This window comes from Nocardia spumae (assembly GCF_020733635.1).
GTDB lineage: Bacteria > Actinomycetota > Actinomycetes > Mycobacteriales > Mycobacteriaceae > Nocardia > Nocardia spumae.
In genome coordinates this window covers 5,976,205-6,031,884 of sequence record NZ_JAJFZL010000001.1, presented here as the reverse complement: position 1 = coordinate 6,031,884, position 55,680 = coordinate 5,976,205, and the positions used below count along the sequence as shown (strand labels likewise).

Below are 55,680 nucleotides of genomic sequence, written 5' to 3'. Positions count from 1 at the left end.
GGGCGCGGTCCATGAGGCGTTCGGTGGTTGTCGCCATCCGACCAGGCTAGACGCTGCGGACCGTGGGGACCGCGTCGGGGAAATCCGCCCGGCGCGCGAGCTCGGCGAAACGTTCGGCGTAGGCGATACCGCGTTCGTGCGCGGCCCGGATGGTCGCGACGGCCTCCGCGCCCAGCGGCAGCCGCAGCGGCAGCTCGGCGCCGTCGGCGAGGCCGTCGGTGACCACATCGGTGATGATCTGCGCCGCGCGCGCCGGATCGCCCTCCTGGTGACCGTCGGACGTGGTCATATCCCGGCGCACCGCGGCCAGGGACCCGTGATATTCCGGTGCCGGATCGGCAAGGCGCAGTGAATCGGCGTTGAAGGCGGTGCGAAAACGGCTGGGCTGCACCAGCATCACGCGGATACCGAAGGGCGCCACCTCGCCGGCCAGAGCCTCGGACCAGCCCTCGAGGGCGAATTTCGTTGCGCAGTAGGCGCCGACGCCCGGAAATGCTCGCACGCCGCCCTGGCTGCTCATGTTGACGACCGCGCCGCGTCCGGCCGCGCGCATGGTGGGCAGAACGGCTTTGGTCAGTGCCACCGCGCCGAAGAAGTTGAGGTCGAACAGATCTCGCAGTTCCGCCTCGGGCAGTTCCTCGGTGGCGCCCACCACTCCGACGCCCGCATTGTTGACCAGCACATCGATCGATCCGGCGCGGTCGAGGGCCGCGGCGACGACGCGATCCGCGGCCTCGGTGTGGCGGGCGTCGTGCGGGAGCACGATGAGTCGGCGTCCGGCGCCGGGAATCAGATCGTCGAGCGAATCGGGCCGGCGCACCAGCGCCACGACCGTTTCGCCGGCGCCGAGGAGGTGTTCGGTCAGTGCCCGCCCGAGTCCGCGGGACGCTCCGGTGATCATCCATGTCATAGCCATGGCGCCGACGTTAGAAGTTGAAGCGCGCTTGAACGCAAGCCCCGGGCCGGGCACATCCGCGCGGTGACGGAACAGTCGCACTGGGGCTGATGTGGCGGGTGGGCCGGAGCGGCTTGACGGAGACCGGTCGGAAGGTTCTACTTTGGGTCGTATCGAACGTATATTCGATTAAGATCGATAGCTGGAACGGTGCTGAAGGTTCGCGGACGGAGATGGGTGGTCGGCGAGATGGGTTCGGCGGCAGATACGCGGGCCGTGCAGCTGGCGGAGCTGCGGCGGCGGATTGCCGCGATTCCGGCTCGCGGGGTCGAGGTCGTGGAACGTCCGCCCGTGGTCGCCGAACCGCGAGCGGAGCTGCTTCCCGTACCGCCCGCTCTGGCCGGCATCCTGCCCGATGGCGGGGTGCCGAAGGGGTCTGTGGTGGCGTACTCGGGCGCGGGTTCGCTCCTGACCGGACTGCTGGCCGCGGTGACCGGCGGTGGTGGTTACGCCGCGGCGATCGGACTGCCTCGGCTCGGATTGCTGGCCGCCGCGGAGATGGGCGCCGATCTGGGGCGGCTGGCCGTGGTGACCGATCCGGGACCGGATCCGGTGGAGGTCGCCGCGGTGTTGCTGGATGGTTTGGATCTGGTGGTGGTCGGCCTGGCAGGTATTTCCGTGCCGCCCAGCCGGACTCGGATCCTCGCCGCCCGCGCCCGCAGTAAAGGGTCCACCCTGGTGGTGACCGACGGGAAGTGGAGCGGTCCGACATTGCGGATCGACAGCAAGGTCACGGGTTATTCGGGGCTGGGCCGGGGGCGCGGCCGCCTGTGTTCGGTACATCTGGATGTGCGCGTCCACGCGCGCTCGGCACAGGTGCGCACCGGCCGCCTGGATCTGTGCCCGCACAACGGGCGCGTCGAATGGGTCGCACCGGAAACGGATTCGCGGCAGGTGGCGGTCGCGCCGGCGGTGGGGATCGGCCGCGATGTCGCGTCCTGAGCACGGTGCCGGTGTCCGGATGGTGCCGCGATGAAGCGGCCCGGATTCCGGGTGCTGGCGGTGTGGTGCCCGGATTGGCCGGCCGTCGCCGCGGCGGCCGTGGCCGATCTCTCACCGCTGCGCCCGGTGGTGGTGCTGCACGCGAATCGGGTGGTGGCCTGTTCGGCGGTGGCTCGCGAAGCCGGGGTCCGGCGTGGGCTGACCAGGCGCGAAGCGCAGGCGCGATGCCCGGATCTGCATGTGGCGCAGTCGGATCCGGACCGGGATGCGCGCTTGTTCGAGCCGGTGGCGACGGCGGTGGACGCGACGGTGCCGGGGGTGGAGGTATTACGCCCGGGGCTGCTGGTACTCGGCGCGCGCGGCGCCGCCCGATATTTCGGTTCCGAGGAACAGGCCGCGGAACATCTGGTCGACGCGGTCGCCGCGACCGGTGTGGAGTGCCGGATCGGCATCGCCGACGAACTGTCGGCCGCGGTGATCGCGGCCCGCCACGCGCAGATCGTCGAACCCGGTACGGCCGCGAAGTTCCTGGCGCCGCTTCCGGTGGGCGAATTGGCGGTCGAGCCGAGCTTGGCGCCGCCGGAACGCGCCGAGTTGGTGGATCTCCTGCATCGCTTGGGTTTACGCAGGATCGGTGACTTCGCCGCTCTCACCCCCGCCGAGGTCGCCTCCAGATTCGGCGCCGATGCGATCCGCGCGCACCGCTGCGCCCGTGCCGAACCGGAACGCCCGCCGTCGGCGGCCCCGCCCGCCGCGGATCTGGTGGTGGAGTACCGCTGTGATCCGCCGATCGAGCGGGTCGATGCCGCCGCCTTCGCCGGGCGTATGCTCGCCACCCGGCTGCACGAACGTCTGGCGGCGGCATCGGTGGCCTGTACCCGGCTCGCGGTGCACGCCGAAACCGCGGCCGGGGAACAACTGTCGAGAATCTGGCGCTGTGCGCAACCGCTGACCCCGGAGACCACCGCGGATCGAGTGCGCTGGCAGCTCGACGGATGGTTGACCCATCGTGCCGTGCGAAGCGGAAAGCGCGGGCGGACAGGCGCTTCCGAGGCGCCGCCGTCGGCGCCGATCACGCTGCTGCGCTTGGAACCGGTCGAGGTGGTGACGGCCGGTGCGCTGCAATTGGGCCTCTGGGGCGGAGTCGGTGAGGAGGAACAGCGGGCCCGGCGCGCCCTGGTCCGGGTGCAGGGTCTGCTGGGTGGTGAGGCGGTGCGGATCGGTGTTCTCAGTGGTGGCCGTGGCCCCGCCGAACGCGTCACCCTCGTCACCTTCGGCGAGGAGGCGGTGCCCGCCGCCGATCCCGCCCGGCCCTGGCCCGGCCACCTGCCGCAACCGGCCCCCGCGGTACTGCTGCTCAACCGGCCCGAGGTCCGGCTGGAATCAGCCGACGGCCTTCCGATCTGGCTCACCGAACGGGGTATGTTCACCGCCGATCCGGACGTCCTGCACTGGGGCAGCAGATCGTGGCGGATCGCCGGCTGGGCGGGTCCGTGGCTGCTGGACGAACGATGGTGGGCCACCGGCGATTCCGGTGGTGCGGTCCGCGCGCAGATCCTTCTCGACGCCGAGGAGCGCGCGCTACTGCTGATCGGTTACGAGCGCGCCTGGCATGTGGAGGGTCTCTACGAATGACGGCCCGGCTCAGCGCCGGTGCAGCAGCCGGTAGAGATTCAGGTCGTAGCCCCAGCCGAACGATTTCGGGGTGAAGATCCGCGGATCGTCCGGATTCCACAGCCGGGCGCGGATGCGAGCGAAGGTGGGCCGGCGCCAGTCGTAGGGCATACCCAGGGCCTTGCCCTGAGGTGCGGGTACGCGATCGTCGGGCTCGGTCATGGCGGAGGGTCCCTTCGGTCCAGGCGGTATCCGGTTGTGCTCCTCCGACGATACGGACTCCGCCCGGGTGGGGCTCCCGCACTATGGAACGCCCCACAACCTGCGGCGACGCCACCGGCGGCGACGTATCCTGGCTGATCGTGGAGTCGAATGTCATCCGGGTGCCCCTGGCGGGTGTGCAGATCGCCTACCGCGATTCGGGTATCGCGCCGGTATCGCATCCGTTCTCGGAGGTGCCGGTGCTGCTGGTGCACGGGATGGGTGGCGACGGACACACCTGGGATCGGTTCGCCACCGCGCTGATCCGGTCGGGCCGGCGGGTGATCATCCCCGACCTGCGCGGCCACGGCCGCAGCGGGCGCACCGCCACCTATCCGTTCGACGATTTCGGCGCGGATCTGCTGCGCCTGTGTGAGCGGCTGGAACTGAGCACCGTGGATCTGGTCGGTCATTCGCTGGGCGGCTACGCCTGCTCGTGGGCGGCGATCGAGCGGCCGGAGCTGGTGCGCAAGCTGGTGCTCGAGGAGCAGCCGCTGCCCCTGCGTTCCGGCGACGAGCAATTCAACCCGACCCGGCGGCTGCCGTCCGTTCCGGAACTGTGGCATGCCACCACCAGTGTGATCCGGCACCCCCGCGCGGTCCTGGCCTTCGACCGGTCCATGACCGCACCGGCGCTGGAGCAGTTTCGCAAACCCCATCCGGAGTGGTGGGAGGGATTGACGGGAATCACCGCACCCACCCTGATGTTGCGCGGTGGTCCGGGCGGCATGGTCGATCCGGAGAAGCTGGAGATGTTCCGCGCCCGGGTGCCGGACTGCCGGGTCCAGAGCTTCAGCTGCGGGCACAGCATCCACCGCGACCGGTACCGGGAGTTCGCGGCCGTGGTGCTGCCGTTCCTGGGGCAGTGAGCGACTTCACCGGCCTGCCGTGCTCGACGGCCGCGGCCGATATTCCGTTGCCGGGCAGTGCGACCAGGGTGAGCGGCTGGTTGTGCGTCGAACAGCCCGGGGCCTGGGGGCGCGATGTGATCGGCGATGCGGTGCTCGGCGAGGAGCTCACCGCCGAACTGTCCGCGCGCACCGCGGCCGCCCGGGTGCGGCCCACCTTGATCCGGCGACCCGGACGCGGCGAATTCACCGGTGTGCGAACGGTTCTGCTCGTCTCCACCCGGCCGGACGGCTCCTGGTGTGAACGGTTGTCGATCACGGATCCGAAGCAGCTGCTCGATATCGATCTGCACCTGCTGAACGGTCCGGCGCCGGGAATCGGTGCGGCCGTGCGGGGTCCGCTGACCCTGGTGTGCGCGCACGGAAAACGCGACCAGTGCTGTGCCCGGCTCGGCCGCCCGATCGCCGCCCGGCTGGCGGCGGAGTATCCGGAGCTGGTCTGGGAGTGTTCACATACCGGTGGTCATCGCTTCGCGCCCGCGATGGTGATCCTGCCGTCGGGTCTGACCTACGGCCGGGTCGACGGCGAATCGGCGATGCGGGCCGTGGATTCCGCGCTCCGGAATGCGGTGTCGCTGGACGGGTTCCGTGGCCGCAGCTGTAGTTCGCCGGTCGAGCAGGTGGCCGAGATCGCGGTGCGGCAACGGATTCCGGCCGATCTCGATCAGCTCACCGCCACCGAGGTCACCGATGTGATTCCGGGGCGGGATCCGGCCACCGCCGCCGGTGCCGCGCGGGTGACCCACAGCGACGGGCGTCGCTGGCTGGTCACCGCGCGGTCGATCGGCTACCCGCCGCGTCAGGCGAGCTGCGGGGCGGATCCGAAACCGGCGAAGGCGATCGTCGCGGACGAGGTTCGCGCGATCGAGTGACGCCGGGAGTCACCAGTAGGTGCCGGGAACCAGCCGGGCGGCGCGGCGCAGTGTCGACCGTGTGACGCGACCGGCGGTCGAGGGGGTGTGCTGCGGCTTCGGCCGCGGCGCCGGTACTTCCGGAGCGGACTCGTTGTCGGCCGGAGCTCGCTCACCCTTGGCGGCGGGGGAGTCCGGCAGCGCCCGGTAGTACCGGTGCATCACGCGATCCTTGATTCCGGGCGCGAACAGCGTTCCGTATTCGGCCAGGGTGCCCACCGGGACATCGATCCGCCGGGGCCGGTCGGTCAGTGCGCGCACGATGGTGGCCGCCGCCCACTCCGGGGATTCCGAGGGGCCCTGCTTACCGCTGGGCGTGATCATCGGCGTCCGCACCAGCGGCATGTGGATAGTGGTGAAAGTGATGTTGTCGGACAGCATTTCGGCCGCCGTGACCTCGGCGAACTTATCCAGTGCGGCCTTGCTGGCGAGATAGGCGGCGAATCGGGGGGTGGCGACCTGCACGCCCGCACTCGAAATGTTCACGATGTGACCGGATTTGCGCTCCCGCATCTGCGGCAGCAGGGCCAGGGTCATCCGCACCGCGCCGAAGTAGTTGACCGCCATGGTGCGTTCGAAATCGTGCAGCCGGTCGGTGGAACGGTGCACCGCGCGGCGGATGGACCGTCCGGCATTGTTGACCAGCATGTCGACATGGCCGTGGGTGTCGAGAATGGCCTTCACGGTGTGGTCGACCGAGTCGGAATCGGTGACATCGCACTGGTAGGCGTAGGCCTGTCCGCCCGCGGCGGTGATCTCCTCGACCACGGCGTTCAGTTCCTCACCGCGCCGGGCGAGCAGCAGCACCACCGCGCCCTTGGCGGCCACCGCGCCGGCCGCGGCCCGTCCGATTCCCGAGGAGGCGCCGGTGATGACGACATGTTTGCCGGCCAGATCCCGGCGGGCCCGCCGACGGGCCAGATAGCCGTGTTCGGCCGCGTGGTTATCCGACATCGCTGCTCCCTTGCAGGTTTATTTCCCCCGAACTTACTCCAAAGTAAGATAGCCTGCCAAGGGGCCGGACCACATTCGTACGACAGTCTGCCTACCTCTCGAGATGTAGGTAGCGCGCCCTGTTCATCCCACGGGCCGATAGCGGCCGCGGTGTTCGGCGGCCATGCTGAGCAGTGCCCGGATATTCACGAGCCGAAGGAGATGACGGTGGGTCTGTGGAAAACGCTGCGTCAGCGGTCGGCGGCCAAGGACGAGAAGGCGAGCGCCGAGGCGCGCGCGAAGGCGATCGCGGCCGGCGCCTCCGAACAAGAGGCCGCGGCCGCGGGGGAGGAAGCCGCGCGGCGGAGCCGTCGCCGTCGCCGCATCCTGCTGTCGGGCGCCGGACACGGCTGATCGGGCTCAGGCGGTGAGCCGGTCGTCCTCGCTGACGAACAGGGTCGCGATCACGCTGATCACCGCCGTCGCCACCAGATAGCCGCAGGCCAGCCATGGGGTTTACCGCCTGCCGCGATCAGTGCCGTGACGATCATCGGGGTGATGCCCGAGGCGTAGACGCCCGAGACCTGGTACACGAACGACAATCCGGTGTACCGGACCTCGGGCGGATACAGCCCGGCGTACAAGGTGCCCTGCGCGCCGTAGAACAGCGCATGAATCGGAGGTCAGCGGGCGAGCCAGCCGAGTTTCGTCGGCAATCAGACGATCCGGTCGGGGCGTATTCTGCGGAGTCTGGAGTTGCCTACGGATTTCATTGCCACATCGGACGATTGGGGCGTGGCGAAGCCATCTCCGGAGTTCTCGTGATGGTCTCGAGTTCCGTTTCCGCCGACCGGAGCCAGAGGGATTGTCGCGGAACGTCTTACGGATGATTCATCGGGCTCGACACGCTGCCGGGCCAGGGGTGCGCTGGCACGATGATCGGATGGACGACGATCCGATCCTGTACATGAGACTGACCGTGGACGAAGTTCCGCTGCTGATGAAATGGTTGCGCGCGGATCCCGAGTTGAGTGACCGACTGGTGCTGAAAGCGAAGGTCCGCCAATCCGGCGGGGTGGCCGATGCCACGGTGCAGCTGTTGTCCGTCGCCTTGGGCTCCGGCGGAATCGGCGTGGTTCTCGCTCGTTCGCTCTCGGCCTGGCTCGCCCAGCGGAGCTCCGACGTCAAGCTGACGATTTCGGATCCGAACGGCCGGCGGGTCGAACTGGACGCGCACCGCGTCCGCGATGCGCCGCAGCTACTCGACCAGGTCGCCCGGATGCTGGACCAACCCGAACGGGGTGTCTGACCGCGTTCTTCGCATTCTCGGCGGTCTGCGGGCCCGCCGGGGACGCAGGCCACCGTGACCGGTCCCACCGCCGGGTGTTCGACGGGAATGTCGGACACGGGCGCTACGATCGATGTCGAAAGTATGTTCGATTCGACGAAAGCGTGCGCATGGGCTGGGGCAACGGTCCGCCGACGTGGGCGGAGATGGAGCGGGTGCTCTCCGGTCTGCCCGGTCGCGGGTCCGGGCCGCCGGGCGACGGTGGTGACAGTCCGGCGTGGTCGCATACCCGGGGTGAATACCGGGCGGGGGCACGGCCGCCGCAGCCGGGCCCGGCGGTGCCGTACGCGGAACTGCACGCGCATTCGGCCTACAGCTTTCTCGACGGTGCCTGTCAGCCGGAGGAACTGGTGGAGGAGGCGGTGCGGCTGGGGCTGGAGGCGCTGGCGCTCACCGATCACAACGGCTTCTACGGGGTGGTGCGTTTCGCCGAGGCCGCCGCCGAATGGGGGATGCCGACGGTGTTCGGCGCGGAATTGTCGCTGGGCGAGCACCGCGACACAGCGGTCCCGGCACCGCTGTTCGGGTCGATGGCCGATTCGCAACCGCGCACCGGGGAAGCGGATCCGTCCGGACCGCATCTGCTGGTGCTGGCCCGGGGGCAGGAGGGCTATCGGCGGCTGTCGCGGGAGATGTCGGCCGCGCACATGGTGGCCGGTGAGAAGGGGATTCTGCGCTACGACCTGGATCGGTTGTCGGCCGCCGCGGAGGGGCATTGGCATATCCTCACCGGCTGTCGCAAAGGTCATGTGCGCCGCGCGCTCGAACAGGGCGATGCCGAGGCGGAGGCGGCGCTGCGCGATCTGATGGACCGATTCGGCCGCGATCGGGTGAGTGTCGAACTCACCCGGCACGGGGTGCCCACCGACGATGAACGCAATGCCCGGCTGATCGCCCTGGCCGAGCGCCTGCGGGTGCCGGTGATCGCCACGACCGCAGCGCATTTCGCCGCTCCCGCGCAGGGCCGCCGGGCGATGGCGCTGGCGGCGATCCGGGCGCGGCGCAGCCTGGACGAGATCGACGGCTGGCTGCCGCCCACCGGTGGTGCGCATCTGCGATCGGGCGCGGAGATGCTGCGGTTGTTCGACGACTGCCCGCAGGCGGTGACCGGTGCCGCGGAACTGGCCCGCGAATGTGCCTTCGATCTGCGGCTGATCGCCCCGGAGCTGCCGCCGTTCGAGGTGCCGGCCGGGCACGACGAGAATTCCTGGTTGCGCCGGCTCACCCTCGACGGCGCGCTCGAGCGCTACGGTCCACCGGAACGAAATCCCAAGGCGTACCGGCAACTCGAACACGAACTGCGGATCATCACCGATCTGAAGTTTCCCGGTTACTTCCTGGTCGTGCACGATATCGTCGCCTTCTGCAAGAGCCACGACATCCTGTGCCAAGGCCGGGGTTCGGCGGCCAACTCCGCGGTCTGCTACGCGATCGGCATCACCAATGTGGATCCGGTCGCCAACGATCTGCTGTTCGAACGGTTCCTGGCGCCCGAGCGCGACGGTCCGCCCGATATCGATATCGATATCGAATCCGATCGTCGCGAGGAGGCGATCCAGCACGTCTACACCAAATACGGGCGGGAGTACGCCGCCCAGGTGGCCAATGTGATCACCTATCGCGGTAAGTCCGCGGTGCGCGATGCCGCTCGGGCACTGGGCTTCTCACCCGGTCAGCAGGATGCCTTCGGTAAACAGGTGAGCCGGTGGACCGGGGTATCGAGTGAAACGCATACCGATATCCCGGAGCGCGTCCTGGAACTGGCCGGTGAGATCGAAGGTCTGCCGCGGCATCTGGGTATCCATTCCGGCGGCATGGTGATCTGCGATCGCCCGATCGCCGACGTCTGCCCGGTGGAGTGGGCGCGAATGCCGGGTCGCAGCGTACTGCAGTGGGACAAGGACGATTGCGCCGCAGCGGGTTTGGTGAAGTTCGATCTGCTCGGCCTGGGCATGCTGTCGGCCCTGCACTACATGATCGATCTGGTGCGCGAGCACGAAGGCGCCGATATCGAACTGCACGCCATCGATCTCACCGAATCCGCCGTCTACGAGATGCTGTCGCGGGCGGATTCGGTGGGCGTCTTCCAGGTGGAGTCACGGGCCCAGATGGCGACGCTGCCGCGCCTGCGCCCGCGCGCCTTCTACGATTTGGTCGTCGAGGTCGCGCTGATCCGCCCCGGGCCCATCCAAGGTGGTTCGGTCCATCCGTATATCCGTCGCCGCAACGGCCGGGAAGAGGTGACGATCGATCATCCGGCGCTGGAGAGTTCCCTGGCCCGGACGCTCGGAATTCCGCTGTTCCAAGAGCAACTCATGCAGATGGCGGTCGATATCGCCGGATTCACCGCCGCCGAGGCGGATCAGCTGCGCCGGGCGATGGGTTCGAAACGTTCGACGCAGCGTATGGAACGCTTACGGGAACGGTTCTATCAGGGCATGCGCGATCTGCACGGCATCACCGGTGAGCTGGCCGATCGCATCTACGAGAAGATCTACGCCTTCGCCAATTTCGGTTTCCCGGAAAGTCATTCGCAGAGTTTCGCCGCCCTGGTGTTCTATTCGGCCTGGTTCAAACTGCATCATCCCGCCGCCTTCTGCGCGGGGCTGCTGAACGCGCAGCCGATGGGGTTCTATTCACCGCAGTCGCTGGTGGCCGATGCGCGACGGCACGGGGTGGTGGTGCTCGGGCCCGATATCAATCACAGCCTCGCCGGGGCGACGCTGGAGCGGCACGGCACCCGGGTGCGGCTGGGCCTGTCCGCGGTCCGGCATATCGGTGACGAGGTGGCCGAGCGGATCGTCGCGGCACGGTCGTCCGGCCCCTACACCTCGTTTCTGGATCTGACCGGACGGGTCGAGATGTCGGTGTCGCAGGCCGAAGCGCTGGCCACCGCGGGTGCGCTCGGCAGTATCGGCGCCGAATCCGGCCGTGGACTCGGCCGGCGGCAGGCGCTGTGGGCCGCGGGGGCGGCCGCGGGCGAGCGATCCGACCGGTTACCGGGAACCGGTGCGAGCACCGACGCGCCGATGCTCCCCGGTATGAGCGAATTGGAAACGGCCGCAGCCGATGTGTGGGCGACCGGGGTATCACCCGGCAGCTATCCGACCGAATTCCTGCGCGCCCGCTGGGACGAACTCGGTGTGGTTCCGGCGAATCAGCTGCTCGCCGTGCCCGACGGCTCGAAGGTGCTGGTGGGCGGTGCGGTGACGCATCGGCAGCGACCGGCCACCGCCTCCGGGGTCACCTTCGTCAATCTGGAAGACGAGACCGGCATGGTGAACGTGGTGTGCTCGGTGGGGCTGTGGCGTCGCTATCGCCGCATCGCGCAGGGGGCGCCCGCTCTGCTGATCCGCGGCCGGGTACAGAACGCGGAGGGAGTGGTGAGCATTGTGGCCGAACATCTGCAGCGGATGGATCTGCGCATGCCGTCGAAGTCTCGGGATTTCCGTTGAGCGGGGTGCGTTCTCCGATACGGGGTGCGGCTGTGCGCTCGTGCGTGACAGCCGCCCGAGCGCTGGTTATGTTCGAAAAGAGTTCGGAAACAGGGATTTCCGGTCGTTCACATCGAGCGATCGCATTCGGACGAGGGGGGCGGATATGAACAGGGCATCCACTGCCGGCGCGGCGGCGGTGAGTATCGCGGCGGCTGCGGAAGATATGGGGCAGAAGCGGTTTCGTTCGCACGGCCCGGACGGCGCCGAACCGGTGATCCCGCCCCGCTCGGTGCTCGGCACCTGGCGCGCGGTCGATCATCCGGACGCGCCGATCGATCGGCGCATCGCCGACCTGGCGGCGGCCTCGGAGTGGGTGCGCGGCGTCTGCGGCCGGCTCGGTGGGCCCGGACCGCGAGGTATCGGCCACGAGCCGGGACCGGCCGTATCGACCGGCGACGAGCTGCGCGTCTGCCTGCGTGCCGCGGCGCTGTGCGATATCGCGGAGCGCACTCTGCGCGATCTGTACGGCACGGTTTCGGCATTGTCGGACCTGGTCGCCGATGCGGAGGCCGCGGGCTGCTCGGTCGCCGAGAATTGGACGGTCACCGGGGGTCGGGAAGGTGTCGCCGGGGAGTGGGCCGAACTCGTCGCCGAGGCCGTGGCCACCGTGCGGCATACCGATCAGCGGGGCCACGAGGCGATCCGGGCCGCGGCCGCCGCACTGCTGGAGGTGGCGAACGTATTCGAGCGTGCCGGATCCGGGGCGGATCGGCCGCCGGGTCCGGGGCCGGGGCATGGTCAGGGTCGCCGCTCGCGGAGGGCCTAGGCTGCCAAGGAGTCGATCGCCCACATCGAGGAGCAGCCCGTGCCGACTGTGGTCCGCGCGACCATCAAACCCGGTAGCCGCAAAGGCCCGCTCGTCGAAACCGGTGACGACGGCACCCTGCTCCTGTACGTGCGCGCACCCGCGGTGGAGGGCAAAGCCAACAAGGCCGCGATCGAACTGCTGGCACACCACTACGGTGTCCCCACATCGGCGGTGCGGCTCACGGCCGGAGCCACCTCCCGCTTCAAACGCTTCGAGATCGACAACTGAGCCGCGAACCACCCACGGGAGCGGGCGATTACACCGCTCCCGGGAACCCGAGCTGGCGCCATGCCTCGTATACGGCGACCGCCGCGGCGTTGGACAGGTTCATCGACCGGCGGCCGGGCAGCATGGGTATGCGCAATTGCTCGGTGATGTGCGTATCGGCCAGCACCTCATCCGGCAGTCCGGTCGGTTCCGGCCCGAACAGCAGCACGTCTCCGGGGCGGTAGGCGATATCGGTGTTGTGGGTGGTGGCGTGCGTGGTGAAGGCGAACACCCGCTCGGGTCGCAGCGATTCCCATGCGGCCGTGAGGTTTTCGTGCACGGTGACGACCGCCAGATCGTGATAGTCCAGTCCGGCGCGGCGCAGTTTCGGTTCCGACAGATCGAATCCGAGGGGCTCGATCAGATGTAGCTCGCATCCCGTACCGGCCGCCAGACGGATCGCATTACCCGTATTGGGTGGGATACGCGGTTCGAAGAACACCAGCTTGAGCACACCGAGACGGTACCCGTCCACCCGACGGGGCACGCGTCGGAGCCCGGCCTCTGCTACCGTGACCGGCGGCCGTTCGTGACGGCCGATCCGTTCCATCGATGCCGCGATCGCCCGCGGGGTCGACCAGTTCGCGGGAGGTGGGTTGATGACTGTGTGTGAGGCCGCCGTGCGCGCTGGTACCGAATACCGCCTCCGGGGCATCGGCTCCTTCCGCGCGTCGGCCTGATCTCGTCCACGGTTCCGCCGAGCGCTCGCTCGCGCAACCGCGTCGACTCATCACCCGATCTCTATGAAACGGATTCGTAGCATTGACTATTCGAACCTGGACCACGCGTGCCGAAACCGCCGCGGACATTCCCGTCGTCCACGCAATCAATACCGCCGCGTTCGACCGGCCCGACGAGGCCGATCTCGTCGAGGCACTACGCGGCGATCCGGCCTGGATCGACGGCCTGTCGATCGTGGCGGCCGGACCCGACGACACCGTCGTCGGCTACGCGCTGCTGACTCGCTGCCATATCGGCGACGTCCCGGCCCTGTGCCTGGGACCGTGCGCCGTACTGCCGCAGTACCAGCGCACCGGTGCCGGGGCGGCGTCCGTTCGCGCCGCATTGCGGGCTGCGGCCGACCACGGGGAGCATTTCGTCACTGTGCTCGGCCACCCCGAGTACTACCCGCGGTTCGGCTTCCGGCGGGCAAGCCGGTACGGCATCGATCTGAGCATCGATGTTCCCGATGACGCGCTGATGGCTCTCACGCTCGACGCGGGCCATCCGCTTCCGGCGGGCCGTATCCACTACGCCGCTCCGTTCGGCGTCTGATCCTCGCCCGGTCGCGGCGGCCGCATCCAGTGGCCGTCGCGACCGCGCCGCCCCCGCTCCCGGCGGCGGGACGACCGGACATGCGAGAATCGCAGCCGTGACCGATGCGCCCGCCACGCACCCGCAGCAGCACTCCAGCCCGGTGAACCGCTTCTTCCAGGTTCACCTGCCGATGCTGCTGGTCGTCGTGGTGTTGCTGGTCGCGGTGGTCTTCGTAGCGCAGGACCGCTGGCGCCGCGGCGCGTTCTTCATCGGCGGAGCGACACTACTGGCCGCGGCGTTCCGGTTGTGCCTGCCGCCGGCCCGGGTCGGGCTGCTGGCGGTGCGGAGCAGGCCGTTCGATATCGGCGCCTACACGGTGCTGGGTGGCGCGATCATCGTGCTGGCCGCCACCATCAGCAGCCTCGGCGTCGGCTGAGGGCATCGAGCCCGGCCCGGGCTGCGGGGATCGAGCCCGGCCCGGGCTGCGGGGATCGCGGTGACTGCCGGCGAGGATCAGGCGCGGGCGTTCCGGGCGGCGCGAGCCAATTCCATCGTCTGCTCCAGCAGTTTGCCGATCGCCTCGGTCTCGGTGAGGAAACCGTCGTGGCCGTCGCGTGAGTGCACGACTTCCAGCCCCTTGCAGCCGGGCAGCAGATCGGCCAGTTCCTGCTGGGTTCGCAACGGGTACAACCGATCCGAATCCACACCGCCGACCAGGCACGGGACCGGGGTGGCGGCCAGTGCGGCCTCGATACCGCCGCGACCGCGGCCGACGTCGTGGCGGTTCATCGCCTCCGACAGCAGTACGTAGGTGGCCGCGTCGAAACGGGCGACCAGCTTGTCGGCCTGATGGTCGAGATAGCTCTGCACCGCATACCGTCCGCCGTCCCGAGGGTCTTCGTCACCCTGCGCGGAGTTCGCGAACCGGTGATCGAGCTCGAATTCGGTGCGATAGGTCAGATGCGCGATCCGGCGTGCGATACCCAGGCCGGCGCGCGGGCTGCGGCCGGTGCCGTGGTAATCGCCGCCCTGCCAGTCCGGATCGGCCTTGATCGCGGCGATCTGCGTGGTCTGGGTGCCGATCTGATCGGCGGTCGCCCGGGCGCCGACGGCCAAGACCAGCGCGGCGTCGACGCGATCGGGAGAGCCGACCATCCACTCGAGCACCCGCATACCACCCATGGATCCGCCGACGACCGCGGCGATGCGGGGGATGCCCAGCAGCTCGAGCAGTGTCACCTCGACGGTGACCTGATCGCGGATCGAGATCTCCGGAAACCGAGCGCCCCAAGGCTTTCCGTCCGCGGCGAGGGAGCCGGGCCCGGTACTGCCCTGACAACCGCCCAGCACATTCGTGGCGATGACACACCAGTGGTCGGTGTCCAGTGCGGCGCCGGGGCCGACCAGTCCGTCCCACCATCCGGGCAGCGCGTGCCGATCGTCGGGGTTGCCGCAGACGTGGGAATCGCCGGTGAGTGCGTGTTCGACCAGCACCACGTTGTCCAGTCCGGGGGACAGCTCACCCCAGCGCTGCACCGCGAGCTCGACGCCGGGTATCACCGCGCCGTTCTCCAGCCGGACGTCGCCGATGCCGATGGTTCCCAGGCTGCCGTCCGGCGGCGGTAGCAGTGTCGTTGCGCCGGGCCGCGACGTGTTCGATTCGATACTCACGGTCACCGCGCCGTCACCGCGCAGAGCCGCGCCGCACGTTCGACACGAATACCTCGAGAACACACATCCCCGATGTTAGCGACACCCCCCGGGCGCGCCGCCGCCTCCACACCCTTGCCGTCGGGCACGGTGAATTCACTCACTTGTTGCTCCTGATCGTCGCGCTTGCCCTCGGCTTTCGAGAGCCCGGTCAATCACCCGGAGCACCCCACCGCAACTGGAGGGTTGCCGGCCAGCGAGCCGGGGCTTGGCGCTGGCACTCATGACCTGCTGTGGATGGTAACAATCGGTCCGGACGGGTGCGAGGGTTGGGCTCAGCCGATCGGGGTGGCGGCCGCCGCGGGAAATGTGGCCGATGTGACGTGCGTATCACTCAATGGGGCGGCCCCTGTTTCTGAGACACAGCGCACCAGTACGCTTGTCTTGTTTAGCACCAGGCGTCTCGTGGACAACGCGGGGCGTATACGTTGTCTGTTGAACAGCTGGGGTCCGCTCACAAGCGTGCTCGCCTGGCCGTGCAATGGGAGCACACCTTCCTTAGGAGGACACGAAGATCCATGTCCAAGATCAAGGTTGAAGGGACCGTCGTCGAACTCGACGGCGACGAGATGACCCGGATCATCTGGCAGTTCATCAAGGACAAGCTGATCCATCCGTACCTCGATGTGAACCTCGAGTACTACGACCTGGGCATCGAATACCGCGACAAGACCGATGACCAGGTCACCATCGACGCGGCCAACGCCATCAAGAAGCACGGCGTCGGCGTCAAATGCGCCACCATCACCCCTGACGAAGCGCGGGTCGAGGAATTCGATCTCAAGAAGATGTGGCGTTCGCCGAACGGCACGATTCGTAACATCCTCGGCGGCACCATCTTCCGCGCGCCGATCATCATCTCCAACGTTCCGCGTCTGGTTCCGGGCTGGACCAAGCCGATCATCATCGGCCGTCACGCCTTCGGCGACCAGTACCGCGCCACGGACTTCAAGGTGCATCAGGCGGGCACCGTCACGATCCAGTTCACCCCGGAGGACGGCTCCGAGCCGATCGTCCACGAAGTGGTGAAGATGCCCACCGACGGCGGTGTCGTCATGGGTATGTACAACTTCAAGAAGTCCATCGAGGACTTCGCGCGGGCCTCGCTGAACTACGGCCTGCAGCAGAACTACCCGGTCTACATGTCGACCAAGAACACCATCCTGAAGGCCTACGACGGCATGTTCAAGGATACGTTCCAGGAGATCTTCGACACCGAGTTCAAGCAGGAGTTCGACGCCGCCGGCCTGACCTACGAGCACCGGCTGATCGACGATATGGTCGCCTCCGCCCTGAAGTGGGAGGGCGGCTACGTCTGGGCCTGCAAGAACTACGACGGCGATGTGCAGTCCGACACCGTGGCGCAGGGCTTCGGCTCGCTGGGCCTGATGACCTCGGTGCTGCTCACCCCGGACGGCCGCACCTGTGAGGCGGAGGCCGCGCACGGCACCGTGACCCGGCACTTCCGCCAGCACCAGCAGGGCAAGCCCACCTCCACCAACCCGATCGCCTCGATCTTCGCGTGGACCCGTGGCATCGCCCACCGCGGGAAGCTGGACAACACCCCCGAGGTCATCGGCTTCGCGCAGACTCTCGAGGATGTCGTCATCAAGACCGTGGAGAGCGGTCAGATGACCAAGGATCTGGCGCTGCTGGTCGGTGGCAACCAGGGCTACCTGACCACCGAGGAGTTCCTCGGCGTGCTCGACGCCAACTTGGCGCGCGAACTGAGCTGAGCGCCGTCGTCCGCCCGGAGCTTCCGGTGCGGGCGGTAGAGATATCCGGGCACCCGCCCCCACCGATTCGGTGGCCGCGGGTGCCCGAATTGCGTTCCGGACCGGTGCGCGTCCGGTCCGTGAGTCGAATCACCTCGATACCGGGTATCGGTCGGCGCCGGGCGCGCGTTGGCCAACCCTATGGTCGACTCAGCTCTCCTGCGCAGCGCAAGCCCTGCCGACGATCTCGCGCCCGCCGGGACGACAGGACGACAGGACTCGTCTCGGCCGGATCCGGTTCGCACCGGATGGCACATCCCGGCGATGCTCGCGTTGGCGCTCGGCGGCTTCGGCATCGGCACCACCGAATTCGTCACCATGGGCCTGCTGCCCGATATCGCCGCGGACCTGCGGGTATCGGAGCCCACCGCCGGACATGCCGTCTCGGCGTATGCGCTGGGTGTGGTGGTCGGCGCTCCGGTGATCGCGGCGTTGTGCGCCCGGATGCCGCGCAAGCGACTGCTGATCGCGTTGATGGTCGCCTTCACCGTCGGCAATATCGCCTCGGTGCTGGCGCCGGCGTTTCCGGCTCTGGTCGCGGCCCGGTTCGTCGCCGGCCTCCCGCACGGCGCCTATTTCGGCGTGGCCTCATTGGCGGCCGCCTCGCTGGCGCCGGTGGGACAGCGAGCCAAGGCGGTCGCCGCGGTGATGCTGGGTCTGAGCGCGGCCAATGTGGTGGGCGTCCCCGCGGCCACCTGGCTGGGGCAGGCGCTCGGCTGGCGTGACGCCTACGTGGTCGTCGCGGTCCTCGGAGTCGCGACGGTCTTCGCGATCAGCCGGTTCGTTCCCGATTTGCACGGGGTGCGGGTGACGGATCCGCGCACCGAACTGACCGCACTGCGCCGCCCGCAGGTGCTGCTGACCCTGCTGGTCGGCGCGGTCGGCTTCGGCGGCATGTTCGCGGTCTACACCTACATCACCTCCACGCTCACCGATGTGGCCGGAATGTCGCAGGGGTTCGTGCCGATCGTGCTGGCGTTGTTCGGGTTGGGCATGGTCGCCGGCAATATCGGCGGCGGCGTCCTAGCCGATCGCGGCGTGGACCGTTCGATCTTCGTGGCCCTCGTCGCGATGGTGGTGATCCTCGCCGGATTCGTCGCCGGCGCCCACAATCCGTTCACCGCCGCGATCGGCGCCTTCCTGGTCGGCGCGTCCGGGGCCGCGCTGGCACCGGGCCTGCAGACCCGCCTGATGGATGTCGCCCACGATGCCCAAACCCTGGCCGCCGCGCTCAACCACGGCGCGCTGAATATCGCCAATGCGGCGGGCGCCTGGCTGGGTGGTCTCGTCATCGCCGCCGGCCTCGGATACACGGCCCCGGCCGTCGTCGGCGCGGGTCTCGCCGTCGCGGGTGTCGTGCTGTTCACCGTCACCGTGTGGTCGGCGCGGCGTGCGTTCCCGCACCGCGGGGCCGCTACTTCCTCGCGGTGAGAAGGCGCCTCGGCGGGTCACTACGATGACGTCGTGCCGTATACCGCTGTCCGGACGGTGACACCACCGCTGCCGAGATCATGAGTGCCGGTGAGGTTTCCGTCACCGAATTCGATACCGACTTCGGCGGCCTGTATCGCGCTACTCCTCGGGCCGTCCATCGACAGCCGTCCGCATTCCCGTCCGCTCTGCTCGGTTCCGGCCGGCCGTTGACGCTGCGCGGTTCCGGGCACTCCTGTGCCGGTCAGACGGTCACCGATGACGAACTGCTGGTCACCTACGCGCCCGACACCGCGACCCGGGAAATCCGGGATCTGGGTGACGGACTGGTCGAGGTGCCGGCGGGTGCCAGCTGGCTCGGACTCGAGCGCTATCTGAATCGGCGCGGGCGGGCGTTTCCGGTGCTGCCGGATCATCTGCATATGTCGGTGGGTGGCACATTGTCCGTCGGTGGCGCCGGATCCCAGTCGATCCGATCCGGCTGGCAGATCGATCATGTGGAGCGCATTGCGCTGATCGACGGAACCGGAAGCAGCCGTTGGTGTTCCCGGACCGAACATCGCGAACTGTTCCGGTTCGCGCTCGGGGGGCTGGGTACGGTCGGATTGATCGACCGGGTGGTGCTGCGGACAGTCGGACACGACCTCCGCCTGCACGAGCATCGGGTCGATCATCCGAGTCTCGGCGCGCTCGCCGAGCACACCGCACGAGTCGCGAACCGCGACGACGTCGACACCTACTCGGGAATGGCCGCCCACGGCCGAATCCGATCGGTCAGCGGTCGGCGAGGTCCCGGCCCGGCCCGGCCGTGTGAGGGTGAGGACTGCACCGTTGTCACGCAGTCGCCGGTGTGGGAGGCCGATCCGCGTGCCGCGTGGCGGCCGCTCGTCGACAGAGCGCGGATGTGGGCAGACTACGTGGTACCGGCCGAACACTGCGTGGCGATGGTCGAAACCGTTGCGGCACAGCTTGATCGAGTACCCTTCGACCATCCCTCGACCAGGGTGTACGTCCTGGTCATACGGCGGCCCGTCGATGCCGTTCCCTTCGCATTCGCACCCGTCCTGCCGGCACCGGTCTCGGTCGGGGTCGGGTTGTACGCCACCGTCGATCGTCATCCGGACGCGATAGCCGATGCGCGGGAGACATTTCGCGACCTGCAGCGCCGCTGTTGTGGGTTGGGTGGCCGCCCGTATCTGTACGGAGTGAGCGACCTCGACGATGCGAAAGCGGCCGGTCTCTACGGTGACGATCTGAACCGGCTGGCCGAACTGCGTTCCGCCTTGCGGCTCGAACACGTCAACGCGCATCTTCCGATGGTGAGAGCGGCCGGGCAGATCTGAGTTCGGCCGAGCCCGAGGTGTTCTCCCACGTCGGCGTGCCGTAGACGTTCAGTTTGTCGATGCCGCGCTCGGCTGAGAAGCCCAGTCCCAGTCCCGAATAGCGCCAAGTCGCGCCGCAGGAACGCGCGGCATGTGCCATGGCGTCCACCGCCCGGGTGGTGCCGTGGTGCCGTCCCGCCAGTTGGCGGGCCAACTCGGCGAGGTAGTCAGACCTTTTCGTCATCAACGTGACAGTGCACGAAGCGTTTTCGTTGTCACGCCGGGTACGGCAGACGAAGTAATCGAAATTGTGCAGGTCTGCCGCATCCACGCCACACCGGGTGAACTCCGACAGCGTCTCCCACCCGGGTTCGCCGAAATGGCGGACCAATTTCATTGGTACCGCCACATTTCGGTGGCGCGCCCGGAGATAGATCTTGTGCGCCACGCGTGCGTGTGCGTCGACCTCTATTGCGACTCCGGCGGTACGGAAAAGATCGTCGTTCTCCGGTATCGGACTCAATCCCTCGAAGCCAGGCCATCGTCGGCTCACGGTCTCGATGACATCGGACCGCACGGTGGGGCTGCAGTACACCTTGAGCCCGGCAATGTGATTTGGGTCGGTGGGGTGGTGCACGATTCCGAGCCACATGGCCAGACGCCGCCCCGGCTCGATGGCGGCTGGATCGGGGTACACCGTGGTGACGAAGGAGTGCAGAAGGTCGGTCACCGGATCGTTCCTGCCAGGCAGCCAGGCGACGAGTTCCGCGATCGCGGCCAGATATGCCTCCCGCCGAACGGCGAACTCCGGCTCCCAGGTGGTGGTTTCGGTGACGTACCGGAGCGCGGGCGAATATTGCCCCCGCCCACCTGTCACACTGGCTTCGAACGGAATTCCGGAAGGTGTGATTCCGCTCGACCGAATCCCGTCCGGGGTCCGCGCTTCCAATCGGCCGCCGCAGGCCCGAAGTAGTACCGAGCGAAGGGAATCCGGCGTGCAACCGGTCCCGATCCGCTCGGCGACATCGACCAGGAAGTCTCCGGCCGATCGGGCCGTCACGTCTGTTGTGTGTCGGTGCTCGGCGGGCGAGTGGAGGTCGTCGACGATGCGGCGACCGTCTGGGTCGGCTGCACCATGGCGTGCGGCTCCGCCTGCCCCGGCTGGTTCGCATCGCCCCCACCGGACGGCCGGAAGAAGCCGCCGAACTGGCCGAACGCCCCGTTGTTGTAGTTCGGGAGATCTTTCAGCTCGACGTGCCGCATCTGGCCGTCGGTGATGATGTAGTAGTTGTCGCTACCCTCGCGAACGATGACCGCACTGCGATCGGCCCACTGCACGATATCGCCGGTGTGCAGATTCGAACCGTCGACCGGTGTCGGCTGCCCGTAGGCGCTGCCGTAGGCGGCGACCGCATCGCTGCCGTTCGGATTGTTCAGCGCACTGTTCACCGCGGCGGCCACGCTCGCGGGAACCTTCTGCGGCGCACTGCCGTCCGGCAGCTTCATATCGACCATGGAATGATTCGTCGTCCCGGGCGGGGGCGTGCCGGCGGCTTGGCTGGCCGATACCGCCGATGCCGGGTTCGTATAGCCCGCCTGTTGTGCGGTGGCGCCGGTGTTGAATGCCGACGCCGCGTTGGGCATACCGGGAATCGATGGGTTGCCGTAACCGGCGCCGCTGCCTGTCCCCGTGCCGTTCTGGCCGAACTGTGAGGACGCGTTCTGATACCCGGCGGGGTTCATGAATCCCGCCATACCGGGGTTCGTCATCGGATTCATATATGTCGCGGGGTTCGCCATCGCGGCTGCCGGATTCGTTGCCGCACCGGTGGAACCGGTGGAGCCGGTCGTGCCCGTGTTCTGGCCGTTTCCGCCGGTGATGCCGTTCTCGATCTGCTGCCACGGGTTATCCGAATCGGACGAGCCCGTCCCGTCGGAGGTGCCGGTCTTATCGGTGCCGTCCGACGTGCCGTTCAGGTCGTCGGTGCCCCAGAGATCCGAAATGTCGGTGGCCTTGGCCCCGTCCTGCCCATCGGACAGGTCGCCGAAGATGTCGCTGTAGTCCTGCTGGTCGTCCAGGGGTGTCGCGGTTGTATCGACAGCGGGCGTGACCGGCGACGCCGGTGCTGCGGGGGCTGCGGGGGCTGCGGGTGCTGCCGGCGCTGCCGGTTTGGGGGGAGCTCCCGGGCCTGGGTCGTCGACTCCGTCGGCCTGCTTCTGAAACTTCATCGCCGTGTCGTCGTAAATTTTGTTCCACTTGTCGACGGCGGTTTGGATCTGGGCGACGTAGTACTTCTGCTCGGCTTCCGGCGTCAGCGTGAAGTCATCGGTAGACTTCGCGCGAGTGAATACCAGCTCTCCCGGGTCCGTGGAATTTGGTCCACCCGGGTGGGTGTATAACTTGTTGCCGTCCTGTCTGGCGCTGGTGCTCAAATCCACCTGAAGAGAAGTGTTCAGATCGTCTTTGACACTTTTGAGTTTAGAGGCGCATTCCAGAAGGTCCTTCTGGGTCGTCTTGGTAGTGAAATTGACATCCTTGTTTTTGTCTTTGAATGCGTCTTCGCGTGAGTCGAAGGTCTTCTTGAACGTGTCATACCTGTCGATGATATTCGACCAGCCGTCAGGCTTGTCGAGCTGGTGTTGCTCCAGCATGGCATTGAAATCAGGTGCGTCCTTCGGGTTGCGAGAGCCGAGTGAGTCCATTCCGCTCTGCATCGTGTCCTGGGTATCCTGGATCAGCTCGAGCAGCGACGCGCTCCGCCCCCTGGGAACATACAGGAGCACTTCCTCGAAATGCTTCTTGCCATCGCTGGGTAGGAATCCCTGATCCTTATTGAACTTCGGCGGATCACTATTTTTCTGAGCGTCTTGGTTGGCTTTCTGTCCTTTTATGTACGTCATTGCGTCGTCGAACTTGTCGTCCGCCAACGCTTTGGCGAGCACCTGATAGTCGCCTTCTTTGCGTGGATCGTAGGCGTCGTTTTCTATATCAAGTGCGAGATCTTCTCGATCGTTCTTGCTGAGGCCGTGCCAGACTGTGTCGAATTGTTCCGGTGTCAGGCCGGCAAGATCTTTCAGGAACTCTTTGGATTGGTCCGCGGTGTAGCGGTCGTTGCCCCAATGATCGTGGGTACTCCGGATCTTCTCGATCAGCGCACCGGTATCCGCCGCGTCGGTCATCGGATACTCCTCTCTTCAGCGTGGAGCCCCGGGCTCACAGGGTAACTCGATATTCGTCGGCCGGTTTCGCCATCTCGCCCTCCCCGGCCGAACCTACGTCGACAGAACCGATTTCCGCCCTCCGCAACATGACCTGGAGTTGCGGATGTGCCGCGATCTGATCGTGGGCGTAGAGCGCATCGCGAAGCATTTGGCGATCACCTCTCCCCGCGAGCAGTAGCGATATCAGTTCATCGGCTCGTCGCTCGAATGTCCGGCCGCGTTCGATATCTGTGTCCGACGTGGGGTGTGGGGAAGCGGTGGAGATCGCGGGAGCTACCACTGCTGGACGCGATACTGACGATGGCGCGAAGATGGCCGACGATGCCCCTGCGTCGTGGTGCTCGGCGGTGGGGGAGTTGTCCCAAGCGTCGGTCGGCACCTCGCGCCCGGCGCGAAGTGCCTCCAAGACCCGGTGCCGCCGGGCTCGGTGGGCGGAGGTCTCCGGAGCGGCGGTCGCTGCCGCCTGCCGTACCAGCTCATGGGCGGCGTGAGCCAATTGCACGCAGACAGTACGGATGTCGGAATCCGCGATTTCGGTTGCGCGTTGCCGCGCCGCTGAGGAGCCACCCATATCCAGCCGGTCCGACAGACCGGCGCCGGGGCCGGACAGGTCGACGGCGGTTTCGCTCGCTACCACCTGATCCGCGATGACGACCTCGTTACCGAGAGCGGCGCGCACGGAATCGTTCACACGCGCCGACGATGCGAGAGCGCGCAATCGGCCACGCTTGCTGCGGGATGCGTGATGACCGAATTCGGCGAGGAAACGGGCTGGGTCGGAACTGTTTTCGAACGTCGTAATGGCCGTCCGCCCCTCGGCATCCAGGATCGAATCCCAGTGCCAGGGGATCAGAACCTCCGAGGGCAGGAACAATCCGGCCGGTAGCCACCCGCGTCCCTCGGTGGAGGTCAGCGTGACGATGGCGCGTCGCCCGGATCGGACGACCCCGGTTGCCCACTCGACACCGGGCGCTGTATCCCCGACTGCGAAGAGCACGGCTGCCAGTAGTGTCCGGGCCAGCGTCAGATCGTCCTCGCCTTCGTCGCCGACTACCAGCGGCGGCAGGCCCTGCCGGTGTCCCCGGGCGGGCTGGGCCGAGACTGCGAGTGGTCCCCGGGGCAGCGGCCTCGGTGGCTCGGGAGGTGGACCCGCGGGGGCGGGACCTACCGGTCCCATCGGTGGTACGGCACCGGCGGTCGGCGTTTCGGGCTGGTCACCGATTCCGTATGCGGTGGCGAGCGGGGAAACCTCCACGGACGTGACGTGAACCGGCGCGGGTGCCGAACTGTCGTGGTGGTGTTCGAGGCTCGGCGGCGTATGCGAAATATCTTGTGATGTAGCGATATTCGGAGTTGCGAACGGCAGCCTGTTGTCGTGACCGGGCGGGGGTGTTGCGGCCAGGGGCGGGCCGGTCTCTCCGTCGGAGCGGGCGGTGCCGGCCGGGGGCACGGCAGTGTCCGGCGTGGCATCCGGCATCGGCTGCGACTCGGGAGAATTATCCGTTCTGTCTGGGATGCGCGGCGCGGTATCACCTGGTGCTCCGGGAGTGTGGGGGGCTACCGGACTCGGACCGCCGTGCGGGCCGGTGTTGGAAATCTGTTGGCCCCCGGAGAGTTCGGAGTGCTCCATGCGCTCGGCCGCGGCCCGCAGATCGTCGCGGGTTCGAATGGCCGAGGCCGCCTGTGCTTCGGCCTTGTCGTGGCGATCGCGGTAGTAGTCCCACAGCGCGCCGTGCATCGGATCTGCGATGGTGCCGTAGCCGTCCGGGAACTCTTTGAGCCAGCCCTCCGGAATCTCGCCCCATTTCCGCATGGCAGCGGCATATCTATCGAGTTGCTCGGCGTATACGCGCAGCTGATCCGGGTCGAAATCCAGATAATCTGCCATAACCGGCCAATCCTCCCGCCAACCATCCGGATCTCATTCTTCTGGGTTCCCAGTGGTGGGGGGCTTCGGTGCGTGCATCTCCGCCCGCCACTGCCGCGCCTTCTCGGCAAGTGGCACGTGCTGATGGTCCTCGTTCATGGTGATGTCGTACTGTCGGCGCGCGTTGGCGGTGCTCTCCCGGATGGCTGACATGATCTCGGCGACCAGCTCGTGATTGTCGAATCGATCGCAGGTGCCGGGTGCGAGGTACAGATCGGTCAGCTGGCCGTAGGCATTGACCTCGGGAATCACCGTGCCGCTCGGTGAGGGGCGGCGCGCGACCACGCCGTCGGCTCGCTCGCGCATTTCGGCGATGCGGTGTTTCAGTTCCCGCCCCATCGCCATCGCCACGCGCACATCGGGATGAAGTTCTCTCATCAATCCTCACGCTGCTTCCGGCACCTCGGCTGCCGGACCCCGAACCTCCCGGCTCGCCGAGTCGGGCCATGCACGGCTCGTCACCGACTGGTCGATAGTCAGTGTCTCAACTCGAGCCGCCGAGATGCCGCGATGTGATTTCCCATTGAGGGGAAGTGGTCGCTTGCCGCTGTGGCAACCCGCCGCCGCGGCGTCCGGCGTGGTTGAGTGATTCGGAGCACGCGGTAGCACTCGACCCGGAGGTCAGGGATGGATCCGCAGCAACAGTGGCCGGCCGACGGTGATCGGCGGCGGGCGGTGCTGGCCGCCGCGGCCCGAACCTCGGGGACCACGATCGTGCTCGTCGCCCTGTATTTTCTGCTGCCCTTTCATCATTTGGACGAACTGGGTCCGCTGCTCGGTCTGTGCGGCGGTCTGGTGCTGGTCGTCGTGCTCATCGTCTGGGAGGCCAAACGTATCCTCGCCGCGCGCTATCCGGGGCTGCGCGGGGCGGAGGCGATGACCGTGATCGCGGTGGCGTTCATCCTCATGTTCGCCACCATCTATGTGCTGATGTCGTCCGTCGCGCCGGACGGCTTCACGGCGCCGCTGACCCGGGTCGACGCTCTCTACTTCACCGTGACCGTTCTGGGCACGGTCGGTTTCGGTGATATCGCGGCGACCTCGCAGGCGGCGCGCGTCGTGGTGACCGTGCAGATCCTGGCCGACCTCGCGCTGATCGGCGCGGGGGTACGGGTTCTGATAGCCGCGGTGCAGCGCGGGCGGGCGGCGCAAGCGTCCAAGTGAGTTTCATGCATCTGTGTATGTAAGTGTAGGATTTCCGGAATGGCCAGATCTGTCGTCGGCAAGGCGCCGCGCCGCACGCAGGAACAGCGCAGCAGCGAGATGCGGGCTCGGCTGCTCGACGCGACGATCGAATGCCTGGTGGAATTCGGCTACGCCGGTACCACCACTCCTCGGGTGGCCGAGCGCGCCGGGGTCACCAGGGGTGCGCAGGTACATCATTTCGGCTCCAAGACCGACCTGGTGGTGGCCGCGATCTCGCATCTCGCGCAGCGGCGGACCGAGGCCGCGATGAAGGAGCTCGGCCGGTTGCGAGCGGGTGACGATCCGATCGGCGCGACGCTGGACGCGATGTGGGAACTGCATCAGGGGCCGCTGTTCATCGCCGCGATGGAGCTGTGGGTGGCCGGCCGCACCGACCCCGTACTGGCCGCCGAGGCCGAGAAGGTCGAACCGTTCGTCAACAACGCGGTCCTGATGGCGGTTTCGCAGATGGTGCCGGATGAGATGCGGCGCAAGGAAGTTCGCGATTTCGCCTACACCGCGATGGATACGCTGCGCGGAATTCTGGTGTCGAACTTCGTCTCTCCGGACCCGGATCGGGCCTATCGGCGCTGGCAGCGAGCATCGGCCCAGCTGCGGCTGGCGGCCCAGGCGGCGTTGCCGGGGTTGGGTATCGCCGAGCGGCACTGAGCCTGCATCGCAGAGCGCGGGGCGGCCGTTCGCGCGGCTGTCTCCGGTTGGTCTCGCTGCGCGTTCGGAATGCGCGGTCGCTGCCTCGTGATCGTCGATTCGTACCACTCGGCACCCCATCCTGTACGTATCAATACAAGCTGTTGAACTGCGCTTTCGTAAACAATCACGCCCATTTTCGTTGTCGCTCTTGCGTATTTACATACAGCTTCGTATGTTTGTTTCAGCCTGATCGGAACGGATCGGCCACTGCCGCCCGGTCCTACGAGGCGGTGCGGATGGGAGGAGTTCGATGACGAACAAGGTCTATGTCGTCGGCGTCGGAATGACGAAGTTCGAGAAGCCGGGGCGCCGCCAGGTCACCGAGGCCGACGGAACGACCCGGGCCTGGGATTACCCGGATATGGCCCGCGAGTCGGGAACCAACGCACTCGCCGACGCGGGTATCGACTATCGCGAGATACAGCAGGCCTATGTGGGCTATGTCTACGGGGAGTCCACCTCCGGACAGCGCGCGGTCTACGAGCTGGGAATGACCGGCATCCCGGTGGTCAACGTGAACAACAACTGTTCCACCGGGTCGACCGCGCTGTACCTCGCGGCCCAGGCGATCCGGGGCGGACTCGCGCAGTGCACACTGGCACTCGGCTTCGAGAAGATGCAGCCCGGCTCACTCGGTTCCACCTGGGACGACCGCGAACAGCCGATGGCCAAGCACATGATGGCCCTGGCCGAGATCTCCGAGGTGCTGTTCCCACCGGCTCCGTGGATGTTCGGCGCCGCCGGTCGTGAACACATGAAGCAATTCGGCACCACCGCGGAGCATTTCGCGAAGATCGGCTACAAGAACCACAAGCATTCGGTGAACAACCCGTATTCGCAGTTCCAAGACGCGTATTCGCTCGACGACATCCTGTCCTCGCGGATGATCTACGACCCGCTCACCAAACTGCAGTGCTCGCCGACCTCGGACGGCTCCGGAGCGGTCATTCTGGCCTCGGAGGATTTCGTCGACCGCCACGACCTGTCCGCCCGCGCGGTCGAGATCGTCGGGCAGGCGATGACCACCGACTTCGCCTCGACCTTCGACGGCACCGCCAAGAATCTCATCGGCTACGACATGAATGCGCAAGCCGCGCGACAGGTGTACGGACAGTCCGGGCTCGGCCCGCGGGACTTCCAGGTCATCGAGCTGCACGATTGCTTCTCCGCCAACGAACTGCTGCTCTACGAGGCGCTGGGGCTGTGCGGCGAGGGGGAAGCGGGCAGCCTCGTCGACGGCGATCAGACGACCTACGGCGGCACCTGGGTGGTCAACCCCTCCGGCGGATTGATCTCCAAGGGGCATCCGCTGGGCGCCACCGGTCTGGCGCAATGCAGCGAACTCACCTGGCAGTTGCGCGGCGAGGCGGACAAGCGCCAGGTCGACGGTGTCACCGCCGCCCTCCAGCACAACATCGGCCTCGGCGGCGCGGCTGTCGTCACCGCCTACCAGCGCGCGGATCGCTGAATCATTCCACCGCAGAAGGAGTATCGCCCATGGGCCACATCGAAGCCACCAGGAATCTCAACGCCACCCCCGAAGCCCTGTGGGCGGTGGTCTCGGATCCACAGACCTGGGACAAATGGTTCACCATCCACGAACGCTGGATGGAGGAGCCGCCCGCCACCCTCACCACCGGTTCGACACTGGTCGCCAAGATCATGATGCTGGGCATGGCGAACAAGATGGAATGGGTGGTGGAAGAGGTCGATTCACCGAACAACCTCGTGCTCAGCGGCAGCGGCATGGCCGGGGTGAAGGTGAGGTTCTCCTTCGATATCGCCGCGAACGACGCCGGCAGCACGTTCTCGGTATCCGGTGATTTCGAGGGGGCGCTCATCAAGGGTGCGCTCGGCAAGGCGGTCGAGAAGGACGGCGCCACCCAGCTGGACAAGACCCTGGGCCAGCTCGACGCACTCGCGACCGCCTGAGCCCGGCGAGGAGACGCCCATGGCTACCGAAACAGCGCCACGCCCGGTGGAATTCGACGACGCGGGCCTGAACGTCTGGTCCGACGAGGAACGTTTCGAGGTCACCCGCGAGCGGATCGCCGACTACGCCGCCGCGACCAACGACCCGATTCCGGCGCACCTGTCCGGCGATATCGCCTCGCCGGTCTTCGCCATCGTCCCGGTCTTCGAGGCGATGATGATGCCGGTCATCGACGTGGTGCCGATGGAGATCTTCGGCCGAGTCGTGCACGGGGAGCAGGACTTCCACTTCCACCGCCCGATCCGGCCGGACGACCGGCTGGTCTCGCGGGCCCGTGCGGTCGGCTACGAGGGCCGGGAGAACGGCACCACCATCACCATTCACATCGAATGCCGTGCCGAGGACGGAGAACTGGTCAACGAGCAGTACCTGACCGCGTTCTTCCGCAATATCGATGTGGGCAAACAGGTCGGCGCGTCCGCGCCCACGCACAAATTCGACCCGGCCTGGGCCGAACAGGAGCCGACCGCCGCGGTAGCCCAGCACGTCGACGACGACCAAACCTTCCGGTACGCACCGGCTTCCGGCGATCCGGTGCCGCTGCACCTGGATGAGCAGGTAGCCAAGGACGCCGGACTGCCCGGCATCATCGCGCACGGCCTGTGCACGATGGCGATGTCGTCGTGGGCCGTGCTCACCGAGGTGGCCGGCTCGGATGTGCGTCGACTGAAGCGTTTCGCGGTGCGCTTTTCGAAGATGGTGTTCCCCGGCGACGATCTGGAGACCCGGATCTGGCGGATCGGGCCCACTGACGGCGGGACCGGCTACGCCTTCCGGACCACCCGCGGTGCGGACGCGGTACTCACCGACGGGCTCGCCGTCGTCGCCGACTGACCCGGACTCGCGGCGGGTCACAGGAATGCGGCTCGCCGCGGGTTCATCGAATGCGGCTCGCCGCGGTGTCATGAAATGCGGCTCGCCGCAGTGTTTTGAAATGCGGCTCGCCGCAGTGTTATGAAATGCGGCTCGCCGCAGTGTTATGAAATGCGGCTCGCCGCAGTGCTTTTCACAGAAGAAATCGAGGAGATGTTCATGGGTGCACTGGATGGGCGGGTAGCCGTCGTCACCGGCGCCGGCCGGGGTATCGGCCGCGAACACGCGCTGCTGTTCGCCGCCGAGGGCGCGGCGGTGGTCGTGAACGACCTCGGCGGCAGTAACGCCGGTGAGGGCTCGGATACGGGGCCCGCGCAGGAGGTGGTCGACGAGATCCGCGCCGCCGGCGGGAAGGCCGTCGCCAACACCGACAACGTCGCGGTCTGGGACGGCGCGAAGAACCTTGTCGATCAGGCCGTCTCGGAATTCGGCACGCTGGACGTAGTGGTCAACAACGCGGGAATTCTGCGCGACGGGTTCATCGCCTCGCTCGAGGAACCGCAATGGGACGCGGTGATCGCCGTTCACCTCAAAGGCCATTTCAACGTGCTGCGCCATGTTGCGGAATACTGGAAGCAACTGTCCAAGGCCGGGAGGCAGCCCAACGCGGCGGTGGTCAACACTGCCTCGGCCTCCGGGGTCACCCTGCCCAATGCCGGACAGGCCAACTACGGCGCCGCCAAAGCCGGTATCGCGGCACTGACACTGGTGGCCGCCGAGGAATTGGAACGTTACGGAGTACGCGTCAACGCGATCGCCCCGATGGCTCGCACCCGGCTGACCCTGGCCACCCCCGGGATGGGCGCGATCTTCGCCGCCGAGGTGCCCGAGGGTGAGTTCGACGCCTTCAGCCCCGCCAACATCTCGCCGCTGGTCGCCTACCTGTCCACCGACAAGTGCCCGATCACCGGAAAGGTGTTCGCCGTGCAGGGTGGCGCCATCTCGGAACTGGGCGGTTGGCACGACGTGAAGACCATCGAAACCGACGGGCCCTGGCTGATCGACGACATCGCGGCCCGCCTGCCCTGAACGGAGAACGACGATGTTCGAATGGTCCGAGACCGATGAGATGATCCGCGCCGCGGTGCGCGGATTCATCGACAAGGAGATCCGCCCGCATGTCGACGCCCTCGACAGCGGTGAGATGGCGCCGTATCCGATCCTGCGAAAGCTGTTCAGCGACTTCGGTATCGATGCGATGGGCGGTGAGGCGATCGAGAAGATGCTGGCCCGGCAGCGCGCCGCCGAATCCGCTCCCGCCGGGCAGGAGCCGAAGAAGTCGGGATCGGGCGCGGGGCTCTTCGGCGATCAGCAGTCGTTGATGGCCGTGCTGATCAGCGAAATCTCCGGGGTGAGCATGGGTTTGGTCGCGGCGATGGGAGTTTCCATCGGCCTCGGCGCGGCCACCATCATGTCCCGGGGCACGCTCGCGCAGAAGGAACGCTGGCTCGCCGATATCGTCACCCTGAAGAAGGTGGCGGCCTGGGCCATCACCGAACCGGATTCCGGATCCGATGCCTTCGGCGGGATGAAGACCTACGTCAAGCGCGATGGTGACGACTACATTCTCAATGGTCAGAAGACCTTCATCACCAACGGTCCCTATGCCGACGTCGTGATCGTCTACGCGAAACTCGACGAGGACGGCAGCGGTGCCACCGCCGCCGACAAGCGCGACCGCAAGGTGCTGACCTTCGTTCTCGACAAGGGGATGGAGGGTTTCACCCAGGGCAAACCGTTCAAGAAGATGGGCCTGCACTCGTCGCCGACCGGTGAATTGTTCTTCGACAATGTGCGATTGGGCCGGGATCGGCTGCTCGGCGAGACCGAGGAACACTCCGGCGGCGACGGCCGTGAGAGTGCGCGCACCAGTTTCGTCGCCGAACGGGTCGGGGTCGGTTTCATGGCGCTGGGCATCATCAACGAATGTCACCGGCTCTGTGTGGAATACGCCAACACGCGCACGCTGTGGGGGCAGGAGATCGGACGCTTCCAACTGGTGCAGCTCAAGCTCGCCAAGATGGAGATCGCCCGCATCAACGTGCAGAACATGGTGTTCAACACGCTCGAACGCGGCCGCGCCGGGAAGCCGCCCACCCTGGCCGAGGCATCGGCGATCAAGCTGTACTGCTCGGAGACGGCCACCGAGGTCGCGATGGAGGCCGTGCAGCTGTTCGGCGGCAACGGGTATATGCAGGAATACCGTGTCGAGCAGCTCGCCCGGGACGCGAAATCGCTCATGATCTACGCGGGCAGCAACGAGATCCAGGTGACCCATATCGCGAAGGGCCTGCTCGGCCGATGATCGCCCGAACCCGGGTGTGCTACAACGGCGTGCACACCCGGGCACTCACCACCGGCGGGCAGGGCGTGCCGATACTGCTGCTGCACGGCTTCGCCGATTGCGCCGACACCTGGCGGGGTGTGCTGGAGGAACTGGATCGGCGTGGGCGGGCGGCGCTGGCCGTGGATGTGGTCGGCCACGGTGACGCCGACCCGTTCGCCGCCGGGGCCTTGCTTCCGCAAGTGGATCGATTCGTAGACGGGGTGCTCGATGCCACGGGACCTGCTGTGGTGGTGGGCAATTCGCTCGGCGCGATGATGTCGGTGCGGGCGGCGCAGCGGCGACGGGCGTCGGTGCGGGGGGTGGTGACGTTGGACGAGCCGATCCTCTCCGCGGACCGGATGGCGCGCCTGGCTCGTGGCCCGCGTATCCCCTACCTGGTCGCACGGCTGCGACTGCTGCCGGTGCCGACGCCCGTGGCCCGGCGGCTGGTCCGCCGGACGGCGCGCACACTGCTCTACGGCAGTCCCGCGGGCGCGGATCCGGTGGTGCTGGACCGCTGGTGCGACCGCTACGGGCAGCGCGAGCGCATGTTCTGGTTACTCGAACACGCCGTGCGGTTCGCGCGGGAGACGGTCGCCGGTTACCACCTCGACGCCGTCGGGTGCCCGATGCTGATCGTGCACGGACGCAAGGACCGCATCATCTCGCCGCAGGCCAGCCGGGAACTGCACCGCCTGGTTCCGGGCAGCCAACTGGTCATCCTGCCCACGGCCGGGCATTGTCCCCACCTCGACGATCCGGTCGCGATCGCGGCGCTGGTCGCCGAGTTCGCCGATGCGACGCCGCCAGCCGCGAGCGGTACGAAACAGCCACTGCGGCACTCGCCGGCGGCGCCCGGTCGACGTCGCGAATGACACCCGGGAGGGAGAGAACACTGTGAGCGCAGTTCAACAGCCCGCGCGGACCCTGTGCGCGGCCTTCCAAGCAACGGCCGCCCGCCACCCCGACCGCGTCGCTCTGCGCGGTCCGTCGGCTACGCCGAGCTACACTTGGCGCGACTACGCCGCACGGGTGCGGGCGATAGCGACAGGTTTGTTCGCCTCCGGTGTCCGTCCCGGCGACACCGTGGCCCTCATGTTGACCAATATTCCGGAGTTCCACCTGGTCGATACGGCGGTTCTGCACGTGGGCGCGGTACCGTTCTCGATCTACAACACCTTTGCCCCGGAACAGATTTCGCACCTGTTCGACAATGCGGGCAATCGGATGGTGGTCACCCAGACCTGCTTCCTGGACGCCGTCCGGGCGGCGGATCCGCAGGGCCGGATCGAGCGGATCGTCTGCGTGGACGGCCCGGCCCACGGCTGCCTCACCCTCGACGAGCTGGCCGCTACGCCGGCGCCCCAGTTCGACTTCGACGCGGCCTGGCGTGCGGTCGACCCCGAGGCGTTGGTGACCATCGTCTACACCTCGGGCACCACCGGGCCGCCGAAGGGGGTCGAGCTGACACACGCGAACCTCCTGGCCGAATTCTCGGCGATGGAGTCGCTGGTGCGTGTCGGTCCGGACGATCGGGTGGTGTCGTATCTGCCGGACGCGCATCTGGCCAACCGAGCGTTCTGCCATTACAACAACCTCGTCGAGGGGGTTCAGGTCACCACCGTGGCCGACCCGAACCAGCTGATCGAGGTCTTGCCCCGGGTGCGGCCGACGCTCTTCCTGGCGGTCCCGGCCATCTGGTACAAGATCAAAGCCGGGGTCGAAACCATGGTGGCGCAGCAGGATCCGATCACTCGGCTCCTCGTCGGCCGTGCCGTCGGCCTCGGAACCGAACTGGCGTGGCGGCGCAGCGAACAGCGACCGATTCCCCGCTCCCTGCGCCGGCGATACGACCTCGCCGAACGTCTCGTCCTGCGCAGGCTGCGGGCACGGATGGGGCTGGGCGAGGTGCGTGCCGCGGTCAGCGGCGCCTCGCCCATCGCTCCCGACGCCATGGCCTTCATCCTCGGGCTCGGTGTGACGGTGTGTGAGGCGTGGGGAATGACCGAAACCTCCGCGGGCGCCACGGCCAATCCGCCCGACGCCATCCGGATCGGCACGGTCGGAAAGGCTCTGCCGGGCGCCGAGATCGCCGTGGCCGACGACGGTGAACTCCTCGTGCGCGGCCCGCTGGTGATGCGTGGTTACCGTGACGATCCGGAGCAGACGGCGGCGGCGATCGATACCGACGGCTGGCTGCACACCGGCGATATCGGCACCATCGACGCCGACGGCTATGTGCGTATCCTCGATCGCAAGAAGGAGTTGATCATCAATTCGGCGGGCAAGAATATGTCGCCGTCGAATATCGAAGGGGCCGTGCGGGTTTCCTGCCCGCTCGTGGGCACCGTCGTCGCGATCGGCGACGACCGCAAATACGTCACCGCTCTGCTGACGCTCGATCCGGACGTCTGCGCGGCGCGAGCGGGCGCCGGAGCGGTCGGGCCGGCCGGGTGGGCCGAAGACGCCGGCATCCGGGCCGCTGTCGCGGCCGGAATCGCGGCGGCCAACGAGCGGCTGGCGCGAGTCGAGCAGATCAAGCGATTCACCGTGCTGCCCGTGGTGTGGGAACCCGGTGGCGATGAGCTGACGCCGAAGATGTCACTGAAACGGAAGGCGATCAGCGCGAAGTACGCCGCCGAGATCGACGCCATGTACCGGGATTGATGGCGGCCGGCGGATCGGCGCCGAGGGGTTCGAACCGATCCGCCGGCCTTTCTCACACCGCCCGCAGACGCGTGCGGCTGGCGTAGACGTGCTCGGCGATGAGGGTCGCGATGCGGTCGGGAGCCTCCAGCATCGGCACGTGGCCCACACCGTGCACCAGAATCCGATCGGCGGATTCGGGTAGTTCACGCAGGAAACGTTTGGCGAAGGTGCGATTCGGAATGATCCGGTCGTATTCGCACAACAGCAGCCGCACCGGGACCGGCACGGTGTCCAGATCCGCGAGCACCGCCATGCGGATTCCGCCGGTGATCAGCGGTAGCAGCGCCGCGCAGTTGGTGGCCGACATGATCGCGGCCTCCACCCCGCGACGCGAGGCCGCGGCGGCGTTCTTGCTCAACAGCATGGCCGTGCACCGGCGGATCAGGCCGCCGCACCGGACCGCCGGTGGTAGCCGTTTGCCGACCTCGACGATCGGCACCAGCGACAGGAATTCCAGGCCCACCCACAGCTTCGCCAGCGACAGGTGCTGCCAGCCCCCGGCCGGTGCGATCGCGGTGAGGGTGCGGGCTCGCCCACGGCGCGCCAATTCGAAACCGACCCAGCCGCCGAGCGAGTTGCCAGCGATATGGCAAGTGCGCCAACCCAATTCGTCGAGTTGCTGCTCCACGCGATCGGCGAGCAGGCTCACGTCGATCTTGCGGCCGTCGAGTTCGGATCCGCCCCAATGGCCGGCGAAGGCCGGGGCGAACACCTCACAGGTGGCCGACAATCGCATCGCCACCTCTTCCCAGCAGTGCGGCGACAACATGAATCCGTGCAACAGCAGAACCGGATCACCGGACCCGGTGTGCAGGGCCGTCATCGGCGCGAGGGAAGGATGTTTGTGGGTGGTGCTCGACATCATCGTCGTCACCCCTTCCGGATCGGTCCGGGGCCGACTCGATTCGGCCCGCATGTCCGCGAGGACGGGTTGATGTTCAGCATTGTACGGTCGTTCGGTGGGCAATATCGTCAGTACGATCAATGTGAATGGCATCCGTGCAGCTACCGGCAAGACCGGGAAGGGAATGCTCGAATGGCTGGCGGTGACCGAGGCCGACATCATCTGTCTGCAGGAGACCCGGGCAACCGATGAGCAGACACGCAAGGCGCTCGCCCCGGCCCTGGCGGACGGCTGGTACCTGACCCATGCCGAACCGGGCACCAAGGGCCGCGCGGGTGTGGGAATTCTGTCGCGTCGCTCGCCCCGGCGGGTACGGATCGGATTCGGCAGCGACGAATTCGACGGACTCGGCCGTTTCGTGGAGGCCGAATTCGACGGGCTGACCGTGGCGAGTGTGTATGTGCACACCGGTGAGGCGGATACCCCGATCCAGGACGAGAAGTACCGTTTCCTGGGCGAACTGGGCGCCCATCTGCGGGCACGGACCGGGGACTACGTGATCTGCGGTGACTGGAACATCGCCCACACCCAACTCGACATCAAGAACTGGAAGGGCAATATCGGCAAGGCCGGGTTCCTGCCGGGGGAACAGGCGTGGATCGACGAGATGCTCGCCGCCGGATATGCGGATGTGGTCCGCGACCTGCACCCGGACGTTCCGGGCCCCTACAGCTGGTGGTCCTATCGCGGCCGCGCCTTCGATACCGACGCCGGGTGGCGCATCGACTATCACCTGGCCCGCGGCGATATCGCCGGACGCGCGAAGCAGGCCGTGGTGGAGCGGGCGCCGGAATACGCCCTGCGCTGGTCCGATCACGCGCCGGTGACCGTCCAGTACCGCTGAGCGCCGGAACCGGTAAGAATCGACATCGACCCGTATCGACGAACAGGCACTGGTAGCTATGTCAGACAAAAGAATTCGCGTCCTGATGGTGCTGGGCGGGCTGGTGGTCGCGGCGATCGTCGCGGGTGTGCTGGGCCTGCGCGGCGGAGCCGCGAATCACGACGCGGTCGGTCCGGTCGCCTCGAGTTCGACGACCGCCGCATCGGTGAAGACCACTCAGCCCAAGCCCGGCCCCGTCAATTCCGCCTCCGGTAGATCCGCGGCCGCTCCGATCGCCTCGGCCGCCCGCGCGCCCGGCGTCCCCGATCACGCGTACGACACGCTGGCCGAGATCGACGCCGGTCGCTGGCCGGGGTCCGCGAACGCACCCGGCACCAAGGGCGGCGATCAGTGGATGAACCGGGCGGGCACCCTGCCCAAGACCGATGCCGGCGGTAGAACCATCAGCTACCAGGAGTGGGACGTCAACCCGAAGAAGCCCGGTCAGAGCCGCGATGCCGAACGTATCGTCACCGGCAGCGACGGCACCGCCTACTACACCGGTGACCATTACAAGACATTCACGAGGATGCGCTGATGGCGGGGGCGATAGCGCTGTCGCGGTTCCTCGCGGCATCGGAACCGGTCGCCGCGGCGCATCCCGGCCAGTCGAGCCCGCCGGTGCTGGGCGCTCTCGACGTCGACGCGGGGCCGTTCAGTGGCGTCCGCTTTCAGGTCCCGTCCGGATATGTCGCCCGGGAACTGCGGGGCGCGAAGATGCGCACCACCACCGGGCTGTTCGACGAATTCGCCGCGGCGTTCCAATTCCCGTACTACTTCGGTGACAATCGCGACGCCTTCGACGAATGCCTGCGGGATCTGGACGAATTCGTCGGCGAGGCCCCGGGATATGTTGCCGTGATTCGCGATTCGGCCGATCTGCTGATCGATCAGAGCGAGGACCTGGACTGGTTCGCCGAGGCGATGACCGACGCGGCGCGGTACTGGACCCGTCGAGGGGTGGCCTTCCGGGTAGTGCTGCAACATACGCCCGCGGGGCTGTCCCCGGTCGAGCTCACCCTGGCCGGCCCGGCCTAGCTCACGGGCCCGCCTGCGGGGATCACCGCAGCCGGCCGGCGAGGTCCTCACCGAGCAGGACGAACACCTCGGTGGTCTCGTCGATGAGTTCGTCACGGGTCATCTCGATATCGCCCTGCAACCAGCTCGTCAGGGCCTGTACCAGGCCGCCGACCAGGTAGGTGGCGCGGAATCCGATCGCCGGGTTCGGGATGGGACCGCCGAGGTGGTAGAAGTCGACCCCCTGGGCGGCTACGAGATCAGCGAAGGTGCGGATGTTCCGCATGGTGCGCGAGCGCAGTTCCGGGGTCGACGCGCTCACCGCGAGCGCCACCCGCGCCTTGCGTGGGTCGTCGGTCAGCACGTGGATCCCGGCCGAGACCGCCGCGTGTGCCATCGCGCGGGTATCCGGTCGCGGCGCGTCCGAGCCCGGGGCGTCGTCCTCCAGCTTGCGCAGCGCGCCGACGATCGCCACCGCCAATTCCTCGGCGATGCCATCGATCAGCGCGGTGAGCACGGCTTCGCGGCCGTCGAACTGCTCGTAGTAGTAGCGCTCGTTGAGTCCGGCCTGGGCGCACAGCCCGGCGACGGTCAACTTGTCCGCGCCCTGGGTGCCGATGATCTCGAGCGCGGCGTCCAGGAGCGCCGCGCGGCGTCCGGCGCGGCGCTCGGCAGCCGAGATACCGCCATAGGTCCGCTGTGCCGTCACGGTCCGATTGTGGCACGGTCGCGTTTCTGGCAGTAACTCTTGCCAGAACTGAGATTCTGGTAGATGCTATTGCCAGAATATGGTGAAGGAGGGCGACGATGCCTGGTCCGGGATACTTCTCCGACGATTCGATGATCCGCCGCGTCATGCGCAAGCGGGCGGTCGGACTCACCTACGGGCTGCGAGCCCTGGTGATCGGCGCGGTCCATCCGCTGCTCTTCGTCGGCACCGCCGAGCACACCGCGCACCGTGCTACTCCGTACACCCGCCTGGCGTTGACCGGCCGGTTGTTCGAAGCGGTCTTCCTCGGCGACAAGGACGAAGCCGATCGCGCGCTGGCCTACACCCGCAAGCGGCACGTGCCGGTCGACGGCGTGCTGCCCGAGGACGCCGGGCCACACCATCCCGCCGGATCGCACTACGCGGCCCTCGACCCGCATCTGATGTTCATGACCATGGCCTTCACCGCCGATTCCGCCGAGGTCATGCACGATGTGCTGGTGCGCAGGCTGACCGCGACCGAGCGGGAGGACCTGTACCAGGACTATGTGCGCTGGGGTGAGCTGTTCGGCATGCCGCGCTCGGCGGCGCCGGCGGACTACCCCGCCTTCCGCCGCTACTTCGACGGCTACCTGGCCTCCGATGAGCTCTATCTCACCGACGAGGCGCGCCTGGTCGGCTCCTATCTGGCCGGTAAACGCGTGCCGCATCCGCTGCCGACTCCGTTTCAGCAGGCCAGCAGTGGTGCGCACCTGCTGGTCCAGGGCAGTCTGCCGCCGCGGATCCGGCAGCTGTACGACATCCGCTGGGGACGGCGCGAGGAACTGTCCTATCGCGGCTTGGCCCAGGCCGTGCGCACCGCGCACATCCGGCCGCCGCTGACCCCGCCGGTGCTGCGCGACACCCTGTCGGGTCCGAGTTCGCCGGTGTATCGCCTGCTCACCCGGCGCGAGCGCGACCTGGTCGCCAGTGGCCGGTCCAGCATGCCGGGCGTGGATCCGCGCAGCTACGCGGAGCGGCACGCGGGCTGATCGGGCGTCCGGCGCGATCCCCGGTCCACGAGGAATTCGGTTGGACGCGCATGCGAAGATCGGAACATGTCCAGCCCTGCGCCCAGCGACCGCAAGCAGCGGGTCCTGTCCGGAATCCAGCCGACCAGTGACTCCTTCCACCTCGGTAACTACCTTGGTGCGCTGCAGTATTGGGTGCCGTTGCAGGACGACTACGAGGCGCTGTATTTCATTCCCGACCTGCACGCCATCACCGTGCCCCAGGATCCCAAGCAGTTGCGCGCCCGCACCAAGCGCTCGGTCGCGCAGCTACTGGCGCTCGGGATCGACCCCAAGCGGGCGATTCTCTTCGTCCAGAGCCAGGTGCCCGAGCACGCCGAGCTGACCTGGGTGCTGAACTGCATCACCGGTTTCGGTGAGGCCAGCCGGATGACCCAGTTCAAGGACAAATCGGCCAAGCAGGGCGCGGAGAACGCGACCGTGGGGCTGTTCACCTATCCCGTGCTCATGGCCGCCGATATCCTGCTCTACCGCCCGCAGCTGGTACCGGTCGGCGAGGATCAGCGCCAGCATCTGGAGTTGACGCGAAATCTGGCCCAGCGCTTCAACACTCGCTTCAAGAAGACCTTCGTGGTGCCCGAGGCGCATATCGTCACCAATACCGCGAAGATCTACGACCTGCAGGATCCGACCTCGAAGATGAGCAAGTCCGCCGCCAGTGACGCGGGCCTGATCAATCTGCTCGACGATCCGAAGGCGTCGGCCAAGAAGATCCGCTCCGCGGTCACCGACACCGGACGTGAGATTCGCTACGATCCGGAGACGAAACCCGGCGTCAGCAACCTGTTGGTCATCCTGTCCTCGCTCACCGACACGCCCATCGTGACCCTCGAAAAAGACTACGAGGGTAAGGGATATGGCGAGCTCAAGGGCGATGTCGCCGATGCGCTCACAGAATTCGTGACCCCGTTGCAGGCGAAAGTGCAAGAGTATCTGGACGATCAGAGCGAACTCGACCGCATCCTGGCCTCGGGTGCGGAGCGGGCGCGCGAGATCGCCGGCAAGACCCTCGCGCAGGTGTACGACCGAGTGGGCTTCCTGCACCGCTGACGTCGGCCTCGCGAGACCGGACTGCTCGTCGTTTCGGGAGGACAGGTGCTCGACAAGGCCAAGGCGCGAGTTCGGCGTGAGGTCCAGACACGGCCGTGGCTGGACCACGTCATCCGCGCGGGCGGCAGCTATCAACGCCAGCGCGGAGACTACTTCGCCGCCGGCATCACCTATTTCACCGTGCTGTCGCTGTTTCCGCTGCTGATGGTGGCCTTCGCGGTCGCCGGTTTCGTTCTCGCGCGAGATCCGGAACTGCTGAACGAACTGCGCGACAAGATCGTGCAGAACATCCCCGGATCCTTCGGCACCCAGATCAACGACCTCATCGATCAGGCCATCAGATCCCGCGCCAGTGTGGGCGTCATCGGTTTGCTCGGCGCCGCCTACGGTGGGCTGGGCTGGATGGCGAACCTGCGCGCCGCGCTGACCGAGCAGTGGGAACAGCCTGCACAGCAAGGCAATTGGTTCCGGACCAAACTGTCGGATCTGCTCGCCCTGGGCGGGCTGGGCCTGGCGATGGTGGTGTCGCTGGGGTTGTCGGCGCTGTCGTCGAGCGGTCTGGCCCGGCAACTGCTGGAGAATGTCGGTCTCGATCAGGTTCCCGGGGTTCCGATCCTGCTGCGACTGGTATCGCTGGTGCTCGCGGTGGCCGCCTCCTGGGCGGTCTTCGTGTGGATCATCGCCCGGCTGCCCCGCCAGCCCGTGACGCTGCGCAGTGCGATCCGGGCGGGATTCATCGCCGCGGTGGCCTTCGAGCTCTGGAAGCAGGTGGCGTCGTTCTACCTGCAGAAGGTGCTCACCAGTCCCGCGGGTGTGGCCTTCGGCTCCATCATCGGCTTCATGGTGTTCGCCTACATCACCGCGCGCATCATCCTGTTCGCCACGGCCTGGGCGGCCACCGCCCGGGAGAACGAACTCGAGGCCGAGATCCCCGCACCCGCTCCGGCGGTGATCGAACCGCGAATGTACGCGGGGATGACCGCGACCACGGGCGCCGCGCTGTTCGGGGTGGGCGCGGTACTGGGCTCGCTCGTCACCACCCGCCGGAAACGGTGACCGCCACGGCGTGACCCGCGAAACTGGCCGGACCCGCGGTGCGCGGCAACCGTCGTGCCGCTCGGGCACATGTTCGGTGACAGAGGGAACCGGCTACGGATTCGCTGCGTCGGAAATACCAGACGCGAGAAGTCCGACTCGAGGGGAACCAGTGGATTCATCCGGTTACGACCAGTTGCGCGCACGGACCGACGCCCTGCAGATACAGGTCGACTCCATGCTCCAGAACTACGAGCACCAACTGCGCGATATCGCCGGCGCCCGTGACACTTTGGCGGCCCGCACCGCCGAGGGCTGGTCATCCGACAATCTGATCCACGTCATCAGCAATGCGGCCGGTATCCCGATCGAGGTCCGGGTGGACCCGGCCGCGTTCAAACGTTCGACCCCCGAGAAGCTGGGCGCCGCGATCACCGAGGCCGCCCAGGCGGCGGCTCGCGCGGCGAAATTCGAGGTGAGCGCGGCGATGGCGCCGATCCTCGCGGACGCCCGGCAACCGGGCGTGCGCAATCCGCTCGGCGCCGAATTGGATTTGCCGCGAGTTGTCGGCAGTATTCTGCCCCCGCCACCGGAACCGTTCGCCGAACCCGAACCCGCGCCGGAATCCGAGCACCCGCCCGCCGACGACGAGGACAACGGACCGCACTGGAAGGGGTGGTGACGGAGATGGCGAGCGCCGACGAATTTCGTATCGAGCTCGAGGAGTTCCGGCGGCACGCACCGCGTCTGGGCGAGCTCGGCCGGCAACTCGAGGAAGATCTGAAGAACCTCACCGTCGACCTGGGCGAGGTCACCGGCACATGGGGTGACGATGTGTTCGGTTCGGCCTTCGCGCAGAACTATCTGCCGAAAGCCGAACAGGCGCTGCGGGATATCGCCGCGGCCGCGGCGGTGTTCGCGCATCTGGACGAGGCATCCGGGAATGCCGCCGCGACGCTCGAGGCGGCCGACGAGGGTTTGGCAGGGGTCCTGAACGAAGTCGGGAAAGCCATCGAGAACAACGGCGTCAACGGGGGAAAGGCGTAGCCGGTGGGTATGGAGATACCGGAATATCTCGAGCCGGTCGCATCGATCGTCGCCTGCAAGTGGCCGGAATGCGACGAAACCGCGCTGTTGCGGATGGCCGATCATTGGGAACACATGGGCGACACCCTTTCCCGGATCCGTGCGGAAGGTGATGCGGTCACCACCGCGATTCTCGCCCGTATCGACGGCCGGACCAACGAGTCGATCCAGCGGTTCTGGGGTACCGCGGGCGAGGATCTGGACGGTCTGGTCACCTTCTGCAAGGCGATCGCCATCGCCTGCCGGGTGATGGCGGTGCTCATCCTCGCGGTGAAGCTGTACATCATCGCGATGCTGGTCGAGCTGGCGATCAATCTGGCGATCGCGGCGGCCACGGCGGTCGAGACGCTGGGCGCGAGCCTGGCCGAGGCCGCGGGTGCGGAGGTCGTGACCCGGGCGATGATCCAGCAGGCGCTGAAGCAGCTGCTGGAGCGCATCATCGAAGAGACCCTCATCGAGGCGTTCGAGGGTTTCATGAAGGGGGTCGGTAAGGAGCTGGCCTGGGAAGCGGGGGAGACGGCGCTCGGCCTGCGCGACGGAATCAGCCTCACCGATGTCGGGAAAGCGGGGCTGCACAACGCCGTATCGAGCGCCGCCACCGGCGCGTTGCACGGTGCGCTGGGCAAGGTGGGCGTCGACGAGCACAGCAAACGCCCCGACGCGCACCATCCGCACACCCACGACTCCGACACTCCGGGCGGCCCGAAGACCAAGGCGCGCGAGAAGTTCGAGGGCAAGGTCGACGAGTTCGGTGAGAAGGTCGCCGACGAGGTGGTCGAGGGGCCCGAGGACGACAAGAAGCGGTTCAAGTCCGATGCCACCGAGCTCGCGAAGAAGGTCTTCGGCGGCACCGACGAGGAATCGTCCGCGCCGACCGGGCAACTCCAGTACACGGCACCGAACACCCTGCCGGACAACCTCGAGTTCGATGCGCCGCAACTGGTGGTGACGGCGCGCCCCGCCGGTTCCGGATTCGGTCTCGACCTGGACGGGGATACCTTTCACCGTGACGGAGACGGAGGGCGCCTGCGAATCGACGACTGACTCTCCCCGCCGCACCGGCGGGCCACCGTGGCCCTATTGCCAGCGCTGCCGTATCGGAGCAGGCTGAAGGCACCGGTGGCGCCGCCGGGCGCTGCCCCGAGCAGAGAGGGGGTGGATCGTGTTCGCGCGGTCTACCACGATTCAGGCGCGACCCTCCGCTATCGACGCCGGAATTGCGCACATGCGGGACGAGGTCATGCCCGCGCTCGAAGAAATCCCCGGCTGTACCGGGCTGTCGCTGCTGGTCGATCGGCTCTACGGCCGCTGCATCGCCACCACCGGCTGGGAGTCCGAGTCCGCCATGCACGACAGCGCCGACCGAGTGCTGCCGATCCGTGATCGGGCGGCCACCATCTTCGGTGGCGCCGCTCAGGTCGGTGAATGGGAGATCGCGGTCCTGCATCGCGACCATCGTTCGATGCCCGGCGCCTGTGTTCGCGCGACCTGGATCAAGACCGAGCCGAGCCGCCTGGAGATGTCCAACGAGGTGTACCGCACCTACATCCTGCCCGGTATGGAACAGCTCGAAGGCTTCTGCAGTGCCAGCCTGCTGTTCAACCGCGCATCCGGCCGGGCCGTCTCGTGCAGCACCTTCGACAGCGCCGAGGCCATGGCGCGCACTCGCGAGCAGTCCGCGGCATTGCGCGTCGACGCCGCCAGGCAAGCGGGTGTCGAAGCCATCGACGTACGCGAGTTCGAACTGGCTTTGGCCCACTTGCGGGTGCCGGAACTGGTCTGACGTGAACCGCGGCGCATCGTCATCGGAACGGACAGTTGCGACGTGCGCCCGGGGCACCGTTCCGGTCACCGGCGCGTAATGCGTTGTCGCGGCACCCGATACCGCGCAGTGGTTCAAGAGCGGTCGTAGCGGCGAATCCGAGAATTGCGTCGAGATCACCTTCCTCGCGAACAAGCATGTGGGCGTGCGTGATTCGAAGGATCTCTCTGGCCCGCCCTGGTGCGCGCGCGATCCGGAGAGCCGCCGGCGGTTCAGCGCGCGCTGACGCGGGATGTGCGGACAGGCCGGGGCCGGTATGCCGGGCAGGCTTACCGCCGCGAGCGTCCGATACGTGACCAGCCCCACAAACCCAGCACGATCGCGACCGCGAATGCGGCGATGATGCCGACGGTGCGCAGGCTCTCGTGGCCGCGTGAGGGTGTGCTCACCGTGGTCTCGGCGGACGTGCTCTGCGCCGGCGGTGAGGCCAATGCCACATTGGTGTTGCTCGTCTCGTCCTGCGTGCTCGGCAGCGATCCGACACTCGCGCCCGCGGGCAGGGCGAAGGCGTAGTCCAGCAGGCGAGCGGCCTGTTCGGGGGGCCGGATGGGCAGTACGTCGGCCTTCAGCAGGGTGACCACGAGGCGGTGACCATTGCGTTCGGCGGCGGTGACGAAGGTTTGGCGGGCGTCGTCGGTGTAGCCGGTCTTCCCGCCCAGATCGCCGTCGTAGTCGTAGAGCAGGCGGTTGTCGTTGGCGATGGGGAAGCCCGGGTGATCCTTGTCGTCGGGGATCCTGGGGTCGGCGGGGAAGCCGGGAAAGTCGTACTGCTCGGTGTGGATGATCGTGGCGAAGGTGGGGTTCTGCATGTCGTGGCGGAAGATCGTCGCCAGATCGAAGGCCGATGTGCTCATGCCGGGCCCGTCCAGGCCCGAGGGGGTCGCCGCGCGCGTATCCAGGGCATGCAGCTGCTTCGCCATCGTGTTCATCTTGGCCACGGTGGCCTCGTCGCCGCCGAGCTGGGTGGCGATGGCGTGCGCCGCGTCGTTGCCCGAGCACATCAGCAGCGCGTGGAACAGCTGGTCGTTGGTGTAGTGCCCGCCGGGACCGATGCCGACGCGGGTGCCGTCGGCGTTGGCATCGTCCTGGGTGCCGACCACCACCTGGTTCGGGTCCAGCGCCGGGAGTGCGACCGCGGCCAGCAGCGTCTTGATGGTGGAGGCGGGCCGGTAGCGGCCGTGCGGGTCCTTCGCGGCCAGCACCTGTCCGGTGTCCAGGTCGGCGACCAGCCAGGCGGTCGCGGAGATATCGGCGGGAACCGCGGGGGCGCCCTGCGGCAGCACGACGCCGCAGTTACCGAGTTTGTCGCCGCCGATCGGCTTCGAGGGTATCGGCAGCGCGTCCGGAGCCGTCGCACCGGGGGCGGGGACCTCGGAGGCGTCGATCGGCGGCGGCGGGGCGGTCTTGTTCGGGCAGGAATCGGTGTTCGGCGTCGTGAACGGGACCGAGGTGGGCGCGGGAGCCGCCGTGGCGGCACCGAGTCCGGTGACCGTGGTCGCACCCAGCAGCCCGGCCGCCAGGACGGCGGCCGCGAGTGAGCGGGTTCGGCGGAGGTGGGTGCGGGACGTGCGGGTGTTCATCGCCATGCAGCTTATGCGGAGTTCAGCGGTTGTGCCGTCGCCGCCTGCCGCGGCTGGGTATTGACATCGACCATTAAATGAGAGTTACTATCAAAAACTAGTGACAATCAACTGAACGGACATGTCATGAACTTGCGGGGATCGGGATCGCGAATGACGTCTGAATCGACTGCCGCGCCACCCGCGAAAGACGGGGCGGCGAACGGCACGACACGCTGGCTCGCCCTGGGGGCGCTCGCGCTGGCGATGCTCACGATCGGCCTGGACACCACGGTGCTGGTGGTCGCCCTGCCGACGATGGCCATCGACCTGCATGCGAATACCGCGGCGCTGCAATGGTTCACCACCGCCTACACGCTGGCGCTGGCCGCGCTGATGCTGCCCGCGGGCGCGCTGGGAGACCGGTACGGCCGCAAGAAGTTCCTGCTGGGCGCGCTCGTGGTCTTCGGCGGAGCCTCGCTGTGGTGCGCGCTGGCGACCTCGTCGGGAATGCTGATCTCGGCGCGCGCCGTTCTCGGTATCGCGGCGGCCGCGATGATGCCGCTGTCGATGGCGGTCCTGCCCAGCTTGTTCCCCGATCAGGCCGAACGGCAACGCGCGCTGACGATCTGGGTCAGCTCCACCGCGCTGGGGTTGCCGCTGGGACCGATCGTGGGCGGCTGGCTGCTCCAGCACTTCTGGTGGGGCTCGGTATTCCTCATCAATGTTCCCCTGGTGATCGTCGGACTGATCGCGGTCGCGGTCCTGGTGCCGGAGACCCGGGGGGAGCGGACGTTCACGATCGATCTGCCGGGAGTGGTGCTGTCGGCCACCGGGATGCTGGGATTCACCTACGGCTTCATCCGGTTCGGTGAACAGGGCTGGGGTGACGGTCCGGCCTGGGCGGCGGTGATCGCCGGTATCGCGCTCCTGGGTTCGTTCGTCTGGTGGCAGCGGCGGGCCGAACATCCGCTGGTCGACGTGGGGCTGTTCGCCAACCGCGGATTCAGTTGGGGCACCGCCTATTCCGTCTTCGTGAACTTCGCGATGTTCGGGATGTTCTTCACCGTTCCGCAGTACTTCCAGGCGGTACTGGGCGTCGACACGCTCGGCAGCGGTCTGCGGTTGCTGCCACTGATCGGCGGCCTCGTCGTCGGGACCCGCGCGGTCGACAAGTTGCTGCCCGCACTGGGGGCGCGCGTCGTGCTGACCGTCGGCTTCCTGATCCTCGGCGCCGGCCTGGCGATGGGCGCGATGACCGAGGTGAGCAGCGGATACGGTTACACCGCGGCCTGGACCACCGTCCTCGGCTTCGGGATGGGACTGGTGATGCCCGCCGGTATGGGGATGGCGATGGGTGAGCTGAGCGCCGAGCGAGCCGGTTCCGGTTCGGCGCTGATCCAGGCGCTGCGGCAGGCCGGCGGCACGATCGGCGTAGCGATCCTCGGCACCGTGCTGGCCACGCGGTATCGCGCCGATCTGGGCTCCTACAACCACGAGCCGATCTCCGACGGTGTGAACGCCGGGGTCGCCGTCGCGCGGTCGACCGGTAACCCGGCCCTGCTCGAACAGGTGCAGTCGGCCTTCGTATCCGGGATGGGCGCGATGCTGTGGCTGTGTGCCGGGGTGTGCGCGCTGGCCGCGGTACTGGCCGCGATCTGCACACGAGGCGGGGAGGCGGCCTCGCGACCGCGCGTCGATGCGGGACAATCGGTGCATGTCGGCTGAGTCGAAGGTACCCGCACGGGCCCATTCCGGAGCGACCGCGTCGCCCCGGATGGGTCTGCGCGAGCGCAAGAAACAGCGCACCCGCCGCACGATCCGCACCGAGGCGTTGGCCCTGTTCCAGCGGCAGGGATACGCGGCGACCACGGTCGAGCAGATCGCCGAGGCCGCCGATATCTCGCCCAGCACCTTCTTCCGCTACTTTCCGTCCAAAGAACAGCTGGTGCTGGCCGACGATCTCGATCCCATCATGATCCGGGCCATCGAATCGCAGCCGCCGGAGCTGACGCCGCTGGCGGCATTCCGGCAGGCCATGCGGGATACCTTCCGTGAGCTGGACCCGCAGGATTGGCAGTTCGAACAGGATCGGATGCGGTTGATCTACAACGAGCCCGAACTGCGCAGCGTGATCATGCGGGAGACCGAACGCAATGTCGACCTGATCGCCGGACTGCTCGCGCGCCGGATCGGGCGCGCGCAGGACGATTTCGAGGTCCGCACCTTCTGCGGTGCGATGATCGGGGCGATGATGACCGCCTTCGGGCGCGAGGGACTCGACCTGGACAAGGTGGATCGGATCATCGCGTTCCTGGAGGCGGGAATGCCGCTTCGCCCGGCCGCCGAGACGGACTGATCCGATCAGTGGGAGGCCGACAGCCCGGCCACCACGTCGTCGGTCATCGTCGCGAAGAAGCCGCCGACTACATCCTCGATCTCCGAAATCGATTCCGCGCAATACAGAATCGGCTGATAGTGGGTGATGTCGTAGTTCGCGGTGCCCATCTCGTGGATGTTCAACGGGCGTAACCGAGCCTGCCGGAACTCCTCGATCTCACCGAAGGACGAGAGCAGACCCGCACCGTAACAACGCACTTCGCCCCGCTCCCGGACCACACCGAATTCCATCGAGAACCAGAACACGTCGGCGAGGAATTTCAGGGCCATCTCGGTTTCGAGCCGCGCCACCGCCGCGCCGACCTCGGCGTAGATGGCGGCGAAGCGCGGCGACGCCAATTGATTGGCATGGCCGATGATTTCGTGGATCGAATCCGGTTCCGGGGTGTAGAGCGGCGCGGAATGGTGGCGGATGTACTGGGTGGAGTGGAAGGTCCGATCGGCGAAGGAGCCGAAGAACTCCCGCAGCGGCACCAGCCCGGCCGCCGGGACGTAGCGAAAACCGCTGAGCGGCACCAGTTTCGCGGTGACCTCGTCCAGTTGGGGAATGTGATCGGCGGGCAGGTCCAGGCGCTGCTGACCGGCGAGCACCTCGGCCGATGCGTACGCGCGGTGTTTGCGGGTCAGTTCGGCGGAGACGATTCGCCACACCTGCTGCTCGGACTCGGTGTACTCGACCCGCGGCAACGGTTCACCCGCCCGATAGTCCAGTGCCAGCGCCGCGATGGCATTCCGCCGTGCCCGATACTGCGCGTCGTGCACCCCGGGGTGCTCGTCACTCAGATGCACCGTGACATCGCCGTCACTGCCCGTGGTCACCGGCGAGTACAACTGACCTTCGCTGAACATGCCTCAAGGCAAGCACCACTTTCCCGACCCGACAACAAACACCCGGCAAACTGAGCAAATTGCCTAGTTGGGTATACGAAAGCCGCCCGCATCGAACGATGCGGACGGCTTTCGCATACGACCCGGAGGTGTTTCCTGTCGGCCGGAATCAGCGAGCGAACAGCAGTGCGCGCTTGACTTCCTGGATGGCCTTGGTGACCTCGATGCCGCGAGGGCACGCGTCGGTGCAGTTGAAGGTGGTGCGGCAGCGCCACACGCCCTCGACGTCGTTGAGGATGTCGAGGCGTTCGCGGGCGCCCTCGTCACGGCTGTCGAAGATGAAGCGGTGCGCGTTCACGATCGCGGCCGGGCCGAAATAGCTGCCGTCGTTCCAGTACACCGGGCACGAGGTGGTGCAGCAGGCACACAGGATGCACTTGGTGGTGTCATCGAAGCGGTGCCGGTCGGTCTGGGACTGGATGCGTTCGCGGGTGGGCTCGTTGCCGTGGGTGATCAGGTACGGCTTCACCGCGCGGAACGCGTCGAAGAACGGCTCCATGTTCACCACGAGGTCCTTCTCCACGGGCAGGCCGCGGATCGGCTCGACGGTGACGGTGAGCTCCTTGCCGTTCTTGGGCAGCATGTCGCGCATCAGCACCTTGCACGCCAACCGGTTGACGCCGTTGACCCGCATGGCGTCGGAACCACAGACGCCGTGCGCGCAGGAGCGCCGGAAGGTGAGTGTGCCGTCCAGGTAGGACTTGATGTACATGAGCACATTGAGGAAACGGTCGGTGGGCAGCACCGGAACCTGGAAGGAATCCCAGTGCGCGCCCTTGTCGTCCTCGGGGTTGAACCTGGCGATCTTGACGGTCACCATGGTCGACCCGTCCGGCACCGGGGCCGGCTTCTGCCCGGCGGGGGCTTCGGCTACAGCAGTCATCAGTACTTACGCTCCATCGGCTCGTAACGGGTCTGCACGACCGGCTTGAAGTCGAGCTGGATGTCGGCGATCAGCTCCGCCGGCTTACCTGCTTCGACCTGCTTGTACGCCATGGTGTGGCGCATGAAGTTGACGTCGTCGCGGTCGGGGTAGTCCTCGCGGGCGTGGCCGCCGCGCGATTCCTTGCGGTTGAGCGCGCCCACGACGGTGACCTCGGCCAGCTCCAGCAGGAAGCCGAGCTCGACGGCCTCGAGCAGATCGCTGTTGTAGCGCTTGCCCTTGTCCTGCACGGTGATGTGCTGGTAGCGCTCCTTGAGCGCGTGGATGTCGGTCAGCGCCGTCTTGAGGGTCTCCTCGGTGCGGAACACCGCGGCGTTGGCGTCCATGGTGACCTGCAGGTCGGTCCGGATGTCGGCGACCCGCTCGTTGCCGTGGTCGCTCAGCAGCAGCGCCAGCCAGTCCTGCACCATCTGCGCCGGGTTCTCCGGCAGCTCGACGAATTCGGTGCGATCGGCGTACTCGGCGGCGGCGATACCGGACCGGCGGCCGAAGACGTTGATGTCGAGCAGCGAGTTGGTGCCCAGGCGGTTCGAGCCGTGCACCGACACGCAGGCGCACTCACCGGCGGCGTACAGGCCGGGGACCACGTCGGTGTTGTTGCGCAGCACCTCGCCGCGGATCCGGGTCGGGATACCACCCATCACGTAGTGACAGGTCGGCATGACCGGCACCGGCTCCTTCACCGGGTCCACACCCAGGTAGGTGCGGGAGAACTCGGTGATGTCGGGCAGCTTCTCCTCGAGCACGTCCTCGCCGAGGTGGGTCACGTCGATGAAGACGTAGTCCTTGTTCGGGCCGCCACCGCGCCCCTCGAGGACCTCCTTGACCATGGATCGTGCCACGATGTCGCGGGGCGCGAGGTCCTTGATGGTGGGGGCGTAGCGTTCCATGAAGCGCTCACCGGAGGCGTTGCGCAGGATGCCGCCCTCACCGCGGACGGCCTCGGAGATGAGAATGCCCAGACCGGCCAAACCTGTCGGATGGAACTGGTGGAATTCCATGTCCTCCAGCGGCAGTCCCTTGCGGAACACGATCGCCATACCGTCGCCGGTCAGCGTGTGCGCGTTGGAGGTGGTCTTGTACATGCGGCCGGAACCGCCGGTGGCGAAGATGATCGACTTCGCGTGGAAGACGTGGATCTCACCGGTGGCCAGCTCGTAGGCGACCACACCGGTGGCCACCGAACCGCGCTCGGTCTCGCTCATCACCAGGTCGAGCACGTAGAACTCGTTGTAGAACTCGACGTCGTGCTTGACGCAGTTCTGGTAGAGCGTCTGCAGGATCATGTGGCCGGTGCGGTCGGCGGCGTAGCACGCGCGGCGCACGGGAGCCTTACCGTGATCACGGGTGTGACCACCGAAGCGGCGCTGGTCGATCTTGCCTTCGGGCGTCCGGTTGAACGGCAGGCCCATCTTCTCCAGGTCGAGCACCGCGTCGATGGCCTCCTTGGCCATGATCTCCGCGGCGTCCTGGTCGACCAGGTAGTCACCACCCTTGACGGTGTCGAAGGTGTGCCACTCCCAGTTGTCTTCCTCGACGTTGGCCAGTGCGGCGCACATACCGCCCTGGGCGGCGCCGGTGTGGCTACGGGTCGGGTACAGCTTGGTCAGCACAGCGGTGCGGACCCGGGGGCCGGCCTCGATCGCGGCCCGCATCCCCGCGCCACCGGCACCGACGATCACGACGTCGTAGCGGTGTTCCTGAATCCGGGATTCACTCATCGCGAGGGCCTGTTCCTAACTGATGTTGGGGTCGAAGGTGAAGATGACGTAGGTGCCCACGCCCATGATCAGGATCATCGCGATGACCAGCAGGGACTTCAGCCAGAACCGGGTGGAGTCCTTGCGGGAGTAGTCGTCGATGATGGTGCGCAGGCCGTTACCGCCGTGCAACTGGGCCAGCCACAGCATGGTCAGGTCCCAGATCTGCCAGAACGGGCTCGCCCAGCGTCCGGCGACGAAGCCGAAGTTCAGGCGCTTCACGCCGCCGTCGAGCATCAGCATGATCGTCATGTGGCCCAGCACGAGCACGACCAGGAGCAGGCCGGAGAACCGCATGAACAGCCACGCGTACTTCTCGAAGTTGTTGCCGGAGGCGCGGCGCGGCGAACGCGGAGCATCGAGGCTGGCGGGACGGTCGTAGGACTTGCCGAGAACGGGTGCAGTCATGGTGTCAGAGCTCCGTCGTGATCATGTAGAAGAGCTGGCGGCCGACACCGGCGGCCGATACCAGGACCCAGATGGTGAGCACGATCCACAGCATCAGGCGCTGGTACTGGGGTCCCTTGGACCAGAAGTCGACCAGGATGACTCGGATGCCGTTGAGTGCGTGGAACAGCACGGCGACGACCAGGCCCATCTCCATGAGGGCCACGATCGGATTCTTGTAGGTCTCGATGGCCCGGTCGTAGGTGTCCGGGCTGACTCGCACCAGCGCGGTGTCGAGTACGTGGACGAACAGGAAGAAGAAGATCGTGACACCGGTGATCCGGTGCATCGCCCAGGACCACATACCCGGGTCGCCGCGGTACAGGGTCTTCCGCTTCGGCTGAGCCGGAGCTTCCAGTGTGGTCGTCATAGAGTGCGGTGCCTCCAACGTCGTTGATGGACACGCCGGCGAGCCGGCAGTCGGATCCGGTCGCGGATTCGGCATACGCCGCTGAGCCACTGAATCTGGAGAAACACCAGCTCAAATCGTGCGCTGACATCCGGAGGCGGTGGCGGACGGTGCGCTGCCGAACCTGGACCGATCTGTGGAGAACTCTAATCCCCGGCGATTCGCGGAACTAATTCGGCGTGCTGCGCGTTGCGCCACTTCCGGTCGAGTTAGGTTTGCCTTGCCTGAATCTTCGAGGGTCCCGTAACGTCATTTCCACGCTGTCGCATCAGCCATTCGAGCGGAGGTCCGATATGCCGGATATCGATTGGAATTCCCTGCGTCACAATGCATTTCAAGTCATGCGAAATGCGTATGCACCCTACTCGGACTTTCCGGTCGGCGCCGCTGCTCTCACTGCTGACGGCCGAATTGTGAGCGGCTGCAATGTGGAAAATGTCTCATACGGACTAGGCCTGTGTGCGGAAACGGTACTCGTCGGTAACTTTTGTTCCTCGGGTGGCGGGCGGTTGCTGGCGATTGCCGTCTGCGATTCGCGCGGCGAAATTCTGCTGCCGTGCGGACGCTGCCGGCAGGTGCTCTACGAGCACGGCGGCCCGGACATGCTCGTCGATCATCGCCGTGGCCCGACTACGCTGCTGAGTTTGCTGCCCGATGCCTTCGGCCCGGATGATCTGGCCGCGGGGCGAATCTGATGTGAATTTCGGCACGCGGAGGTCGAATTCGGTGGTCAGTGCGCCCGGTCCGGACCCGGCCCGGCGCGATGACCGTAGGTGATAGCGCTACGGTATCGCCGGGCGTCGACCGAACCGTGAGATCCGGCGTACGGCCCAGGCCCAGCGGCGATCTGGGAAACTGTCGGATATGACCCAGGCGCATTCGGCGGTGTCGGTGATCGCGACGAAACGCGACGGTGCGGCGCTCGACGACGAACAGATCGACTGGGTGGTCGACGCATTCACCCGCGGGGTCGTGGCCGACGAGCAGATGTCGGCGCTGGCGATGGCGATCCTGCTGCGCGGTATGAATCGGCGGGAGCTCGCGCGGTGGACGGCCGCGATGATCGCCTCCGGACAGCGGATGGATTTCACCGATCTGCCGCGGCCCACGGTCGACAAACATTCCACCGGCGGAGTGGGCGACAAGATCACCCTGCCGCTGGCCCCGCTGGTGGCCGCCTGCGGTGCGGCCGTCCCGCAACTGTCCGGGCGGGGGTTGGGGCACACCGGCGGGACACTGGACAAACTGGAATCCATTCCGGGCTGGCAGGCCGACATCTCGGCCACCCGGATGCGCGCCGCGCTCGCCGATCCGGCCATCGGGGCCGTGATCTGCGCGGCCGGCGCCGATCTCGCACCCGCCGACAAACGCCTGTACGCGCTGCGCGATGTCACCGGCACCGTGGAATCGGTTCCCCTGATCGCCAGCTCCATCATGAGCAAGAAGATCGCCGAGGGCACCGGCGCCCTGGTCCTCGATGTGAAAGTCGGCAGCGGCGCCTTCATGAAGGATCTCGGCGACGCCGCCGAATTGGCCGCGGCCATGGTCGAACTGGGCACCGACGCCGGAGTCCACACGGTGGCGTTGTTGACCGCGATGGACACACCACTCGGACGCACCGCCGGCAATGCGCTGGAGGTGGCCGAATCAATCGAGGTGCTGGCCGGCGGTGGACCGTCCGATGTCGTCGAACTCACCGTCGCGCTGGCGCGGGAGATGGTGGCGCAGGCGGGAATTCGCGATATCGATCCGGCCCAGGTGCTGGCGGGCGGCCGGGCGATGGATCACTGGCGCGCGATGATCGCGGCACAGGGCGGCGATCCCGCGGCGCCGCTGCCACGCGCCCGGCACACCGAAACCGTGGTCGCGGCGGAATCCGGTGTACTCACCCGGCTGGACGCGCTCGCGGTCGGTCTCGCGGCGTGGCGTCTCGGCGCCGGGCGCGCCCGCCAGGGTGATCCGGTTCAGTACGGCGCCGGTGTGGAGATGCATCGCAAACCGGGGGAATCCGTGGAACGGGGGCAGCCGCTGTTCACGGTGCACACCGATACCGACTCGGCGATCCCCGCGGCGGTGGAGGCGTTGCGCACCGGATACGAGATCGGAACCGTTGCGCCGCCCGCGGGTCCGCTGATCATCGATCGCATCGGCGGCTGACCACTTTCCGCCCTCGCCCCTGGCCGAACCCCGCGCCGTGCTCACCCGCCAGGGGCGGGCCGGGGTGGTTCCCAAGCCCAGGAATCGGTGCGGCCGGGGCTTGGGATGATGGGGTCGTGGTTGAGCGGCTGGACACCGAGCGTTCGAGTTCTGCGGAGGCCGACGTGGCGGGCCGGCGGATCGGTGCGCTCGATTGGGTCCGGGTCGGGTTGCTGGTAGTGGGGCTGTTATGTGTGGCGACGGGACTGTTACCACGGGCGGAGGCGGCGGCGAACATGCGGCGGGTCGGACCGCTGCTGCTGTTCCTCGGGAGCGTGATCGTCCTCGCCGAGCTGGCGCGGCGGGCGAAGGTATTCGATGTGATCGCGCATCGGCTGGCGATCATCGGACGTGGACACTACCCGGTGCTGTTCGTCCTGTGTGTGGCCTTCGCGTCGGTGACCACCATGCTGCTCAACCTCGACACCACCGCTGTGCTGCTCACGCCGGTGTTGCTGGCCCTGGCCGTGCCGGCGCGCATTCCGGCCCTGCCCCTGGCCATGACCACGCTGTGGCTGGCCAACACCGCGAGCCTGCTGCTGCCGGTCTCGAACCTCACCAATCTGCTGGCCGCCGAACGGGTCGGACTGGCCGGGCCCGAGTTCGCGGCGGCGATG

56 protein-coding genes, 2 pseudogenes and 1 riboswitch (2 of these 59 cut by a window edge) are annotated in these 55,680 nt (G+C 67.2%); of the genes and pseudogenes, 39 read left to right on the top strand and 19 right to left on the bottom strand.

Annotation, left to right across the window (positions count from 1 at the left end; all coding sequences use genetic code 11):
* On the bottom strand, window positions 1–37 hold the 5' portion of the coding sequence (locus LKD76_RS26925; protein WP_227984206.1) for a MerR family transcriptional regulator. The gene continues 443 nt to the left of window position 1, outside the view; only the first 37 of its 480 coding nucleotides appear in the window; it begins with the start codon at window positions 35–37; its stop codon lies off the left edge, out of view.
* A gap of 9 nt (window positions 38–46) precedes the next feature.
* Complete coding sequence (locus LKD76_RS26920; protein ID WP_227984205.1) at window positions 47–916, bottom strand: SDR family NAD(P)-dependent oxidoreductase; 870 nt, start codon at window positions 914–916, stop codon at window positions 47–49.
* A gap of 228 nt (window positions 917–1,144) precedes the next feature.
* On the opposite strand from LKD76_RS26920, the gene imuA' reads away from it, so the two are divergent.
* The gene (gene imuA', locus LKD76_RS26915) at window positions 1,145–1,897 is read left to right on the top strand and encodes a DnaE2-dependent mutagenesis accessory factor ImuA' (protein WP_227985417.1); all 753 of its coding nucleotides are present in this window, start codon (window positions 1,145–1,147) and stop codon (window positions 1,895–1,897) included.
* 30 nt (window positions 1,898–1,927) lie between these two features.
* Window positions 1,928–3,532: a DNA polymerase Y family protein gene (locus LKD76_RS26910; RefSeq protein WP_227984204.1), complete on the top strand. Its 1,605-nt coding sequence runs from the start codon at window positions 1,928–1,930 to the stop codon at window positions 3,530–3,532.
* 9 nt (window positions 3,533–3,541) lie between these two features.
* Here LKD76_RS26910 and LKD76_RS26905 read toward each other — a convergent pair whose 3' ends face one another.
* Window positions 3,542–3,733: a DUF5808 domain-containing protein gene (locus tag LKD76_RS26905; RefSeq protein WP_227984203.1), complete on the bottom strand. Its 192-nt coding sequence runs from the start codon at window positions 3,731–3,733 to the stop codon at window positions 3,542–3,544.
* An 83-nt stretch (window positions 3,734–3,816) separates the two neighbouring features.
* Here LKD76_RS26905 and LKD76_RS26900 point away from each other — a divergent pair, with 83 nt between their 5' ends.
* A complete protein-coding gene (locus LKD76_RS26900) occupies window positions 3,817–4,641 on the top strand; it encodes an alpha/beta fold hydrolase (RefSeq protein WP_227984202.1) in 825 nt (274 codons plus the stop codon).
* Window positions 4,638–5,552: a ferredoxin family protein gene (locus LKD76_RS26895; protein ID WP_227984201.1), complete on the top strand. Its 915-nt coding sequence runs from the start codon at window positions 4,638–4,640 to the stop codon at window positions 5,550–5,552. Before LKD76_RS26900 ends, LKD76_RS26895 begins: the two co-directional genes overlap by 4 nt.
* A gap of 9 nt (window positions 5,553–5,561) precedes the next feature.
* Here LKD76_RS26895 and LKD76_RS26890 read toward each other — a convergent pair whose 3' ends face one another.
* Entirely contained in the window at window positions 5,562–6,545 is a 984-nt protein-coding gene (locus tag LKD76_RS26890) for an SDR family NAD(P)-dependent oxidoreductase (RefSeq protein WP_227984200.1), read from the bottom strand.
* 201 nt (window positions 6,546–6,746) lie between these two features.
* Between LKD76_RS26890 and LKD76_RS26885 the strand changes: the two genes are divergently transcribed.
* Window positions 6,747–6,938: a hypothetical protein gene (locus LKD76_RS26885; protein ID WP_227984199.1), complete on the top strand. Its 192-nt coding sequence runs from the start codon at window positions 6,747–6,749 to the stop codon at window positions 6,936–6,938.
* A gap of 6 nt (window positions 6,939–6,944) precedes the next feature.
* Here the strand turns inward: LKD76_RS26885 and LKD76_RS26880 are convergent.
* Window positions 6,945–7,201, bottom strand: a pseudogene (locus tag LKD76_RS26880) (MFS transporter); the annotation flags it as partial.
* Window positions 7,202–7,467: 266 nt separating this feature from the next.
* Here LKD76_RS26880 and LKD76_RS26875 point away from each other — a divergent pair.
* The 4 genes from LKD76_RS26875 to LKD76_RS26860 all read left to right on the top strand — a co-directional run bounded on the left by LKD76_RS26875 (window position 7,468) and on the right by LKD76_RS26860 (window position 12,405).
* Window positions 7,468–7,833, top strand: a complete 366-nt coding sequence (locus LKD76_RS26875) for an effector-associated constant component EACC1 (RefSeq protein WP_227984198.1) — start codon at window positions 7,468–7,470, stop codon at window positions 7,831–7,833.
* A gap of 149 nt (window positions 7,834–7,982) precedes the next feature.
* Complete coding sequence (locus LKD76_RS26870) at window positions 7,983–11,327, top strand: error-prone DNA polymerase (protein ID WP_227984197.1); 3,345 nt, start codon at window positions 7,983–7,985, stop codon at window positions 11,325–11,327.
* Window positions 11,328–11,472: 145 nt separating this feature from the next.
* Window positions 11,473–12,135, top strand: coding sequence for a hypothetical protein (locus LKD76_RS26865; protein WP_227984196.1), 663 nt, complete (start codon window positions 11,473–11,475; stop codon window positions 12,133–12,135).
* Window positions 12,136–12,174: 39 nt separating this feature from the next.
* Window positions 12,175–12,405 carry a DUF167 domain-containing protein gene (locus tag LKD76_RS26860; RefSeq protein WP_227984195.1) on the top strand — a complete coding sequence of 77 codons (231 nt, stop codon included), beginning with the start codon at window positions 12,175–12,177 and terminating at the stop codon, window positions 12,403–12,405.
* Window positions 12,406–12,433: 28 nt separating this feature from the next.
* On the opposite strand, the gene LKD76_RS26855 is transcribed toward LKD76_RS26860, so the two are convergent.
* The gene (locus tag LKD76_RS26855; RefSeq protein WP_227984194.1) at window positions 12,434–12,898 is read right to left on the bottom strand and encodes a tRNA (cytidine(34)-2'-O)-methyltransferase; all 465 of its coding nucleotides are present in this window, start codon (window positions 12,896–12,898) and stop codon (window positions 12,434–12,436) included.
* Between the two features lie 308 nt (window positions 12,899–13,206).
* On the opposite strand from LKD76_RS26855, the gene LKD76_RS26850 reads away from it, so the two are divergent.
* Window positions 13,207–13,719: a GNAT family N-acetyltransferase gene (locus LKD76_RS26850; RefSeq protein ID WP_227984193.1), complete on the top strand. Its 513-nt coding sequence runs from the start codon at window positions 13,207–13,209 to the stop codon at window positions 13,717–13,719.
* 172 nt (window positions 13,720–13,891) lie between these two features.
* Entirely contained in the window at window positions 13,892–14,137 is a 246-nt protein-coding gene (locus LKD76_RS26845; protein WP_227985416.1) for a DUF3017 domain-containing protein, read from the top strand.
* 77 nt (window positions 14,138–14,214) lie between these two features.
* Here the strand turns inward: LKD76_RS26845 and metX are convergent, their stop codons facing one another.
* On the bottom strand, window positions 14,215–15,378 hold the full coding sequence (metX, locus tag LKD76_RS26840; protein ID WP_227984192.1) for a homoserine O-acetyltransferase MetX: 1,164 nt from the start codon (window positions 15,376–15,378) through the stop codon (window positions 14,215–14,217).
* Window positions 15,379–15,528: 150 nt separating this feature from the next.
* A riboswitch (SAM riboswitch) is annotated at window positions 15,529–15,640 on the bottom strand.
* Window positions 15,641–15,929: 289 nt separating this feature from the next.
* Here metX and LKD76_RS26835 point away from each other — a divergent pair.
* From LKD76_RS26835 to LKD76_RS26825, 3 genes are all read left to right on the top strand, one after another.
* Window positions 15,930–17,147, top strand: coding sequence for an NADP-dependent isocitrate dehydrogenase (locus LKD76_RS26835; protein ID WP_227984191.1), 1,218 nt, complete (start codon window positions 15,930–15,932; stop codon window positions 17,145–17,147).
* 303 nt (window positions 17,148–17,450) lie between these two features.
* Entirely contained in the window at window positions 17,451–18,617 is a 1,167-nt protein-coding gene (locus LKD76_RS26830; protein ID WP_227984190.1) for an MFS transporter, read from the top strand.
* An 80-nt stretch (window positions 18,618–18,697) separates the two neighbouring features.
* Window positions 18,698–19,960, top strand: a complete 1,263-nt coding sequence (locus LKD76_RS26825) for an FAD-binding protein (RefSeq protein ID WP_227984189.1) — start codon at window positions 18,698–18,700, stop codon at window positions 19,958–19,960.
* Here the strand turns inward: LKD76_RS26825 and LKD76_RS26820 are convergent.
* The 4 genes from LKD76_RS26820 to LKD76_RS26805 all read right to left on the bottom strand — a co-directional run bounded on the left by LKD76_RS26820 (window position 19,917) and on the right by LKD76_RS26805 (window position 25,466).
* Window positions 19,917–20,816, bottom strand: coding sequence for a hypothetical protein (locus LKD76_RS26820; protein WP_227984188.1), 900 nt, complete (start codon window positions 20,814–20,816; stop codon window positions 19,917–19,919). The two genes, LKD76_RS26825 and LKD76_RS26820, sit on opposite strands and share 44 nt — an antisense overlap.
* A gap of 179 nt (window positions 20,817–20,995) precedes the next feature.
* Complete coding sequence (locus LKD76_RS26815) at window positions 20,996–23,119, bottom strand: hypothetical protein (RefSeq protein ID WP_227984187.1); 2,124 nt, start codon at window positions 23,117–23,119, stop codon at window positions 20,996–20,998.
* Window positions 23,120–23,153: 34 nt separating this feature from the next.
* A complete protein-coding gene (locus LKD76_RS26810; protein WP_227984186.1) occupies window positions 23,154–25,049 on the bottom strand; it encodes a type VII secretion target in 1,896 nt (631 codons plus the stop codon).
* Window positions 25,050–25,082: 33 nt separating this feature from the next.
* Window positions 25,083–25,466 (bottom strand): hypothetical protein, encoded by a 384-nt coding sequence (locus LKD76_RS26805; RefSeq protein ID WP_227984185.1) that lies wholly within the window; start codon window positions 25,464–25,466, stop codon window positions 25,083–25,085.
* Between the two features lie 249 nt (window positions 25,467–25,715).
* Here LKD76_RS26805 and LKD76_RS26800 point away from each other — a divergent pair, with 249 nt between their 5' ends.
* The 9 genes from LKD76_RS26800 (at window position 25,716) to LKD76_RS26760 (ending at window position 34,843) form a co-directional block, all read left to right on the top strand.
* Window positions 25,716–26,252, top strand: coding sequence for a potassium channel family protein (locus tag LKD76_RS26800; RefSeq protein WP_227984184.1), 537 nt, complete (start codon window positions 25,716–25,718; stop codon window positions 26,250–26,252).
* A gap of 39 nt (window positions 26,253–26,291) precedes the next feature.
* A complete protein-coding gene (locus LKD76_RS26795) occupies window positions 26,292–26,942 on the top strand; it encodes a TetR/AcrR family transcriptional regulator (RefSeq protein WP_227984183.1) in 651 nt (216 codons plus the stop codon).
* A gap of 292 nt (window positions 26,943–27,234) precedes the next feature.
* Window positions 27,235–28,452 (top strand): lipid-transfer protein, encoded by a 1,218-nt coding sequence (locus LKD76_RS26790; RefSeq protein WP_227984182.1) that lies wholly within the window; start codon window positions 27,235–27,237, stop codon window positions 28,450–28,452.
* A gap of 29 nt (window positions 28,453–28,481) precedes the next feature.
* Window positions 28,482–28,916, top strand: a complete 435-nt coding sequence (locus LKD76_RS26785; protein ID WP_227984181.1) for a type II toxin-antitoxin system Rv0910 family toxin — start codon at window positions 28,482–28,484, stop codon at window positions 28,914–28,916.
* A 19-nt stretch (window positions 28,917–28,935) separates the two neighbouring features.
* Entirely contained in the window at window positions 28,936–29,811 is an 876-nt protein-coding gene (locus LKD76_RS26780; RefSeq protein WP_227984180.1) for a MaoC/PaaZ C-terminal domain-containing protein, read from the top strand.
* 198 nt (window positions 29,812–30,009) lie between these two features.
* Window positions 30,010–30,879 (top strand): SDR family oxidoreductase, encoded by an 870-nt coding sequence (locus LKD76_RS26775; RefSeq protein WP_227984179.1) that lies wholly within the window; start codon window positions 30,010–30,012, stop codon window positions 30,877–30,879.
* Window positions 30,880–30,892: 13 nt separating this feature from the next.
* Entirely contained in the window at window positions 30,893–32,155 is a 1,263-nt protein-coding gene (locus tag LKD76_RS26770; protein ID WP_227984178.1) for an acyl-CoA dehydrogenase family protein, read from the top strand.
* A complete protein-coding gene (locus LKD76_RS26765; protein WP_227984177.1) occupies window positions 32,152–33,051 on the top strand; it encodes an alpha/beta fold hydrolase in 900 nt (299 codons plus the stop codon). Before LKD76_RS26770 ends, LKD76_RS26765 begins: the two co-directional genes overlap by 4 nt.
* A gap of 22 nt (window positions 33,052–33,073) precedes the next feature.
* Complete coding sequence (locus tag LKD76_RS26760; RefSeq protein WP_227984176.1) at window positions 33,074–34,843, top strand: AMP-dependent synthetase/ligase; 1,770 nt, start codon at window positions 33,074–33,076, stop codon at window positions 34,841–34,843.
* A gap of 52 nt (window positions 34,844–34,895) precedes the next feature.
* Here LKD76_RS26760 and ephH read toward each other — a convergent pair whose 3' ends face one another.
* Window positions 34,896–35,750: an epoxide hydrolase EphH gene (gene ephH / locus LKD76_RS26755; protein WP_227984175.1), complete on the bottom strand. Its 855-nt coding sequence runs from the start codon at window positions 35,748–35,750 to the stop codon at window positions 34,896–34,898.
* A 94-nt stretch (window positions 35,751–35,844) separates the two neighbouring features.
* Here ephH and LKD76_RS26750 point away from each other — a divergent pair, with 94 nt between their 5' ends.
* Genes LKD76_RS26750 through LKD76_RS26740 form a run of 3 tightly spaced genes read left to right on the top strand, consistent with a single transcriptional unit; the run spans window position 35,845 to window position 37,710 of the window.
* Entirely contained in the window at window positions 35,845–36,633 is a 789-nt protein-coding gene (locus tag LKD76_RS26750; RefSeq protein ID WP_227984174.1) for an exodeoxyribonuclease III, read from the top strand.
* Between the two features lie 58 nt (window positions 36,634–36,691).
* Window positions 36,692–37,210, top strand: a complete 519-nt coding sequence (locus LKD76_RS26745) for a guanyl-specific ribonuclease (protein ID WP_227984173.1) — start codon at window positions 36,692–36,694, stop codon at window positions 37,208–37,210.
* Window positions 37,210–37,710: a barstar family protein gene (locus LKD76_RS26740; protein ID WP_227984172.1), complete on the top strand. Its 501-nt coding sequence runs from the start codon at window positions 37,210–37,212 to the stop codon at window positions 37,708–37,710. The genes LKD76_RS26745 and LKD76_RS26740 overlap by 1 nt, the downstream gene beginning before the upstream one ends.
* A 22-nt stretch (window positions 37,711–37,732) precedes the next feature.
* Here LKD76_RS26740 and LKD76_RS26735 read toward each other — a convergent pair whose 3' ends face one another.
* Window positions 37,733–38,398, bottom strand: a complete 666-nt coding sequence (locus LKD76_RS26735) for a TetR/AcrR family transcriptional regulator (RefSeq protein ID WP_227984171.1) — start codon at window positions 38,396–38,398, stop codon at window positions 37,733–37,735.
* A 98-nt stretch (window positions 38,399–38,496) separates the two neighbouring features.
* On the opposite strand from LKD76_RS26735, the gene LKD76_RS26730 reads away from it, so the two are divergent.
* The 8 genes and pseudogenes from LKD76_RS26730 to LKD76_RS26695 all read left to right on the top strand — a co-directional run.
* Window positions 38,497–39,429: an oxygenase MpaB family protein gene (locus tag LKD76_RS26730; RefSeq protein WP_227984170.1), complete on the top strand. Its 933-nt coding sequence runs from the start codon at window positions 38,497–38,499 to the stop codon at window positions 39,427–39,429.
* 66 nt (window positions 39,430–39,495) lie between these two features.
* Complete coding sequence (trpS, locus tag LKD76_RS26725; RefSeq protein WP_227984169.1) at window positions 39,496–40,518, top strand: tryptophan--tRNA ligase; 1,023 nt, start codon at window positions 39,496–39,498, stop codon at window positions 40,516–40,518.
* A 45-nt stretch (window positions 40,519–40,563) separates the two neighbouring features.
* Window positions 40,564–41,574: an inner membrane protein YhjD gene (yhjD, locus tag LKD76_RS26720; RefSeq protein ID WP_227984168.1), complete on the top strand. Its 1,011-nt coding sequence runs from the start codon at window positions 40,564–40,566 to the stop codon at window positions 41,572–41,574.
* A gap of 151 nt (window positions 41,575–41,725) precedes the next feature.
* Window positions 41,726–42,235 carry a YbaB/EbfC family nucleoid-associated protein gene (locus tag LKD76_RS26715; protein ID WP_227984167.1) on the top strand — a complete coding sequence of 170 codons (510 nt, stop codon included), beginning with the start codon at window positions 41,726–41,728 and terminating at the stop codon, window positions 42,233–42,235.
* Complete coding sequence (locus LKD76_RS26710; protein ID WP_227984166.1) at window positions 42,232–42,600, top strand: hypothetical protein; 369 nt, start codon at window positions 42,232–42,234, stop codon at window positions 42,598–42,600. Before LKD76_RS26715 ends, LKD76_RS26710 begins: the two co-directional genes overlap by 4 nt.
* Before the next feature lie 9 nt (window positions 42,601–42,609).
* Window positions 42,610–43,683: a WXG100-like domain-containing protein gene (locus LKD76_RS26705; RefSeq protein ID WP_443678169.1), complete on the top strand. Its 1,074-nt coding sequence runs from the start codon at window positions 42,610–42,612 to the stop codon at window positions 43,681–43,683.
* A 118-nt stretch (window positions 43,684–43,801) separates the two neighbouring features.
* Window positions 43,802–44,422, top strand: a complete 621-nt coding sequence (locus tag LKD76_RS26700; protein WP_227984164.1) for a hypothetical protein — start codon at window positions 43,802–43,804, stop codon at window positions 44,420–44,422.
* Between the two features lie 115 nt (window positions 44,423–44,537).
* Window positions 44,538–44,687, top strand: a pseudogene (locus tag LKD76_RS26695) (DUF397 domain-containing protein); the annotation flags it as partial.
* Window positions 44,688–44,730: 43 nt separating this feature from the next.
* On the opposite strand, the gene LKD76_RS26690 reads toward LKD76_RS26695, so the two are convergent.
* On the bottom strand, window positions 44,731–46,047 hold the full coding sequence (locus LKD76_RS26690; RefSeq protein ID WP_372465934.1) for a D-alanyl-D-alanine carboxypeptidase family protein: 1,317 nt from the start codon (window positions 46,045–46,047) through the stop codon (window positions 44,731–44,733).
* A gap of 147 nt (window positions 46,048–46,194) precedes the next feature.
* On the opposite strand from LKD76_RS26690, the gene LKD76_RS26685 reads away from it, so the two are divergent.
* Together LKD76_RS26685 and LKD76_RS26680 are read left to right on the top strand one after the other, a co-directional pair.
* Window positions 46,195–47,748 (top strand): MFS transporter, encoded by a 1,554-nt coding sequence (locus LKD76_RS26685; RefSeq protein ID WP_227984162.1) that lies wholly within the window; start codon window positions 46,195–46,197, stop codon window positions 47,746–47,748.
* A 49-nt stretch (window positions 47,749–47,797) separates the two neighbouring features.
* Entirely contained in the window at window positions 47,798–48,379 is a 582-nt protein-coding gene (locus LKD76_RS26680) for an acyl-CoA-like ligand-binding transcription factor (protein WP_443678168.1), read from the top strand.
* Between the two features lie 5 nt (window positions 48,380–48,384).
* Here LKD76_RS26680 and LKD76_RS26675 read toward each other — a convergent pair whose 3' ends face one another.
* From LKD76_RS26675 to sdhC, 5 genes are all read right to left on the bottom strand, one after another.
* Window positions 48,385–49,269, bottom strand: a complete 885-nt coding sequence (locus tag LKD76_RS26675) for a phenylalanine 4-monooxygenase (protein WP_227984160.1) — start codon at window positions 49,267–49,269, stop codon at window positions 48,385–48,387.
* A 148-nt stretch (window positions 49,270–49,417) separates the two neighbouring features.
* Window positions 49,418–50,191: a succinate dehydrogenase iron-sulfur subunit gene (locus LKD76_RS26670; RefSeq protein ID WP_227984159.1), complete on the bottom strand. Its 774-nt coding sequence runs from the start codon at window positions 50,189–50,191 to the stop codon at window positions 49,418–49,420.
* Complete coding sequence (gene sdhA / locus LKD76_RS26665) at window positions 50,191–51,957, bottom strand: succinate dehydrogenase flavoprotein subunit (RefSeq protein WP_227985415.1); 1,767 nt, start codon at window positions 51,955–51,957, stop codon at window positions 50,191–50,193. The genes LKD76_RS26670 and sdhA overlap by 1 nt, the downstream gene beginning before the upstream one ends.
* Window positions 51,958–51,987: 30 nt before the next feature.
* Window positions 51,988–52,419, bottom strand: coding sequence for a succinate dehydrogenase hydrophobic membrane anchor subunit (locus LKD76_RS26660; protein ID WP_227984158.1), 432 nt, complete (start codon window positions 52,417–52,419; stop codon window positions 51,988–51,990).
* 4 nt (window positions 52,420–52,423) lie between these two features.
* Entirely contained in the window at window positions 52,424–52,828 is a 405-nt protein-coding gene (sdhC, locus tag LKD76_RS26655; RefSeq protein ID WP_227984157.1) for a succinate dehydrogenase, cytochrome b556 subunit, read from the bottom strand.
* A gap of 332 nt (window positions 52,829–53,160) precedes the next feature.
* Between sdhC and LKD76_RS26650 the strand changes: the two genes are divergently transcribed.
* The 3 genes from LKD76_RS26650 to LKD76_RS26640 all read left to right on the top strand — a co-directional run.
* The gene (locus LKD76_RS26650; RefSeq protein WP_227984156.1) at window positions 53,161–53,562 is read left to right on the top strand and encodes a cytidine deaminase; all 402 of its coding nucleotides are present in this window, start codon (window positions 53,161–53,163) and stop codon (window positions 53,560–53,562) included.
* A 169-nt stretch (window positions 53,563–53,731) separates the two neighbouring features.
* A complete protein-coding gene (locus LKD76_RS26645) occupies window positions 53,732–55,024 on the top strand; it encodes a thymidine phosphorylase (protein WP_227984155.1) in 1,293 nt (430 codons plus the stop codon).
* 116 nt (window positions 55,025–55,140) lie between these two features.
* On the top strand, window positions 55,141–55,680 hold the 5' portion of the coding sequence (locus LKD76_RS26640) for an ArsB/NhaD family transporter (protein WP_227984154.1). The gene runs 705 nt beyond the window's last position; the window shows 540 of its 1,245 coding nt (coding positions 1–540); its start codon is at window positions 55,141–55,143; its stop codon lies off the right edge, out of view.

What these genes read in the sequence shown, in the direction of transcription:
- LKD76_RS26920 (WP_227984205.1), bottom strand. Translation starts at nt 916, where the DNA reads ATGGCTATGACATGGATGATCACCGGAGCGTCCCGCGGACTCGGGCGG.
- imuA' (WP_227985417.1), top strand. Translation starts at nt 1,145, where the DNA reads ATGGGTTCGGCGGCAGATACGCGGGCCGTGCAGCTGGCGGAGCTGCGG.
- LKD76_RS26910 (WP_227984204.1), top strand. Translation starts at nt 1,928, where the DNA reads ATGAAGCGGCCCGGATTCCGGGTGCTGGCGGTGTGGTGCCCGGATTGG.
- LKD76_RS26905 (WP_227984203.1), bottom strand. Translation starts at nt 3,733, where the DNA reads ATGACCGAGCCCGACGATCGCGTACCCGCACCTCAGGGCAAGGCCCTG.
- LKD76_RS26900 (WP_227984202.1), top strand. Translation starts at nt 3,817, where the DNA reads ATGGAACGCCCCACAACCTGCGGCGACGCCACCGGCGGCGACGTATCC.
- LKD76_RS26890 (WP_227984200.1), bottom strand. Translation starts at nt 6,545, where the DNA reads ATGTCGGATAACCACGCGGCCGAACACGGCTATCTGGCCCGTCGGCGG.
- LKD76_RS26885 (WP_227984199.1), top strand. Translation starts at nt 6,747, where the DNA reads ATGACGGTGGGTCTGTGGAAAACGCTGCGTCAGCGGTCGGCGGCCAAG.
- LKD76_RS26875 (WP_227984198.1), top strand. Translation starts at nt 7,468, where the DNA reads ATGGACGACGATCCGATCCTGTACATGAGACTGACCGTGGACGAAGTT.
- LKD76_RS26870 (WP_227984197.1), top strand. Translation starts at nt 7,983, where the DNA reads ATGGGCTGGGGCAACGGTCCGCCGACGTGGGCGGAGATGGAGCGGGTG.
- LKD76_RS26865 (WP_227984196.1), top strand. Translation starts at nt 11,473, where the DNA reads ATGAACAGGGCATCCACTGCCGGCGCGGCGGCGGTGAGTATCGCGGCG.
- LKD76_RS26845 (WP_227985416.1), top strand. Translation starts at nt 13,892, where the DNA reads ATGCTGCTGGTCGTCGTGGTGTTGCTGGTCGCGGTGGTCTTCGTAGCG.
- LKD76_RS26835 (WP_227984191.1), top strand. Translation starts at nt 15,930, where the DNA reads ATGTCCAAGATCAAGGTTGAAGGGACCGTCGTCGAACTCGACGGCGAC.
- LKD76_RS26830 (WP_227984190.1), top strand. Translation starts at nt 17,451, where the DNA reads ATGCTCGCGTTGGCGCTCGGCGGCTTCGGCATCGGCACCACCGAATTC.
- LKD76_RS26825 (WP_227984189.1), top strand. Translation starts at nt 18,698, where the DNA reads ATGAGTGCCGGTGAGGTTTCCGTCACCGAATTCGATACCGACTTCGGC.
- LKD76_RS26815 (WP_227984187.1), bottom strand. Translation starts at nt 23,119, where the DNA reads ATGACCGACGCGGCGGATACCGGTGCGCTGATCGAGAAGATCCGGAGT.
- LKD76_RS26810 (WP_227984186.1), bottom strand. Translation starts at nt 25,049, where the DNA reads ATGGCAGATTATCTGGATTTCGACCCGGATCAGCTGCGCGTATACGCC.
- LKD76_RS26805 (WP_227984185.1), bottom strand. Translation starts at nt 25,466, where the DNA reads ATGAGAGAACTTCATCCCGATGTGCGCGTGGCGATGGCGATGGGGCGG.
- LKD76_RS26800 (WP_227984184.1), top strand. Translation starts at nt 25,716, where the DNA reads ATGGATCCGCAGCAACAGTGGCCGGCCGACGGTGATCGGCGGCGGGCG.
- LKD76_RS26795 (WP_227984183.1), top strand. Translation starts at nt 26,292, where the DNA reads ATGGCCAGATCTGTCGTCGGCAAGGCGCCGCGCCGCACGCAGGAACAG.
- LKD76_RS26790 (WP_227984182.1), top strand. Translation starts at nt 27,235, where the DNA reads ATGACGAACAAGGTCTATGTCGTCGGCGTCGGAATGACGAAGTTCGAG.
- LKD76_RS26785 (WP_227984181.1), top strand. Translation starts at nt 28,482, where the DNA reads ATGGGCCACATCGAAGCCACCAGGAATCTCAACGCCACCCCCGAAGCC.
- LKD76_RS26780 (WP_227984180.1), top strand. Translation starts at nt 28,936, where the DNA reads ATGGCTACCGAAACAGCGCCACGCCCGGTGGAATTCGACGACGCGGGC.
- LKD76_RS26775 (WP_227984179.1), top strand. Translation starts at nt 30,010, where the DNA reads ATGGGTGCACTGGATGGGCGGGTAGCCGTCGTCACCGGCGCCGGCCGG.
- LKD76_RS26770 (WP_227984178.1), top strand. Translation starts at nt 30,893, where the DNA reads ATGTTCGAATGGTCCGAGACCGATGAGATGATCCGCGCCGCGGTGCGC.
- LKD76_RS26765 (WP_227984177.1), top strand. Translation starts at nt 32,152, where the DNA reads ATGATCGCCCGAACCCGGGTGTGCTACAACGGCGTGCACACCCGGGCA.
- ephH (WP_227984175.1), bottom strand. Translation starts at nt 35,750, where the DNA reads ATGATGTCGAGCACCACCCACAAACATCCTTCCCTCGCGCCGATGACG.
- LKD76_RS26745 (WP_227984173.1), top strand. Translation starts at nt 36,692, where the DNA reads ATGTCAGACAAAAGAATTCGCGTCCTGATGGTGCTGGGCGGGCTGGTG.
- LKD76_RS26740 (WP_227984172.1), top strand. Translation starts at nt 37,210, where the DNA reads ATGGCGGGGGCGATAGCGCTGTCGCGGTTCCTCGCGGCATCGGAACCG.
- LKD76_RS26730 (WP_227984170.1), top strand. Translation starts at nt 38,497, where the DNA reads ATGCCTGGTCCGGGATACTTCTCCGACGATTCGATGATCCGCCGCGTC.
- trpS (WP_227984169.1), top strand. Translation starts at nt 39,496, where the DNA reads ATGTCCAGCCCTGCGCCCAGCGACCGCAAGCAGCGGGTCCTGTCCGGA.
- LKD76_RS26705 (WP_443678169.1), top strand. Translation starts at nt 42,610, where the DNA reads ATGGAGATACCGGAATATCTCGAGCCGGTCGCATCGATCGTCGCCTGC.
- LKD76_RS26690 (WP_372465934.1), bottom strand. Translation starts at nt 46,047, where the DNA reads ATGGCGATGAACACCCGCACGTCCCGCACCCACCTCCGCCGAACCCGC.
- LKD76_RS26685 (WP_227984162.1), top strand. Translation starts at nt 46,195, where the DNA reads ATGACGTCTGAATCGACTGCCGCGCCACCCGCGAAAGACGGGGCGGCG.
- LKD76_RS26680 (WP_443678168.1), top strand. Translation starts at nt 47,798, where the DNA reads ATGGGTCTGCGCGAGCGCAAGAAACAGCGCACCCGCCGCACGATCCGC.
- LKD76_RS26675 (WP_227984160.1), bottom strand. Translation starts at nt 49,269, where the DNA reads ATGTTCAGCGAAGGTCAGTTGTACTCGCCGGTGACCACGGGCAGTGAC.
- LKD76_RS26670 (WP_227984159.1), bottom strand. Translation starts at nt 50,191, where the DNA reads ATGACTGCTGTAGCCGAAGCCCCCGCCGGGCAGAAGCCGGCCCCGGTG.
- LKD76_RS26660 (WP_227984158.1), bottom strand. Translation starts at nt 52,419, where the DNA reads ATGACTGCACCCGTTCTCGGCAAGTCCTACGACCGTCCCGCCAGCCTC.
- sdhC (WP_227984157.1), bottom strand. Translation starts at nt 52,828, where the DNA reads ATGACGACCACACTGGAAGCTCCGGCTCAGCCGAAGCGGAAGACCCTG.
- LKD76_RS26650 (WP_227984156.1), top strand. Translation starts at nt 53,161, where the DNA reads ATGCCGGATATCGATTGGAATTCCCTGCGTCACAATGCATTTCAAGTC.
- LKD76_RS26645 (WP_227984155.1), top strand. Translation starts at nt 53,732, where the DNA reads ATGACCCAGGCGCATTCGGCGGTGTCGGTGATCGCGACGAAACGCGAC.